This window comes from Paenibacillus thailandensis, assembly GCF_042685365.1.
Classification (GTDB): Bacteria; Bacillota; Bacilli; order Paenibacillales; family Paenibacillaceae; genus Paenibacillus_AP; species Paenibacillus_AP thailandensis.
Genome location: NZ_JBHUMY010000016.1, coordinates 225,860 through 281,569 on the forward strand (window position 1 = coordinate 225,860; position 55,710 = coordinate 281,569).

General features: G+C 56.6%; 58 protein-coding genes (1 of these 58 running past the window's edge). 16 read left to right on the forward strand and 42 right to left on the reverse strand.

Annotated elements, in window-relative coordinates; translation table 11 throughout:
• Positions 1-90: 90 nt before the first annotated feature.
• The 7 genes from ACFSW5_RS16045 to ACFSW5_RS16075 all read right to left on the reverse strand — a co-directional run bounded on the left by ACFSW5_RS16045 (position 91) and on the right by ACFSW5_RS16075 (position 5,358).
• Positions 91-981, reverse strand: a complete 891-nt coding sequence (locus ACFSW5_RS16045) for a M14 family metallopeptidase (RefSeq protein ID WP_379275023.1) — start codon at positions 979-981, stop codon at positions 91-93.
• Positions 982-1,104: 123 nt separating this feature from the next.
• Entirely contained in the window at positions 1,105-1,914 is an 810-nt protein-coding gene (gene racE / locus ACFSW5_RS16050; RefSeq protein ID WP_379275025.1) for a glutamate racemase, read from the reverse strand.
• A gap of 148 nt (positions 1,915-2,062) precedes the next feature.
• Positions 2,063-3,103: a copper amine oxidase N-terminal domain-containing protein gene (locus ACFSW5_RS16055; protein WP_379275027.1), complete on the reverse strand. Its 1,041-nt coding sequence runs from the start codon at positions 3,101-3,103 to the stop codon at positions 2,063-2,065.
• Between the two features lie 277 nt (positions 3,104-3,380).
• Complete coding sequence (locus tag ACFSW5_RS16060; RefSeq protein WP_379275029.1) at positions 3,381-3,776, reverse strand: YtxH domain-containing protein; 396 nt, start codon at positions 3,774-3,776, stop codon at positions 3,381-3,383.
• A 2-nt stretch (positions 3,777-3,778) separates the two neighbouring features.
• Positions 3,779-4,294 (reverse strand): hypothetical protein, encoded by a 516-nt coding sequence (locus tag ACFSW5_RS16065; protein ID WP_379275031.1) that lies wholly within the window; start codon positions 4,292-4,294, stop codon positions 3,779-3,781.
• Between the two features lie 212 nt (positions 4,295-4,506).
• Positions 4,507-4,926 (reverse strand): DUF86 domain-containing protein, encoded by a 420-nt coding sequence (locus ACFSW5_RS16070; protein WP_379275033.1) that lies wholly within the window; start codon positions 4,924-4,926, stop codon positions 4,507-4,509.
• Between the two features lie 144 nt (positions 4,927-5,070).
• Positions 5,071-5,358 carry a Dabb family protein gene (locus ACFSW5_RS16075; protein WP_379275036.1) on the reverse strand — a complete coding sequence of 96 codons (288 nt, stop codon included), beginning with the start codon at positions 5,356-5,358 and terminating at the stop codon, positions 5,071-5,073.
• Between the two features lie 99 nt (positions 5,359-5,457).
• Between ACFSW5_RS16075 and ACFSW5_RS16080 the strand changes: the two genes are divergently transcribed.
• Entirely contained in the window at positions 5,458-5,709 is a 252-nt protein-coding gene (locus ACFSW5_RS16080) for a hypothetical protein (protein ID WP_379275038.1), read from the forward strand.
• A 55-nt stretch (positions 5,710-5,764) separates the two neighbouring features.
• Here the strand turns inward: ACFSW5_RS16080 and ACFSW5_RS16085 are convergent, their stop codons facing one another.
• From ACFSW5_RS16085 to ggt, 15 genes are all read right to left on the reverse strand, one after another.
• Entirely contained in the window at positions 5,765-6,154 is a 390-nt protein-coding gene (locus ACFSW5_RS16085) for a cytochrome C oxidase subunit II (protein ID WP_379275041.1), read from the reverse strand.
• A 145-nt stretch (positions 6,155-6,299) separates the two neighbouring features.
• Positions 6,300-6,707 (reverse strand): hypothetical protein, encoded by a 408-nt coding sequence (locus ACFSW5_RS16090; protein WP_379275043.1) that lies wholly within the window; start codon positions 6,705-6,707, stop codon positions 6,300-6,302.
• A gap of 136 nt (positions 6,708-6,843) precedes the next feature.
• Complete coding sequence (locus ACFSW5_RS16095; protein ID WP_379275045.1) at positions 6,844-7,239, reverse strand: phage holin family protein; 396 nt, start codon at positions 7,237-7,239, stop codon at positions 6,844-6,846.
• 170 nt (positions 7,240-7,409) lie between these two features.
• Positions 7,410-8,183 carry a DeoR/GlpR family DNA-binding transcription regulator gene (locus tag ACFSW5_RS16100; protein WP_379275047.1) on the reverse strand — a complete coding sequence of 258 codons (774 nt, stop codon included), beginning with the start codon at positions 8,181-8,183 and terminating at the stop codon, positions 7,410-7,412.
• An 81-nt stretch (positions 8,184-8,264) separates the two neighbouring features.
• Complete coding sequence (locus ACFSW5_RS16105; protein ID WP_379275049.1) at positions 8,265-9,602, reverse strand: amidohydrolase family protein; 1,338 nt, start codon at positions 9,600-9,602, stop codon at positions 8,265-8,267.
• Positions 9,603-9,667: 65 nt separating this feature from the next.
• On the reverse strand, positions 9,668-10,534 hold the full coding sequence (locus ACFSW5_RS16110) for a fumarylacetoacetate hydrolase family protein (RefSeq protein WP_379275052.1): 867 nt from the start codon (positions 10,532-10,534) through the stop codon (positions 9,668-9,670).
• 17 nt (positions 10,535-10,551) lie between these two features.
• Positions 10,552-11,367 carry a creatininase family protein gene (locus ACFSW5_RS16115; RefSeq protein ID WP_379275054.1) on the reverse strand — a complete coding sequence of 272 codons (816 nt, stop codon included), beginning with the start codon at positions 11,365-11,367 and terminating at the stop codon, positions 10,552-10,554.
• A gap of 24 nt (positions 11,368-11,391) precedes the next feature.
• Positions 11,392-12,597: an amidase gene (locus ACFSW5_RS16120; protein ID WP_379275057.1), complete on the reverse strand. Its 1,206-nt coding sequence runs from the start codon at positions 12,595-12,597 to the stop codon at positions 11,392-11,394.
• Between the two features lie 57 nt (positions 12,598-12,654).
• Entirely contained in the window at positions 12,655-13,083 is a 429-nt protein-coding gene (locus ACFSW5_RS16125) for a cupin domain-containing protein (protein ID WP_379275059.1), read from the reverse strand.
• 67 nt (positions 13,084-13,150) lie between these two features.
• Positions 13,151-13,990 carry a cysteine hydrolase family protein gene (locus ACFSW5_RS16130; RefSeq protein WP_379275061.1) on the reverse strand — a complete coding sequence of 280 codons (840 nt, stop codon included), beginning with the start codon at positions 13,988-13,990 and terminating at the stop codon, positions 13,151-13,153.
• Positions 13,948-15,654 (reverse strand): CocE/NonD family hydrolase, encoded by a 1,707-nt coding sequence (locus ACFSW5_RS16135; protein WP_379275063.1) that lies wholly within the window; start codon positions 15,652-15,654, stop codon positions 13,948-13,950. Before ACFSW5_RS16135 ends, ACFSW5_RS16130 begins: the two co-directional genes overlap by 43 nt.
• A 41-nt stretch (positions 15,655-15,695) precedes the next feature.
• Positions 15,696-17,024 (reverse strand): FAD-binding oxidoreductase, encoded by a 1,329-nt coding sequence (locus tag ACFSW5_RS16140; RefSeq protein WP_379275065.1) that lies wholly within the window; start codon positions 17,022-17,024, stop codon positions 15,696-15,698.
• Between the two features lie 174 nt (positions 17,025-17,198).
• Positions 17,199-18,053 (reverse strand): ABC transporter permease, encoded by an 855-nt coding sequence (locus tag ACFSW5_RS16145; protein WP_379275067.1) that lies wholly within the window; start codon positions 18,051-18,053, stop codon positions 17,199-17,201.
• A 33-nt stretch (positions 18,054-18,086) separates the two neighbouring features.
• Complete coding sequence (locus ACFSW5_RS16150) at positions 18,087-18,890, reverse strand: ABC transporter ATP-binding protein (RefSeq protein ID WP_379275195.1); 804 nt, start codon at positions 18,888-18,890, stop codon at positions 18,087-18,089.
• Positions 18,891-19,218: 328 nt separating this feature from the next.
• Complete coding sequence (ggt, locus tag ACFSW5_RS16155; protein WP_379275069.1) at positions 19,219-20,799, reverse strand: gamma-glutamyltransferase; 1,581 nt, start codon at positions 20,797-20,799, stop codon at positions 19,219-19,221.
• 345 nt (positions 20,800-21,144) lie between these two features.
• Here ggt and ACFSW5_RS16160 point away from each other — a divergent pair, with 345 nt between their 5' ends.
• From ACFSW5_RS16160 to ACFSW5_RS16180, 5 genes are all read left to right on the forward strand, one after another.
• Positions 21,145-21,627 (forward strand): Lrp/AsnC family transcriptional regulator, encoded by a 483-nt coding sequence (locus ACFSW5_RS16160; protein ID WP_379275075.1) that lies wholly within the window; start codon positions 21,145-21,147, stop codon positions 21,625-21,627.
• A 3-nt stretch (positions 21,628-21,630) separates the two neighbouring features.
• Positions 21,631-22,269, forward strand: a complete 639-nt coding sequence (locus ACFSW5_RS16165; protein ID WP_379275077.1) for a chromate transporter — start codon at positions 21,631-21,633, stop codon at positions 22,267-22,269.
• A complete protein-coding gene (locus tag ACFSW5_RS16170; protein WP_379275079.1) occupies positions 22,257-22,796 on the forward strand; it encodes a chromate transporter in 540 nt (179 codons plus the stop codon). The genes ACFSW5_RS16165 and ACFSW5_RS16170 overlap by 13 nt, the downstream gene beginning before the upstream one ends.
• 161 nt (positions 22,797-22,957) lie before the next feature.
• Positions 22,958-23,437: a C40 family peptidase gene (locus ACFSW5_RS16175; protein WP_379275082.1), complete on the forward strand. Its 480-nt coding sequence runs from the start codon at positions 22,958-22,960 to the stop codon at positions 23,435-23,437.
• Positions 23,438-23,674: 237 nt separating this feature from the next.
• On the forward strand, positions 23,675-23,827 hold the full coding sequence (locus tag ACFSW5_RS16180) for a DUF1540 domain-containing protein (protein ID WP_379275085.1): 153 nt from the start codon (positions 23,675-23,677) through the stop codon (positions 23,825-23,827).
• Between the two features lie 102 nt (positions 23,828-23,929).
• Here ACFSW5_RS16180 and ACFSW5_RS16185 read toward each other — a convergent pair whose 3' ends face one another.
• The 3 genes from ACFSW5_RS16185 to ACFSW5_RS16195 all read right to left on the reverse strand — a co-directional run bounded on the left by ACFSW5_RS16185 (position 23,930) and on the right by ACFSW5_RS16195 (position 26,693).
• The gene (locus ACFSW5_RS16185) at positions 23,930-24,586 is read right to left on the reverse strand and encodes an SGNH/GDSL hydrolase family protein (protein WP_379275088.1); all 657 of its coding nucleotides are present in this window, start codon (positions 24,584-24,586) and stop codon (positions 23,930-23,932) included.
• A gap of 164 nt (positions 24,587-24,750) precedes the next feature.
• Positions 24,751-25,470 carry an NAD(P)H-dependent oxidoreductase gene (locus ACFSW5_RS16190; RefSeq protein WP_379275091.1) on the reverse strand — a complete coding sequence of 240 codons (720 nt, stop codon included), beginning with the start codon at positions 25,468-25,470 and terminating at the stop codon, positions 24,751-24,753.
• 167 nt (positions 25,471-25,637) lie between these two features.
• Positions 25,638-26,693 carry an ABC transporter substrate-binding protein gene (locus tag ACFSW5_RS16195; RefSeq protein ID WP_379275093.1) on the reverse strand — a complete coding sequence of 352 codons (1,056 nt, stop codon included), beginning with the start codon at positions 26,691-26,693 and terminating at the stop codon, positions 25,638-25,640.
• 412 nt (positions 26,694-27,105) lie between these two features.
• Between ACFSW5_RS16195 and ACFSW5_RS16200 the strand changes: the two genes are divergently transcribed.
• Positions 27,106-27,648 (forward strand): superoxide dismutase family protein, encoded by a 543-nt coding sequence (locus ACFSW5_RS16200; RefSeq protein WP_379275095.1) that lies wholly within the window; start codon positions 27,106-27,108, stop codon positions 27,646-27,648.
• A 166-nt stretch (positions 27,649-27,814) separates the two neighbouring features.
• The gene (gene fabV / locus ACFSW5_RS16205) at positions 27,815-29,005 is read left to right on the forward strand and encodes an enoyl-ACP reductase FabV (RefSeq protein ID WP_379275098.1); all 1,191 of its coding nucleotides are present in this window, start codon (positions 27,815-27,817) and stop codon (positions 29,003-29,005) included.
• A 337-nt stretch (positions 29,006-29,342) separates the two neighbouring features.
• Here fabV and ACFSW5_RS16210 read toward each other — a convergent pair whose 3' ends face one another.
• Positions 29,343-29,852: a hypothetical protein gene (locus ACFSW5_RS16210; protein ID WP_379275100.1), complete on the reverse strand. Its 510-nt coding sequence runs from the start codon at positions 29,850-29,852 to the stop codon at positions 29,343-29,345.
• A gap of 246 nt (positions 29,853-30,098) precedes the next feature.
• On the opposite strand from ACFSW5_RS16210, the gene ACFSW5_RS16215 reads away from it, so the two are divergent.
• Both ACFSW5_RS16215 and ACFSW5_RS16220 read left to right on the forward strand, forming a co-directional pair.
• Positions 30,099-30,491, forward strand: coding sequence for a GNAT family N-acetyltransferase (locus tag ACFSW5_RS16215; RefSeq protein ID WP_379275103.1), 393 nt, complete (start codon positions 30,099-30,101; stop codon positions 30,489-30,491).
• A 168-nt stretch (positions 30,492-30,659) separates the two neighbouring features.
• Positions 30,660-31,565, forward strand: coding sequence for an aldo/keto reductase (locus ACFSW5_RS16220; RefSeq protein WP_379275105.1), 906 nt, complete (start codon positions 30,660-30,662; stop codon positions 31,563-31,565).
• A gap of 80 nt (positions 31,566-31,645) precedes the next feature.
• Here ACFSW5_RS16220 and ACFSW5_RS16225 read toward each other — a convergent pair whose 3' ends face one another.
• The 7 genes from ACFSW5_RS16225 to ACFSW5_RS16255 all read right to left on the reverse strand — a co-directional run bounded on the left by ACFSW5_RS16225 (position 31,646) and on the right by ACFSW5_RS16255 (position 40,322).
• On the reverse strand, positions 31,646-32,203 hold the full coding sequence (locus ACFSW5_RS16225) for a GNAT family N-acetyltransferase (protein WP_379275107.1): 558 nt from the start codon (positions 32,201-32,203) through the stop codon (positions 31,646-31,648).
• 193 nt (positions 32,204-32,396) lie between these two features.
• Complete coding sequence (gene fsa / locus ACFSW5_RS16230) at positions 32,397-33,062, reverse strand: fructose-6-phosphate aldolase (RefSeq protein ID WP_379275110.1); 666 nt, start codon at positions 33,060-33,062, stop codon at positions 32,397-32,399.
• Between the two features lie 26 nt (positions 33,063-33,088).
• Positions 33,089-33,982 (reverse strand): phosphogluconate dehydrogenase (NAD(+)-dependent, decarboxylating), encoded by an 894-nt coding sequence (gnd, locus tag ACFSW5_RS16235; protein ID WP_379275113.1) that lies wholly within the window; start codon positions 33,980-33,982, stop codon positions 33,089-33,091.
• Between the two features lie 107 nt (positions 33,983-34,089).
• Positions 34,090-36,081, reverse strand: coding sequence for a transketolase (gene tkt, locus ACFSW5_RS16240; protein ID WP_379275115.1), 1,992 nt, complete (start codon positions 36,079-36,081; stop codon positions 34,090-34,092).
• Positions 36,062-37,573: a glucose-6-phosphate dehydrogenase gene (zwf, locus tag ACFSW5_RS16245; protein ID WP_379275117.1), complete on the reverse strand. Its 1,512-nt coding sequence runs from the start codon at positions 37,571-37,573 to the stop codon at positions 36,062-36,064. Before zwf ends, tkt begins: the two co-directional genes overlap by 20 nt.
• 491 nt (positions 37,574-38,064) lie before the next feature.
• Positions 38,065-38,967, reverse strand: a complete 903-nt coding sequence (locus tag ACFSW5_RS16250) for an NAD(P)/FAD-dependent oxidoreductase (protein WP_379275119.1) — start codon at positions 38,965-38,967, stop codon at positions 38,065-38,067.
• Positions 38,968-39,278: 311 nt separating this feature from the next.
• A complete protein-coding gene (locus tag ACFSW5_RS16255) occupies positions 39,279-40,322 on the reverse strand; it encodes a Gfo/Idh/MocA family protein (protein WP_379275197.1) in 1,044 nt (347 codons plus the stop codon).
• Between the two features lie 149 nt (positions 40,323-40,471).
• On the opposite strand from ACFSW5_RS16255, the gene ACFSW5_RS16260 reads away from it, so the two are divergent.
• Positions 40,472-41,356, forward strand: a complete 885-nt coding sequence (locus ACFSW5_RS16260) for a helix-turn-helix transcriptional regulator (protein WP_379275121.1) — start codon at positions 40,472-40,474, stop codon at positions 41,354-41,356.
• Between the two features lie 96 nt (positions 41,357-41,452).
• Here ACFSW5_RS16260 and ACFSW5_RS16265 read toward each other — a convergent pair whose 3' ends face one another.
• The 6 genes from ACFSW5_RS16265 to ACFSW5_RS16290 form a co-directional block, all read right to left on the reverse strand.
• Positions 41,453-42,520 carry an LLM class flavin-dependent oxidoreductase gene (locus ACFSW5_RS16265; RefSeq protein ID WP_379275123.1) on the reverse strand — a complete coding sequence of 356 codons (1,068 nt, stop codon included), beginning with the start codon at positions 42,518-42,520 and terminating at the stop codon, positions 41,453-41,455.
• A 285-nt stretch (positions 42,521-42,805) separates the two neighbouring features.
• The gene (locus ACFSW5_RS16270; RefSeq protein WP_379275126.1) at positions 42,806-43,780 is read right to left on the reverse strand and encodes an MraY family glycosyltransferase; all 975 of its coding nucleotides are present in this window, start codon (positions 43,778-43,780) and stop codon (positions 42,806-42,808) included.
• Positions 43,781-43,956: 176 nt separating this feature from the next.
• Positions 43,957-45,051 (reverse strand): Leu/Phe/Val dehydrogenase, encoded by a 1,095-nt coding sequence (locus tag ACFSW5_RS16275; RefSeq protein WP_379275129.1) that lies wholly within the window; start codon positions 45,049-45,051, stop codon positions 43,957-43,959.
• 492 nt (positions 45,052-45,543) lie between these two features.
• On the reverse strand, positions 45,544-46,737 hold the full coding sequence (rocD, locus tag ACFSW5_RS16280; RefSeq protein WP_379275131.1) for an ornithine--oxo-acid transaminase: 1,194 nt from the start codon (positions 46,735-46,737) through the stop codon (positions 45,544-45,546).
• Positions 46,738-46,863: 126 nt separating this feature from the next.
• Positions 46,864-47,718, reverse strand: coding sequence for a pentapeptide repeat-containing protein (locus ACFSW5_RS16285; protein WP_379275134.1), 855 nt, complete (start codon positions 47,716-47,718; stop codon positions 46,864-46,866).
• A 54-nt stretch (positions 47,719-47,772) separates the two neighbouring features.
• Positions 47,773-48,627, reverse strand: coding sequence for an AraC family transcriptional regulator (locus ACFSW5_RS16290; RefSeq protein ID WP_379275136.1), 855 nt, complete (start codon positions 48,625-48,627; stop codon positions 47,773-47,775).
• Positions 48,628-48,844: 217 nt separating this feature from the next.
• Between ACFSW5_RS16290 and ACFSW5_RS16295 the strand changes: the two genes are divergently transcribed.
• The 5 genes from ACFSW5_RS16295 to ACFSW5_RS16315 all read left to right on the forward strand — a co-directional run bounded on the left by ACFSW5_RS16295 (position 48,845) and on the right by ACFSW5_RS16315 (position 52,789).
• Positions 48,845-49,903 (forward strand): Gfo/Idh/MocA family protein, encoded by a 1,059-nt coding sequence (locus ACFSW5_RS16295; RefSeq protein WP_379275139.1) that lies wholly within the window; start codon positions 48,845-48,847, stop codon positions 49,901-49,903.
• The gene (locus tag ACFSW5_RS16300) at positions 49,900-50,778 is read left to right on the forward strand and encodes a sugar phosphate isomerase/epimerase family protein (RefSeq protein WP_379275141.1); all 879 of its coding nucleotides are present in this window, start codon (positions 49,900-49,902) and stop codon (positions 50,776-50,778) included. Before ACFSW5_RS16295 ends, ACFSW5_RS16300 begins: the two co-directional genes overlap by 4 nt.
• Positions 50,775-51,662 carry a sugar phosphate isomerase/epimerase family protein gene (locus ACFSW5_RS16305; RefSeq protein ID WP_379275143.1) on the forward strand — a complete coding sequence of 296 codons (888 nt, stop codon included), beginning with the start codon at positions 50,775-50,777 and terminating at the stop codon, positions 51,660-51,662. Before ACFSW5_RS16300 ends, ACFSW5_RS16305 begins: the two co-directional genes overlap by 4 nt.
• Positions 51,663-51,747: 85 nt before the next feature.
• Positions 51,748-52,125, forward strand: coding sequence for a CidA/LrgA family protein (locus ACFSW5_RS16310; protein WP_379275146.1), 378 nt, complete (start codon positions 51,748-51,750; stop codon positions 52,123-52,125).
• The gene (locus ACFSW5_RS16315; protein ID WP_379275148.1) at positions 52,100-52,789 is read left to right on the forward strand and encodes an LrgB family protein; all 690 of its coding nucleotides are present in this window, start codon (positions 52,100-52,102) and stop codon (positions 52,787-52,789) included. Before ACFSW5_RS16310 ends, ACFSW5_RS16315 begins: the two co-directional genes overlap by 26 nt.
• On the opposite strand, the gene ACFSW5_RS16320 is transcribed toward ACFSW5_RS16315, so the two are convergent.
• The 3 genes from ACFSW5_RS16320 to ACFSW5_RS16330 all read right to left on the reverse strand — a co-directional run.
• A complete protein-coding gene (locus ACFSW5_RS16320; protein ID WP_379275151.1) occupies positions 52,774-53,841 on the reverse strand; it encodes a DUF1835 domain-containing protein in 1,068 nt (355 codons plus the stop codon). The two genes, ACFSW5_RS16315 and ACFSW5_RS16320, sit on opposite strands and share 16 nt — an antisense overlap.
• A 2-nt stretch (positions 53,842-53,843) precedes the next feature.
• The gene (locus ACFSW5_RS16325) at positions 53,844-54,776 is read right to left on the reverse strand and encodes a stalk domain-containing protein (RefSeq protein ID WP_379275153.1); all 933 of its coding nucleotides are present in this window, start codon (positions 54,774-54,776) and stop codon (positions 53,844-53,846) included.
• A 227-nt stretch (positions 54,777-55,003) separates the two neighbouring features.
• Positions 55,004-55,710, reverse strand: partial view of a 5-methyltetrahydropteroyltriglutamate--homocysteine S-methyltransferase gene (locus ACFSW5_RS16330; RefSeq protein WP_379275156.1) — the 3' portion only. Its footprint extends 436 nt past the window's final position; only the last 707 of its 1,143 coding nucleotides appear in the window; its start codon lies off the right edge, out of view; it ends in the stop codon at positions 55,004-55,006.

Sequence of the window (55,710 nt, forward strand, 5' to 3'; positions counted from 1 at the left end):
TGAGTATTTCGCTGCGTTCGGCTGCAGCGTTAGCGTCCATTATACCATGCCGCGGACGAGACTGCAGCCGGCCGGCGAGCGCCCAGCCCGTCATAAGGCCGGCGCCGGATCGTGAAGACGCAGCGCTTCCAGAAGCAAGGGCCGGACTTCCCCGTAAATGGCCGGAAAATCGGCATAAGGGAGCGGATTAACGCCTTCTCCCGCTTCAATCGTAAAGCCCGGCTTGCGGAAGCATTGAATGAACCAATCCTTAAAGCCGGCGTCGCTGCCCGACAGCTTAACCGGCTTATAGCCGCTTGCCCGGCCGAGTCGGTCCGCCAATCGCTCGGCATACGGAGGCTCGTAATCGCGGTAGTTCCAATAGATTTCTTTGCCTTGCGTATGAAGCGCGAGCACCGTATCGAACGGAAACCTCAGCGCCATGGCCGCTAGCGCCCGTGCTTCCGGCTCGCTTAGCGGATAGGGGCCCGGATAGTCGCGCGGCGACGGCCCTTTCGTTCCTCTGCGCCGAAGCTCCTCCTCCCAATGCGCGGGGAATTGATCGTTTAAATCGACGCCGCGAATATTCGCCTTCCATTGGTCGAACGCTTCGTTTCCTCCGTTCCATTCCAGCAGCTTGCTCCGATACGGATTGTCCTTCGAGACGCCGTATAACGACAGCTCCACCCCGTCGGGATTCACCATCGGCACCGCCCATAACGTCACTTCCCGGTACAAGCGGGCTTCCGGCGCCCCCGTGAGGCAAGCGGCTCCCCATTCGTCCAGAAACCGCATGAGCAAAGCGGACGTCATCCATTCGTTGGCATGAAAGGAAGCGTTCATATGAACAAGGCGCGGCCCGCTGCCGCACCTTATGGCAACGATCGGCCTGCCGAGCACGCTGCGGCCGATCGTATGCCCCGACATGAAACGGTATTTGCGAAGCAGCCATCCATAGTCTTGCACAAGCTGGGCATAACCATAACCCGAAATGCGCTCCATAAAAGTCCCTCCCGTCTGCACAAGCAGCTTCATCACCTTTATGTTTATGTGCATTCGGGATGAGATAACCCTCTATGCGGAAACGAAACCCCCGGCATCAACTGCCGGGGGTTTCGCATTCGTTTATCCGATTTGCGGCACTTGCCAAACGACCGGCGTCAATTCAATCTGCTCGCCGAGCCATTGAAGCGTAATTTGCTTGAATATAGCCGGATCTCCGCTGCAAAAAAATTGATGCACCGGAAGCTGATCGCCTCTCGCCAGCTTGCGCTGATCATGCAAAATCGTGCTGATGTCGCGTGCGGTTTCTTCCGCCGAACTGATTAACTCGACATGGTCGCCCATCACTTCCGCAATCGTGTCCGACAAGAACGGGTAATGCGTACATCCGAGAATAAGACAATCCATCGGAGCTTTGCGCAAACGGCCAAGCGACGAAAGTACCGTTTCGTACGTTTCGTTCGAACGGAAGTTGCCCCGTTCCACAAGCGGAACGAATGCCGGGCATGCCTCGCTGATCACATGGACATGGGGCGACAATTCCTTTAGCGCATGCTCATACGCGCCGCTGTTAATGGTGCCCTGGGTTCCGATCACGCCGATGACTCCTGTCTTGGTACGTTTAATCGCCGCCCGGGCGCCCGGGTTAATGACGCCGATCACGGGAACGTTCACCCGGGAGCGAATGTCCTCCAGCGCAACGGCGGTGGCCGTATTGCAAGCAATAACAATCATTTTGGGTCTGAACTGAAGCAAATAATCTACGATTTCACGCGTGAAATGGAGCACTTCCCGGGAAGGCCTTGGGCCGTATGGCGTGCGGGCCGTATCTCCGAAATAAATCACTTTCTCGCGCGGCAGTTGGCGCATCATTTCCTTCACGACGGTAAGCCCGCCTACGCCCGAATCCAATACTGCAATGGGTTGCTGCACAAACACACCGCTTTCCTCTATACATAGTTGTCACGTGCTAAATTTAAAAATAGCATATGATGTCGAAAACAAAAAGGTACCTTCTATATTAGCTTACTCCCGGACAACCTTCAAGAAAAGGGGGGTGGCTTCCCGGCCGTTGGCCGGATTATTGCAGCACGATTTTCCAAGCGGTGCCAATCGGCGGCAAGCTTTTCTTCAATACCGGGCCGTAGAAGGCCAGCACGTTCGCCCCTTCCTTCAGCGAAGCGGCTTCGACGGCTTCGCCGTCTTTATCGATCAATACCGTATCGTCTTGAACGTGCACCACAACCTCGGCAGGAGCCGTTTCCGTCATCCCCGTGCCGGAGACAAGCAGCGAAATACGGCCGTCGTCGTCCGTGCGAACTTCTTTGACGACGCCTTCGGTGCCGGTCGATTCCGCTACCGCGGCTTTTCCCGTTACCGTAATGCTCGACGCATACGTTTGCGGCGGCAAGCTAAGCGCCATTGTCGCATTATGGACAGCTTGTATCGACATGCCGAGACTAAGCTCTTCGGCTTTCATCGCCGTTCCGTCCGCCGCCGCAATCGCCGTCGAATCGTCGATATTCAAGATGATGCCGTTCATGCCGGCTCCGTTCGCCTGGACGGAGACCACTTTGCCGTCCACCGCGCGAATGCCCGTAATCGTTCCCGTCATTTGCAGCTCCTCCAGTTCGGCGGCCGGCTGGTCTTCAACCGGTTGTGCCGGCGAGATGACAACGGATGCGCCTTCCGTTACGACGGCTGCGCGAAGCACTTCGCTTACGAACGAAGCAGGCACGTACAGCTTGCCCTTGTTCAGCTCGGGCGCCGCGCCAAGCGATATGTACATCCGGTTTACCGTATATTGGTCGACGCCCGTTTGCACCTGCGTCCAGACGTTGCCTTTGCTCAATTCGACAATACCGTTTTTGTTCCATTTTACGCTATAGCCCAATGCTTCCGCCGCCTCGCGCAGCGGGATCATGACAAAGCCGTTTTTGGCATAGGTTTCTCCCTTCAGCTTCGTTCCCTCTGCCGTAATCTCCTTGGAAGCCGACGAAGTTGCTTGGACTTGCCCCGAGGCAGCGGATTCGGATTGCGCCGCCGCATAGGCCGCTCCCGTTCCCGCGATTGCCGTCGCAATAACGACCGCCGCTGCTTGTTTGCCTAATCGTCTCATCATGAATCAACATCCTTTACGTAATGTCAGATCTGGTCTGCACATTATGAAACGCTTTCCATCGCCATAATGTTGCAACCTTGTCCGAAAGGCGGCTGCCGCCGTCCTCGCGAAGCTAAACAAAAAACCTTCGGCCAGCTCGTGCAGCGCTGCCGAAGGTTTTCCGTCAATCTCAAGAAGGCTCCGTATGCCGTAACGAAAATCCGAATCGCGATCGACGGTCGCAACGGCCGCCGAATAACGGCCGTACCTGCTCGATTGAAGCGGATCCGCGTTTTTCTTAGAAACGCAACGTGTCATCGTTTTCCTTGTCGCCGTCGAACGTTTCCTCAAGCTCCTTGGCACGGGCTTCATGGCTGCTGACCTCCGCCAACTCTTCCGGCTCGGCTCCGCCTGTGCGCCAAGATTTGACGGTATCCGCCAAGCCGATTCCCGCTTGTTTCGCTTTGCCCGCAAAATCGGCCGCCTGCCCGCCGATTTGCTTCGCAACCCGGCTTGTCGTTTCCCCAACCTGATTGACCGCATTAAGCGTCATGCTGCCGACCTTCTGAGCTCCTTCGGAAATGTCGCCGCGAAGCTCTTTGCCCGATTTGGGCGCCAGCAGCAATGCCGCCACGGAGCCGACGATTCCTCCCGCTATCGTTCCCCACAGAAAACCTTTCGTTTGTTTAGCCATCCTTATTCGCTCCTTTCGGACTTATGGTGCCCTTTATCCATGTGCCCCCATTCGGACGAGGCGGGACTTTCTTTGCGCCGGGACTGCCATAGCTGCCATGCCGTTAGCCCAAGCTCCATCCACTCGTAAGCTTCGCCGATTCGCCGGTTCGCGGCGGCGCGCTCGATATGCTCGGCGGCCTGACTGGATAGAACCGACGATACGCGGTGCACGGCCGAAGCGGATTTTTCGATCGCGCCCCCGATATGAGAAGCCGACTCAAACAAACGGTTCATCGATTGCAGCTGCTTTTGCGCCGTGCGGACCGTTTGCTCCGCGGTGCGAATCGCTTGCTCGGCAGGCGGTACGAGCCGCTTGTATTCCTGCGCCAGCTGCTCGATTTCCCGCTGCATGCTTTCCGCGGAAGCCTGCAGCGCTGCCGCTCTCGCCGTCATCCGGCGCAATGCGATCAGCGTTCCGGCCGCAAGCGCTACGAATGCCGCCGCAGCGGCCGCGGCAATCCATTCTATGGCCGACATGGCTTCGCCTCCCTGCTGTCCTTGAATAGAGACGGGACAAATGCCCATTTCGTATTCCCATTATAAGCAGGTTGGGCTTGTCTTGACACAAAAGAATGGCGGAAAACGAAAAACGGCACCGTCCTTATCTTATAGACAAGAACGATGCCGCCGGCATAGTGGCGATCTCAACCAGACGATTAACCAGGGGATGATTCAACCCGGCTGACGGTTTACAACTCCCGCTTCAAATAATCTTCGACCGAAGCTTTAAAGCCGCTCAATATACGCGGAAGCGCAGGCGTAAGAGGATGAAGCTCGTCCCGCCGCATCGCGTAATACTCCTGCACAAGCGGCTTTCGCAGCTTTACGAGCTCGCCAAGCGGCTCCCTCAGCTCTGCGGGAAACACTTCGGCCTCCGCGATAATATCGATAATATCTTCGTAGCTGCTTGCATCACGCAATATAAAACCGTCGATCAGAAAGCTTCCCACGTCGGTGACTATTTCGATCGCGAGATGGATGGCCCTCTCCTGGGCCAATCCTTCGATCAACGTACCCGACCAGCCCGCCGCGAGCGCTTCGAGCGCTTCGTTAATGACCGGTATCGTCTGAAGCCTGCTTGCGATCTGCTCCTGATTCACATAATACATAATTCTGTCGCCCGCTTTCTAACCTTGCTTCTTCTTCGCGGCTTTGCGCCTCAGCCAAGCCAGCATAATAATTGCGCTTACAATAATGACTAGCAGATAAGTCAATATTTCATAAACGTCGCCCATAGCCGATACGCTTTCTCCTTAGCTTTCAAAGTCTACGCTTACCGATGACTCCCGCACTTCGTTCATGTGAGCGATCACCTTCTGATGCTCCGGATGAACCTGGTATTTCTCCAAATCTTCAAGCGAATCGAATTTCGTAATGAGACCGATGTCGTAAGAACGCGCCGAGTGAAGCACGTCGGCCCCTACTTCGATCGACTTCAGCACGTCGATCTTGCCTTCCATATTGCGGAGCACCTGCATGGTCCGTTCCACATTATCCGCGCTTGCGTCCTTCAATTTAAACAAAACGATATGCGTAATCATTTCTTTCCCTCCCTCGAAAGCATGACAAATATCCTTCTGTCACATAATAACCTAAGCAGTCTCATTACGGCAATGTCGGCGGAAAGGATTGATGCTTTTATGCGCTATCCGATAACGATTGCGACAGCGATTATCGGACTTGCGGTCTGCCTCTTCAACTATACCGGCTACGATCCGCACAATATGGTGTTCTTCATGCTCAGCGTACCGGCATGGTTTGTCGATCTGTTCGTAGACGTACACGAAGTGAGCATATTTCCGATGTACGTGCTTACCGTCATCAGCTGGGCCTTGATCGGATTTATCGCCGATACCCTCATTCAATGGGGGCGCGGAAGGCGGCACGCTTAATGCACATTCGGCGCCCGCAGCAATAAAGGAGCCGTTATGGGCTCCTTTATCTTGTCTATGCGGCTTCGACGACAAGCTTTGCTTTCATGTCGGCATGGCCAATTCCGCACGCGACGGAACAATGAATTTCATATTCGCCGGGTTCCGTAAATTCGATGTCCTGCTCCAGATGATCGCCTTGCAGGTTTACGTTCAGCCCTTTAATTTCAGCACCATGAATCCCGCTTTTGTTATGCAGCTTCAGTCGAACCTTGTCTCCTACTTTAACCGTGTATACTTCCTGGTCAAACACGAAATCGTTGGATGCCTCGATCTTCAGGAGCGTCATGCCTTCCGGAAGCGCAGCGCTTTCATCAACGGGCTTTTCGGGCAATCCGAACGTCAGCAAATATACCCCAAGTAATGAGGCGGCGATGAATAGGACAAACATGATCCATTTCTGCATTGCAATATGCTCCCCTTTACGGCGATAATGTCTATTTTCTATATTAATAAGATAGGCGTAACTTCTCAACCTTAAACTGTTTATTGTGGAAACTTTTTTTATATTTATGGCAATTCCATGAACAAATCGGCAATCATTCAGGGAATTACTCGGACGTATAACGCCTTAGGACCCGCTCCGATTCGGCTTTGACAAAACCCCACAGCATAAAAAACTGATGATGGTAGCCTCTGCATACATACCGGGCCCTCAGCCCGTCGCTTTCTTGCAGCTGCTCGTATACTTTAATGCCGCCTTTGCGAAATTGCTGGCGTATTGCCGCAAGATCGAGCAGAACCCGATCCTGCACGCCCCGGAGCATCGATTCGTACAGACGCGGCAGCTTGATCGGCGTACGGCCGATCGCTTTAATGTCATGGTCCAGTATCCGCATGACGATCCCAAGCAGCAAATAACGCTTCACAAGCTCCAGTTCTTCTTCCGTCTGAATCGGCGGATGAGCGTCGGTCGTCTCGCACGCCGTGCGGTCTCCGTCTTTCGTTGAAAAAGCCATTCGCCATTCCCCCTAATCCGTTAAGAACATATGTTCCTATTATACCCGCGAAGGGCTTGTCTATGCAAGCGGGAGGCTGAACCGGCCCGCCTTTCCCGATGCACGGCTTTTTCGGGATTCGGACCGGAACCTGCGGCTATTTCGTTTTTTCCTTTAACACCTCGATAATTTTGCGAAGCTGCGGCGGCAGCGGGAGTCCCAGCCTCCCGTAGTTTTCGATAATGGAGATCAGCTCGTTGGTGATGTAAAAGTAAGTAGCCGCCCCCATCGCCATATTGTTTATTTGAAGCAGCACGTCTACGCGGTGGGCCAACAAAATAACGAGCAAAATAAGACCTTTCCGCGCGAGCCCCCAGAAACCTACGCCGCTGTTCAAGCCTTTTCCTTCCCGCAGCGCCGCGGCAATGCCCGTGATGTAATCGACGCCCATGGCGCATAAAAGAAACGTCAACGCTTCCGTCCACATGCCGAACGAAAAAGTGACGACAGCTCCGAGCAGACCAGAGACCGAACAAACCATTACTAGCGGCATCTGTACACCTCACTTCCTAGCCGTAATCCATTGTATGCAATTCGGCTTGAGGTTGTCCGTAACAAGATGCGCGGCACGCTGCCCGTTTCCGGTTAACGCCAAAAAAACAGCCGGCAAACGGGAGCGAACCCGTTTGCCGGCTGTTTTCGCCGTAACAGTTTAATTGTGCCTTATAGATCGGCTACGCAAAGCGGAATTCCGGCCTCGCGGATGCGGGCCGCCTCGCATTCGCCTAGGGCGCCGTCGGTATTGATTTCGTCGAACGCGTCGAGCCCGGCGAAGATGGCCAGCGATGTATAGCCGAATTTGCTGGAATCGGCGAGAAGCACGTTTTTGCCGCCGGCCTTCATCGCAACCTGTTTCGCCCCGACGATGACCGGCGACCATGCCATCGCCCCTTTGGCCAGCGACACCCCTTCGCACGACATAAACGTAATGTCGGCCGTCACGCCCGCCAGCATCTTCTCCGCATACAGGCCGTCCAGGCTGTTCGCCCATTTGCTCAGGCGGCCGCCGGTGCAATACACGTCAAAGGTCGGAAACCGCCGCTCGTCGGCGAGCAGGCGGGCGATGTTCAGGTCCCGCGTTATAATTTTCAAATTGCGGAAGGGCTCCAGTTGACAAGCCAATGCGGTCATGGTCGAGCCGGCATCCAGAATGAGGCTCATGCCGTCCCGGATGCGCTTGGCCGCTTCTTTGGCGACGGCAAGCTTAAGCTCCCGGTTTTGCCGGGAGCGGTGCTCGTAGCTCGCGCCCGCGAAGCTTCTGATCCGGACGGCCCCGCCGTGGGAACGCCTGATTTTGCCTTCGGTTTGCAAAATGTCGAGATCCCGCCGGATCGTCATCTGGGACACGTTGAACCGTTCGGCCAGCTCGACGATCGTCGCCTGGTTTTGCAGCTCCATGATTTTCATAATTTCGTGCCGGCGCGTCCCGATCAGCACGGCGCTCGCTCCTTTCCTTCCCGCCGTCCGGCGGTTCGGACCCAATGGATTTATAACCCGGCCGAATGCGCCGGAGGACGGCTATAATCCGTAACGGCGATAGGCGGTCCATTGCTCCCCAAGCTCGGGGACTTCCCATCCCGCTTCCGGGGGAGCGAACTTGAGCCACCTGCCGGCCCGGTATATCCAGCGGCGGTCCGGCAGCTTCGTAAACAGCTCATCCGGCGTGACGGCGTCGAGCAGCACCAGATCGGCTGCGTTGCCCGCCGCGATGCCGTAGCCGCGCAGTCCCATGATGGAGGCGGGAATTTCCGTCGCCATGCGGAGCAAGAGGCGCAGATCGGAAGGGGCGCCCATATGCGCGCCGTAAGCCGTAATGAGAGCGATCTGAAGCATGTCTCCCCGGCCGAACGGATGAAAAGGATCGTGCACGTTGTCGGAAGCCGTCGCGATCGGAATGCCCGCGGCGGCCAGCTCCTTCACCCGCGTTACGCCCCGCCGGACCGCCGCGCTATCGCCCCGGCCCTGCAGGTACAGGTTGGCCGCCGGAAGCGTGACCGCGCTTAGCTTCGCTTCCGCCATGCGGGCGATGACGGAAGCGGCTTCCGCCGGCGGCATGGACGCAAGCGAGCACAGATGGTCGACCGTCACGCGGCCGCCGTAGCCGGAAGCGGTCGTTTTGTCCGCGATGTAAAGCACGGTCTTCATTTCGGGATCGTCCGTTTCGTCGGTGTGCAGGTCGATCGGGCGGTCGAATTTTTCGGCCAGGCTAAAGATCAAGTCGATGTTCCGCTCCGGCTCGTCGGCTATATGCGGCGCCCCGCCGACGCCCGTTACGCCCATCCGAAGCGCCTCCTCGAACAATTCGACGTCCGAAGCCGTGCTCGAACGGTACGAGAACATCGGAAAAATTTGCAGCTCCAAGTAAGGCGCAAGCCGCTCCTTCGCCTCAAGCGCCGCTTCGACGGACTGAAGCGCCACCCTTCGTCCGGCCGCCGCATGGAAGTCGAGATGCGTCCGAATCGCCGACGTTCCGTAAGATACGGCCTGCAATGCCGTCTTCATGATTCGGGACAATATCTCTTCTTTGGAAAAGGTCCCGGCGCTGGCCGCATAGTTCGCGATCGCTTCGCCAAGCGTTCCGGAGACGTTGCCGACTTTGGGCAAGGAGAACGCTTTATCCAAATGCATGTGAACGTCCGCAAACCCCGGCAAAGCGACCTTGCCCTCCGCGTCTAGGCATTCCGCCCGGACCGCGCCTTCGGCGTCAAACGGCGCATACGGCTCCGAACGCTCCAAATAACCGTCCTGCGCGGCGACTTCCGTCCACCTCCCGCCTTCGGCGCGCAATGTATAATAAAGCCGCTCGTCGGCAAGAGGAAGACGAACGTTTACGATCGTAAGCCGGCTGTTGCCCATACGCCTATCACCCTTTCGATCTGACATGCAAGCAGTAATGACCTTCCAGTCCTTGCCAAGCAAAACTATCCTTTAACCGCCGGGTTGGCCAACATGCGCAGTCCGCCGCCGATTCGGCAGCCGACCGTGTCGCCGTCGCGCAGCACGACCGCTCCCGGCGTCCCGGTCAGAATAACGTCGCCGGGCAGCAGCGTCATCACCCGCGAATGAAACGCGACGATATACGCCGGCCGGTAGCGCATATTGGACACCGTGTCGGCGCAGCTCAGCTCTCCGTTATGCCATGTTTCGACCCTGATCTCCGACGCGTCGCCGGCCTCGTCTGTCGTCAGCAGCTCCGAACCGAAGCTGAAGAACGTGTCGAAGCTTTTGGCTCTGGTCAGAAAACGCTGATTTTTCGCATGGATGTCGGCGGCGGTCACGTCGATCGAAGCCGCATAGCCCGCGATGCATCCGAGCGCCTCGTCCTCTCCGACGTTCCGGCATGCCTTGCCGATCACGATGGCAAGCTCCGCTTCCGCCGTCACCTGCTTCGATTGCGGCGGCAGCACGATGTCGTCGCCGGGCCCGATGAGCGCCGTATCGGGCTTCATGAAGCCGACCGGCTCCGAATCCTCGGGCATGGCCGCAAGCTCTGCGGGATCCTTCGCGTAATTCATGCCGATGCCCCATATTTTGCGCGGATGCCGGTAAAGGGGGGCCGCTTTCGCGTCCGCCTCGGGCACGCCCCCAAGCTGTTCCGCGATGCGGTTCCCGCCGCCGTTGTACCACCCGGTCAGCTCGTCCAGCCGTCCGCTTGCGATAAGCGCAAACATGTCCGTGCTCCAATCGGTCCCTTGGGCACGGTTGATCGCCGCTACCGGCACATAGCCTCCGGACGCCGCTACGGCCGCTTGTTCCTTCCCTTCGAAGACTATCGTCGCCAGCCTCATCCCTTTAGACCGCCTTTCTATTTGTTGTGCTTCACGAATTCGTCGATTTCGAAACGGCTCAGCTCTGCGAACGCCTTCGCCAGAATGTCCGTCACCCGTTCTTGAATGATCTTTCCTTTCTCCGCGGTTGCGGCCGTCGCGTCGCCGAGAATGCCGCTGGCCGAAACGTCGTTCATTTTCCAGGCGAAGCGGATTTTGCTCTCCAGCGTCAAATAGTCGAACCGTTCCATCCCCGGCATCTCCTTGACGCGGTATTCCTCCTGCACCCAATCCGGCTTCAGATGCATGACGACCGACGTTTCGTAGTCGCCGCCATGGATGCCGAACTCCAGCTCCTCCGCCGGCATCAGGTCCGAAGCGACGTTCAAGCTCGAGGGCGCCAAATAAAAGACCATCATCCCCGACGAAATCCGGATTTCGCGCGCGATCACGTTGAGCAGGTCCATATTGCCGCCGTGCGTGTTGAACAGCAGCAGACGGCGGAAGCCGCTGGCCTTCAAGCTGCTTGCGATATCCGTCACCAGTCCGGCCAGCGTCGAAGCCGACAGCGATATCGTGCCCGGGATGCCGATATGCTCGTTGCTTTTGCCGTAAGAGATCGGCGGGAGCACCCAGATTTGCTCGTCCGGCCCGACCTTTTCCATCGCTTCGGTCAACGTCGCTTCGCCGATCAGCGCGTCCGTCATGACCGGCATATGGTCGCCGTGCTGCTCGACGGCTCCGATGCTCAAGATGACAAGCGCGTTCTCCTTCGGAAGCTCGGCCACCTGCTTTCTAGTCAAACGGGGAAGAAATTTTTCTTCCCAAGCTTTTCCTTCATATCTTGTAAACATGATGGCACTCCTCCTGACGGAACTTTAGTTCCGGTTCTGTAATAAAGCTTCCGCATGCTGTCCGGCCCAGCTTTCCACGAAGCGGAGCAGCTTCGAATCCTGGCCCGCGCCCGCGATAACGGATAAGCCGACCGGCGCTCCTTCCGACACGGCGGCCGGAATGCTGATTTGCGGCAGCCCCGACAAACCGGCGATGCACGACAGCTTCATCGTGCGGGAACGCCGCTCTTCGTTTTCTGTGCCGCTGATGTCGCGGCGCGGCGGAGAGCCCGGAATCGTCGGCAGCACCATCAGCCCGTCCTCGCCGAGCAGCTCCCGCAGCCTGGCGCGGATATCCCGCCACAGCCGCAGCTCCCCTTCCGACTCGCCGCGCTTCAGCGTGCGGGTCCAATCGAACCGGTCCGCGATGCTCGGCTCGAACACGGGGCTTTCCTTCGTAATCCAATCGCCGTGGTTTTCCCATATTTCAATGCCTTGAATAATCCGAAAAACGCGCATCCACTCGTCCAGCCCTTCCGGCGCGATCGAAACTTCGCTTGTTTCGGGCAGACGCTCCGACAGATGAGGGAGAAACGGCTTCAGCTTATCCGCGCAAGCGGGCTCCGCCATCGCCCATGCCTCCGCGGGCAGCAGCAGCCTCCGAAACGAGGCGTCATGCCGCTCCTCCTCCCGCTCCAGCAGCGCCTCCCCTACGCGCCTAAGCGTCGCGGCGTCGCCCGCCATCCAGCCGACGGTGTCGAAGCTTGGCGCAAGCGGAATCAAGCCGTCCGCCGAGACGGCCCCGTGCGTCGGACGCATGCCGTAAATGCCGCAGTAGGCGGACGGGACGCGGACGGAGCCTCCGGTGTCCGTTCCGATCGCGAAATCGGCAAGCCCTGCCGCGACGGCAACCGCCGAGCCGCTTGAAGAGCCGCCGGGCAGCCGGTCCGGCGCTTTCGGATTGATCGGCGTCCCGTAATGATAATTTTGTCCGTTCAAGCTGTACATCAGCTCGTCGGTATGCGTCATCCCGCGAAGCCTGGCGCCTTCGGCCAGCAGCTTGTTCACGACGGCGGCGTTCCTCTCCGACGGCCCGTGCGTCCGCAGCCAGTCCGGATTGCCGGCTCCGGAGACGTGGCCTTTGACCGCGAATACGTCCTTCAGTCCAAACGACAGCCCGTTCAGAACCCCGTCGCCCGTGGCTTCCAATTGTATATCTTCACGAAAAAAAGCATTCCACGAGTCGTTCATTGCGAAAAATCCTCCCATTCGGCCGCATCCGGCCTTCGCTTTGGATTGGGCTGCCGCCTAAGACAACGCCGCTCTCAATACCGCCAAATCCTCTTCGTCCAAGCTTGCCTTCGGCCCGGACTTGATCAGGTCGGAAAATTTCTCGTCCGGAATCATCGTCGTCAGCGTATAAAGGCGTTCGTTGCCGGTATTGATAATATCGTGATGATTGCCCGGCGGAACGATAACGAACGAGCCTTGCTTCAGCGGCGTCTCGAAGTCGCCGACCTTGGCGAGTCCGGTTCCTTTCAGCACGTAAAAATATTCGGATGCCTCCTTATGCTCGTTGGAAGGCGTCCGGCCGCCGACGTCGAAAATTTCGACGAACGACGTAAACGGCACCTCCGTGCGGTCGCACAGCAGAACGAACTTGTTCGTGTCCTTCGCCGAAATTTTATAAACCGGGCAATCCTCGAAATTGCCGTATTTCAAGCCTGGAATATTCATCGCAGCTCATCCTTTCTCCATTTTAAATGAAAGAGACGCGCTCGCCGCGTTCTGCGGACGATCCGCGTTAAGCTTCACCGGCGCCGCAGGGCTTGCTTAACGAATCGAGCAGCCTCTCCGAGCGCGAAACGAAGCCGTAGCATTGCTTAATGTTATAAATGGCCGCGTCGGCGCAATACGAAGGCGAGTTCGTCGCCGCGCAATCCTCGAGCAGAATGGCGTCGTAGCCGGAATTGACGGCGTCCTGCAGCGTCGCCATGACGCATTGGTCCAGATTGACGCCCGCGAACAGCAAGGTACGGATATTCATATTCCGCAGCACGCTGTCCAGATGCGTATCCCAGAAGCCGCTCATCCGGTACTTGTCAACGTATATGTCGCCCGGCTCCCGGCGCAGCTCGTCGACGACGGCCGCTCCCCAGCTTCCTTTCTCCAGGACGCGGGAACCGTTCTCCGGCAGCGGATCGCCGATGCCTCTTCCTTCGCCGTCTCCGTTATAAACGTGCAGGACGGACGGGCTTACGTTCAGCCGGTCGGGCCGGTTGCCCCAATTGAGCCAAACGACCGGAACCCCGTGCGCCCGCAAAGCGGGAAGCAGCCGGTTAAGCGGCTCGATCGGCTTCCGCAGTACGGCATAGTCCCCGCCGATATAATCGACCCAGCCGCCTTTGCTGCAAAAATCGTTTTGCATATCGACGACGATAATAGCCGTATCGTTCAGCTCGAACGTCAGCCGCTGCGGCTCCGCCTCGATCGTCACCGGGACCGGCTCGGCGGCTCTTCGCCGCAAATCCACCGCTTCCCGCGAGACAGTCCAGAAGTTCTTCCGATTGCCTAACCGATGCACGTCCATCCCTTCTTTCTTCAACTGATATGCGGATCCCGCCGAACCGGCAGCTCCAGCCACGAAGGACGGCCGCCGTCGCTGGCGACCGCTACGGCCGCGATCTTCAGTCCGTCTTCGCCCGCGCCATGCTTATCGGCTTCGCCGCCGTTCGGATGCCGGACGAAAAGCGGAAACGCGCTGCCCGTCAGCTCGAGCCGGACCCGCGTGCCGGGCGCAAGCGCCGCCGCAACCGGACGCATCGTGATTTCGGCATACTCCCATTCGCCTTCGCAGCCTTCGCTGCTTTCGCCGGTTGCTCCGCCGATATCCGTCCGTCCGACGCTAAGGAATCTGGCCGTGCCGTCCGGCAGCAGCGCCGTCAGCGTGGCGACGAGATCGGTTGGCCCGGCCAGCGATTGGACGCGGGCTTTCACCTTCGGCGAGCCGGCCAAGCGCAGCGTCTCGGCGAGCTCGCGGCTCGTGTAAACCAATATTTCGTAACGGTCCTGAACCGGACTCCGGTCGACCGGCAGAAACGAATCGGTGCGCATCGGCAGCCGGGCATCGTAAACGAATACGTCCGGGACGGCCTCGCCGTCGATGTCCGCGGCGGCCTCCTTCAGCCTTCCGCCTCCCAGCGCGCCGCCCGCCGGCTTCTCCGAGCCGGACAAATACAATCTGCACTCCCCCGGGGCAAGCTCGGAAGGGAACGAATCGGCCGTAACCCATTCCCCGCTGTATTGCTCGTAATATTTCACCTTCGGCTCGGCGGCCTGATCGGCCGTCCGGTCGTCCTTCAACCAATAATCGAACCAACGGAGCTGCTCCAGATGAACGTTGCCGTCGGCGTCCGGGCCGTGATCGACGCCTCCCGCTTTCCGTCCCCAAGGAATATGCGCCCAAGGACCGACGATAAGGCGGTGAAGCATGCCTTCCTTAGCCGGTGCCGACTGCAGCGCTTCAAACGAGCGGATCGTTCCCATCAGATACGTGTCGTACCACCCGCCGATATGCAGCGCAGGAACCGGATGCTCGAGAAACTTTGCCGTCCAGTCGCGTTCCTTCCAATAGTCGTCGTATTCCGTATGCTCGCACCATTCGTAATAAGCCGGGAAATACTTCTCCAGCACCGGATGCTTATCCAGAACCGGAACATGGAACAACCGGTCCTCCGGATGGCGCATCGTTTGGCTGCACAGCTCGACCGCCGCCGTGTCTCCCGCCCGCATCGCGGTATCGCGCGCAAGCTGGAACGCCCATGGCAGCTTGTCGCCGATGGAGAAGCTGCCGAAAGGATAAAACGAGCCGTGGTACAGATCGGACGGACACATGCTCGGGGCGATCGCCTTCAGAGAAGGCGGCGCCAGCGAGGCGGCCGCCCACTGCGTCAGCCCCTGGTAGGAAAATCCGTACATGCCGACCCGGCCGTTCGACCGCGGCAGCGCGGCCGCCCATTCCACCGCGTCGTAGCCGTCCTCCGCTTCTTGAACGAACGGGATAAATTCGCCTTCCGAATCTCCCCGTCCTCTGACATCCTGAATGACGACAATATAACCGTGCCGCGCATACCAAAGCGGATGCGCATGGCTTACCGTCGAAGCGATCATCCGGCCGTAAGGCTGCCGCATCAGTAGAACGGGATAAGTCCCCTCCCCAACCGGCATATAAATATCGCTGTATAAAGTCACTCCGTCCCGCATAACGCACGGGACGCCTCTCTCTACGATCGCATCTCCAAACCTCATAAACCGTTCCTCCCGCCAATCGCCGCCTCGGCCGTTAATCCTTATATTTGCGAATATGCCTTCAGCTTCAGTTGATTCAGCAGCAGGTAAGGATCGTTCTCCCGCTTGAGCTCCCATAGCTTCCGGCGGGTATACGACCGCCCGCCGTCCTCCAAATCCCAGGTGTGCGGATTGCTTACCGGCGCCCCGATTTCGTCGTAGCGGGCGATGATGGCATTCAGCCGTTCGTCCGACTCGTAACGGAGCAGCGGAAGTCCGGCGATGCGCAGTTTGCCCGCCTGTTTGTTGAACTCGAGATGCTGCATGACTTCCGGAAATTCCCGCTTGATCAGAGCCATCTCTTCGAACACCGTATCCCAATTATGGGTCGTTTGCAGGTAGGTCAAGCTCGTATCGGCCTTACGGGCCCATAACGTCGTATGATTCCACGTAAAATCCGAAACCCCGATCCCTTTCCGGTATTTGTCCGCCGTCACCCGGCGCTCCACACGGCCGTTCCGTGCCGCGGCCAACGCAAGCAAAGCGTCTTCGCCTCTTTCGTCCACCTCGAGCAGGGCGGCTGCCCGGTCATGCGGCAGCTTAAGCGCTTTGAAATATTGCGCGATCGGCGCCTCGTGCACGGACACGAGACGTTTCTTGACCGAATCGTCCTGCGCAAGCTCCATGCCGAAACGGACAGCGTTCTCCCAATCCTCGAACGTAATGGCCCACTGCATGTATTCCACGCGCGGAGCAAGCTTGATGCGCAGCTCCGAGATAATGCCCACGACGCCGTACGTATGCAGATACGGACGAATTTCGTCCCCCGCCAGCTTAAACGTTTGCGGCGGGGATTCGATTGTTTTAACCGTAATCTCCTCCACGAAGCCGTCCCAGATCGTGCCCCACGTAATCGAGCCGATCCCTCCGAAGCCGCCGCTTATAAAACCGCCGATGGACGCCGTATGGAACGTCGACGGCATAATCAGCACTTCTTGGCCTTGCTCCCTTGCGGCTTCGTCGATTTTGCCGAGCCGGGCGCCCGGCTCGACGACCGCGTAGCCGTCTCCGATCTCGAGCACCCGGTTCATGTTCGCCAGGTTCAATACGGCGCCCCCCGTAAGCGGCACCGCTTGCCCGTAATTGCCCGTGCCGTTGCCGCGCACGGTGACCGGAACCCGCTCATCGGTCAATATCGACAACGCGAGATCCAGCTCCTCCTCGCTGCGGGGCGACACGATGCACTCGGCCGCCTTGTCCTTCAGCTCCCGCGACAGGACGGGGGAGAAATGGTGGTAATCCATCGAATATTTCGCAAGCGAAGGCTCATCCCATAGCAAGCATGCCGGGTCAAGCCGCTCGGCCAGCCTTGCTTTCCAATTGCCGGTCATACAATTCCCTCCTCAAACGTTTTGCGGCTGCTTGAACCGCATCGTGGATTTGAGCAAAACGTCGCTTCGGAAGCGTCCGCTCCGTTTTGCGGCTGCTTGAACCGCATCGTGGATTTGAGCAAAACGCCGCTTCGGAAGCGTTCGCTCCATTTTGCAGCCGGTTGAAACCGCCCCCTAATTCCGCATCTCCGACTCGTGCCAGGAGCTGAGCAGCCACTTGGAAAGCTGGTTGATCAGCAGGAAAAACACGATGCCGAGCACGGCCGCCGACAAGCCGCAAGCGAACAGATAAGCCGTTTGAAGCCTTGTCGAAGCGATCGTAATCGCATAGCCTAACCCGCCTTTGCCGCCGCCGATGCCCGCGATATATTCGCCGACGATCGCGCCGATGACGGACATGGAACAAGAGATTTTAAGGCCGGCGACGATATAAGGCAGCGCCGCCGGAATGCGCAGGCGCATAATCGTTTGAAGCTTGGTGGCGTTATAGAGGTAGAACAGGTTTTTCATGTTTTGCTCGGTCGAGTTGAGGCCGATCAGCGTATTGGACAGAATCGGGAAAAAGCTGATCAAAAAGGAAATGATAACGATGGCGTTAAGGCCCGCTCCGAACCAAATGACGATAATCGGAGCAACGGCGACGATCGGGATCGTCTGAAGAATGATGGCGTAAGGATACATGCTTTTTTCGACCAGCTTGTTCATGGCCAGCAGAATGGCCAGCAAAATGCCGAGCACCACGCTTGCCATAAATCCGATTACCGCCTCCGTCACCGTCGTGCCGACGGACACCATCAGATTGCTCCAGTTGTCGGCCGCAGCGGTCACGATATCGCTCGGCTTCGGCAAAATGTACGGCGCGATGCCAAGCAGCCTTACGATAAGCTCCCAGCCGCCGACGAATAAAATAAAGACGACGATCGGAGGAAGCGCGTTTTTCAACGCGGAAGCCGCTGCGCCTCCCGTTTTCAGACTTTTCCGACTACGGTTAACGGCCGCCGCCGCGGATGGAACGACTTGTTCCGTCATGGATACCAATCCCCTTCCTGGTGAACCCCAGATTTAATGTTTGAGCGCGCCGGACACGGCGCGTACGGAATCGCTGAAAGAATGCGAAGTCCGGAACACCTCATCCCTCGGAAAAGGATGCGGAATATCGATTATTTCGGCGATTTTGCCGGGTCTCGGCGTCATGACGACCACCCTCGTCGACAAAAACACGGCTTCGAACACGTTATGGGTAATAAACAATACCGTCATCGACTTGTCCTTCTGCCATATGCCGAGCAATTCGTCCTGCAGCGTTTGCCGCGTAATTTCGTCGAGCGCGCCGAACGGCTCATCCATGAGCAGCAGCTTCGGCCTCGAAATTAGCGCCCTTGCGATGGAAACGCGCATTTTCATGCCGCCGGACAGCTGCCGCGGAAGAACCTTCATATAATCCTTCAGCCCGACCAGCTCCAGAACGCGCGCTCCTTCCTCCATCCTCGTCTTCTTGGGCACGCCCCGCAGCTTCAGCGGCAGCGTGACGTTCTCGAGCAGGTTGGTCCACGGCAGAAGCGTATGCTCCTGGAACACGAACGCGATTTCGTTCTGCTTCCTCGCCTGGAAAGGCGTCGTGCCGAGCACGGACAAATCGCCTTCCGTATGGTTCGTCAGCCCCGTGATCATATTGAAGATCGTCGATTTCCCGCAGCCCGACGGCCCGACGAAGCACAGAAACTCGCCTTCCGTCACCTCGAGATTCGCATTTTGAACCGCTATCGTCCCGTTTGGATACACCTTGCCGACGTTTTTCAGATCGACCAGCAGCTTGGCGCCGCCCGCGGCTTTGTCCGCCAGGTTTCGCTCGTTTGCCGTTAACATACTCATGGAGCTCCGCCACCTTTCGGGTTCATTGATGTCAGATGAACTGACACAAGTAATACTCCTCAATCCAGATTGCGATATAAAAAGAAAAACAAATCATAATCGAACAATACATAAATCCTTATCGATTATTCGCGCCAATCCGCCGTTTCTTTAAGCCGAGTATATCGGTCCTCGTTATGGTACGTCAACGAATATATGTTAGTTTATGTTACATATGCACAACCAAGACCGGCCTAATTTAGCATTTTTCATAAAGAAGCTCGTTTAGATCGGCTTTCCCATGTTAAATTGCGTTAAGTTATGTTACATTCGCGAACCGATTTTACCAGCCGATAGCCGCTCCGTCGCATCTCGGGTCGGTTCCCCCGCTCAGAAAGCCTTGTCCGTCGACGGCAATCGCGTGCGCGTGTCCGACAATCCCGTCAAAGGCGCCGACGCGGCGCACAAGATGGCCGGCTTGGGCGAGCTTTGCCGCCGCCTCTTCGCCGATACGGCTCTCCAGCTTCAGCTCCATCGTCGGAGCCCCCCAAGTCCGTCCCCATACAAAACGCGGCTCGTCGATCGCTTGCTGCGGATCCATGCCGTAATCGATCATCCGCGTTAGGATCGCGGCCTGCGTCTGCGGCTGCCCCTCTCCCCCTTGCGTTCCGTACAAATAGGCGGGACGCCCCTCGCGCAGCGCCATCGCCGGCATTAGCGTATGGAACGTTCGCTTGCGGGGCATAAGGCGGTTGACATGATTCGGGTCCAGCGAAAAAAACGATCCGCGGTTCTGGAGCAGCACGCCGGTCGCGCCGGCGGCCACGCCCGAACCGAATTCGAAATAAAGGCTTTGGATGAAAGAGACGGCGTTGCCGTCCTTGTCGACAACCGCCGCGTACGCCGTGTCGCTGCCGACGGAAGGACTGGACATATCGAGCGCGGCGCCCATATCGATCGTCTGCGCAAGCTCCGCCGCGTATTCCCGGCTTAACAGCTTATCGAGCGGGATATGGGCGAACGCCGGATCGGTCAAATACGCGTTGCGGTCGCGAAAGCTGAGCTTAAGCGCTTCGATCAGCAAATGATAATACTCGTACGAGCCGTGCGGAATGCGGCCGAGGTCGAACCGGTCCAATATTTGAAGCGCCATAATGCCCGCGAAGCCTTGCGAATTGGGCGGCATCTGGTAAATGTCGTGGCCGCGGTACTCCCCCTTGACCGGCTCCACCCAGTCTCCGCGGTGGTCGGCGAAGTCGTCCATGCACAACAGACCGCCTCTTTCGCCCAAATACCGCGTAATCTCCCGTGCCGCTTCGCCTTTATAAAAATAGTCCCGGCCGCCTTTCGCAATGCCCCGAAGCGTGGCGGCGAGCATCGTCTGCTTGAACTTCCCGCCGGGCTTCACCGGAGCTCCGCCGGGGACGTAGATGGACGCCGCCGTCGGGTCCCGCTCCAGCATCGATTGATATTGAACCGTATTCCGGTATTGGTCCGGCGACATCGGATATCCCCGTTCCGCGTAGCCGATGGCGGGCTCCAGCACCTCCGCGAGTTCCAGCTTGCCGTATTCGCCGTGCAGGGCAAGCCAGCCGTCCGCCATGCCGGGCACGGTAACGGCGCTGCGCGCGCCGCGCACCGGAATGGCTCCTTCTTCGGCAAAGGCTTCCATCGTCGCCTTATATCCCGATCTTCCGCTTGCGTTGTAGCCTCTTACCCGTCCTTCCCCGCTCTTGCAGGACAGCCAGAACGAATCTCCCCCCACGCCGGTCATATGCGGGTAGACGACCGCCAAGCATGCGCTCACGGCTACGGCGGCATCGTAAGCGTTGCCTCCTCTTTCCAGCATCCGCGCGCCCGCCGCCGAAGCCAGGTAATGCGGGCTAACGACCATCGCTTCGGTTCCGATTACAGATTTGCCCATTTTCACACGCTCCCCGATGATGTTTTATCCATTTGAACAAGACGGCGAAAGCCGCCGCTTATATCCATGTCATAAAATATGACATACGTTTGTTTTAAAATAACACGACCTTCTGCAATCCGCAACTAAAAAATCGAAAAACGTAACGAAAAACATTTTATATATTGAAAATCGTTATGTTTGGTCGTATATTAGCTACATAAGGAAACCAAACGATTCATTTAATATTCAAATCGCATGCGAAGCCTCTTACGGTGACTATGCGTCGGAGGGACCCGGATGAAGAACCGGCTTTTCATGCCCATAAAAATCGGGGGTAAAATGATCTAAAGGAGTGCCGAAACGATGAACCAGAAACCAAATGCCGAACCGCAAATTTTCGAAATCGACGATATCGACCGAAAAATCATTCAAGCGTTAAACAAAAACGGCAGAATATCTTACACCGATCTTGCCAAAGACATCGGACTTTCCAGAGTCGCGGTTCAGGCCAGAATCAATGCCTTGATGGAGAACGGAGTCATCGAGCGGTTTACGGCCGTCATCAATCCGGAGAAAATCGGCATCAACGTGTCCGCTTTCTTTAATGTGGAAGTCGAGCCCAAGCATTTGCACGAGGTCGCCGACAAGCTGGCGGAAGACCCGTTCGTGACGAGCCTGTACCATATGAGCGGCCCCAGCAAGCTGCATATGCACGGCTTGTTCAAAAGCAATCACGAAATGGAAGTTTTTTTGAAGGAAAAGCTGTATAAAATGCCAGGCGTTACGAGCGTGGACTGTCAGGTGCTGATTACCCGCTACAAGAGCCGGATGGGAATGAGGCTGTAGCTTATGGAGGAACGACAACAACGGGAAACGGCCAAATACCGGGACATCGGCTGGGCGATGGCCAAAACGGGCGTCATCGGCTACGGCGGGGGTCCTTCCGTCATCCCGCTTATCCGCTACGAAGCCGTTACTCATTACCGCTGGGTAGAGGACGAGGAGTTTGCCGAAATATTGGCGATCGCCAACGCTTTGCCGGGTCCGATCGCCACCAAGATGGCCGCCTACCTCGGCTACCGCACGCGGGGTGCCGCGGGAGCTTGCTTCGCCGTCATCGCCCACATCCTTCCGTCCGCCGCCGCCATGATCGCGTTAATGTCGATCGTGCAATGGCTTAGCTCGTCCGCAGTCGTGCAAGGCATGATCGCGGCCGTCGTGCCCGTAATCGCCGTCATGATCGGCGTGATGGCCTACGAGTTTGGCGAAAGAGCCGTGAAAGGTTTGGGAAAATGGCTTGGCATCGCCTTGTTCGCCGCCGCGTTCGGACTGCTGCAGCTTCTCGGCGTGCACGCCGCCGTCGTCATCGTCGCCTTTTTGGCATACGGGGCCGTTCACTTCAAGGTGGTCGACCGCCTGAAGGAGCGTAAAAACAGAAGACGCGCCGTCAGGCAGGAAGGCGGGGATTACAAAACATGGAATGGCTGAATCTGCTGCTCGGATTTTTTCTGTCGAACGTGCTGGGCTACGGGGGCGGTCCCGCCTCCATTCCCCTTATGTACCAAGAGATCGTAACCCATAACCGCTGGGCGACCGATTCCGAGTTTTCCAATATTATCGCGCTTGGCAACACGCTGCCCGGACCGATCGCGACGAAAGTCGCCGCCTTTGTCGGCTATGACGTGCTGGGAATCGCGGGAAGCGTCATCGCCCTGGCCGCCACCGTCGTGCCGTCGGCCGTCGCGCTTGTCCTGCTCGTCAAGCTGCTGCAAAAGCATCGAACGTCTCCCGTCGTCAAAGGGCTTACGCTGCTCGTTCAGCCCGTCATCGCGGTCATGATGGCGCTGCTGGTCTGGCAGCTCGGAGCCGAATCGGTCGGGTCGATCGGCATCTGGCAATCGCTTGGCATCGCCGCCGCCGCGTATTGGTTGATGGAAAGGCGCAAAATTCATCCCGCCATCGTCATTTGCATCGCCTTCGTATACGGGGGAGCCGTTTTGTCTCATTTTATTTAAGCGATTATGAACGATTTTTCATTTTATTCTCATAAAGCATTCCGACCTTTGAAGGAAGGCGCTTTTCGCTCTAATACGGCAAAAAGCGCCTTTTTTCCATATGTTATACTTGGTTTAACGAAAAATTCGACTACATAAATGCGAAGGAGCAACTTGAGAATATGCGGAAAAACAAATTTCTGAAACATGTAGCAAAATTAAGCCTCTGTGCAGCAATTGGCTTTTCGGCATTCGCCTTCGGTTCGAATACGCAAGTCCATGCAGCAACCCCGGAATCGCTGAAGCTGGTCAGCACGGGACAAAATTATTTGGGAACCCCTTACTCATACGGAGCGCCGGCCGGCGTGACCTACGCCTTCGACTGCTCTTCGTTTACGCAATTTATATTCGGCATGTTTGACGTATCGCTGCCTCGTACGGCGAAATCCCAATCCTATTACGGAACGAAGGTTCCGAAAGGCGAGCTCAGCACCGGAGATCTCGTATTTTTCCGGACGAGCGGCTCCACCATCAGCCACGTTGCGATCTACGCCGGGAACGACAAAATTTTGCACAGCTCCAGCAGCAAAGGGGTTACGTTCTCCGACCTGGATTCTTCCTATTGGACCAAAACGTACGTAACGGCCCGCCGAGTGCTGTAGAACGGGACGAAAACGCAAATAGAGATGAAAGAGGACGCTCCCTCTTCCATCTCTATTTTTTTGCCCGCGTTGCCCCGCTCCCGTTGCGCCGCCTATATCAATCTGTTATGCTGAAGATGTCTGGACAAACACAAATACCCTCTTTCAGCATAAAGAGGGTCGATGCAGCTGAACAAGTGCCACCTTGGTCAAGCAAGCGATTTGTGTCACAATCCATCTTCGGGAGGTGAGTCCGTAATGGCCAAAGACGTATTGTGCGAAGTCAATTCGTGCGTTCATTGGGCCGGCGACAACCGCTGCGGCGCCGAGACGATTTACATCGTCAACCGCTCCTCGCAAGAGGCCGCCAATTCCGCCGAAACCGACTGCAAAACGTTTGAATCGAAATAAGTAAAAAGTTCTGTACGGAAGGGAAGGAATCATGCACGATTCCTTCTTTTCTTTTTATTTTACCAATAATGATAATTGTTATCAAGCATTTTTTGATGCTTTTTATCGAATGGCGCAAGGGCTTGCTTGAACCGCTTTCAGCCATTGGTTCGCGATCAGCTGGTGGCCGGCCGCCGTCGGATGCACGCCGTCGTAAAGCCAATACGAAGCGTCCGCGACGACGCAAGCTTCGTTCAGCTGCTGCTGCACCGGCACGAATACGGCGCCGAATTCAGCCGCAAGCCCGCGGACGACGCTCTGATACTTGGCAAGCTTATCCTGCCAGGCCGGCCAGTTCTGCGAAGGAGCGCCGACATTCAGAATAAACGGCTCGACCAGCACAAGCGCGGTCTCGGGCAGCTTGTCTTTCGTCTCCTCCAGCAAATGCCGGTAAGCGCTCTCGAAACGGTCCGCGGCTCCGGTTGGCAAGCCGTTCATGATGCGCCATGCGTCGTTGACCCCGATCAAGATGCTGAGCAGCGTCGGTTTAAAGTACAGCACGTCTTCGTTCCACCGCGCGTACAGATCGGACACCCGGTCCCCGCTTATGCCGCGGTTCACGAAGCGCGGACGCTTATCCGCCAGCTCGACGCCAAGCTTGGCCGCGATCAAATAAGCATAGCTGTGCCCCAGATCGCGGTTCTCCGGATCTTCGCGGTATCTGCCGCCGTCCGTAATCGAATCCCCTTGAAACAATACGAGATGCTTGTCAGCCATCATCCGTTCCTCCTCATGCCTATGACGAGTTTAATTTTGCCATCTTCTTCATTAAACCTTTATCGGAACGGATAATCAATCCGTTTTTTTGCATGAGTATCGAGGCCAATCCAGGAGGAGCGGCCGAAGCGAACAAAAGCTCCCGAAACGGGAGCTTTCTCAGCCGTTCAGCGCTGCCGGCGAAGCGGCGCTACGGCAGCTGCAATCGAAGCGACTCGCGCGCCCAGCCGCCCCGCCATGACCAGCTCCCGTTCGTCGGGAGAACGCGAGCTGTCCGGGCCCGCAAGCGTGGAAGGCCCGTAAGGCGAGGATCCGATGCCGTCGGCCGTTAAATATTCCGGATTCTCGGAGTAAGGCAATCCGACGAACAGCATGCCGAAATGCAAAAGCGGAACGATAGCCGTCAAGACGGCCGCCTCATGGCCGGTATGGATGGAGCCGGCGCTCGTAAAGACGCCGGCCGGTTTGCCCTCCAGCTCGCCGCCGGCGCACAGCTCCCCGGCAAAATCGAGAAACAGCTTCATTTGCGCCGGCATCATGCCGTAATAAGTCGGAAACCCCCAGACGATCCCGTCCGCCCAGCGCAAATCGTCGAGCGCGGCGATCGGCACGTCTTTTTGCGCCTCCCGCGCCGCCTCGTATTTGGCGAACCGGTCGACGAGCTTGAACCGCTCTCCCAATCCGGAAGCTTGCGTGCCGGCGCCACCTTTTCCCGGCCGGGCATCCCGGTCCAAATAAGCCGTAATGTTCCCTTCGGCGATCGGCTCCGGCACCCGCACCATTCTTGCTTCCGTGCCCTCCAAGCCCGCCGCACCCGCGCATACCGCCTTGGCCATTTCATATACATGCCCGTATGCGCTATAATACACGACCAACAGTTTCGCCAACGCTTCCTTCCCCTTTCTTTCGTTTGAATCAAGCAGCCGAAGACCAAGCCGTTACGGCTTCGCCATCCCTGTCAAAAGGACCCTACGTTCATAAATGCGAACAAACGGCCGGGGCGGATATCCTTTTATCCGCGTTCCGGCCGCCGTATCCGTTCCGACGCTTCCGCTTATTTCCCCGGCAGGAATTCCGCCGTATACGCCTTGCTTACGTCAAAATCCTGGCTGATCAAGCCGAGATCCTTCATTTGATCCGCCAGCTTCTCCCAGCGCTCCGCAGTCATCGCGCCGACGCCCATCGTCGCCGCGTCTCCGCCGTATACGAAATCGACTTGCGTCTCGGCGCTGTATTTCATCTGCTCCAGCGTCATGTCCGGATTCCGCTTCTGGATTTCGGGGTTCATCTCTTCGTAATGATCCTTGTAATAATCCCAGCCTTTCACGCTTGCCTCGACGAACTTACGGACCAGCTCCGGCTTGTTTTGGATCATGTCCTCCGTCGTAAACAATACGTTCGCGTAAGGCTGGTAACCGGAATCGTGAATGAGCAAGTAACCGACGTCGACACCTTCCTTCGCCAATGCATACGGTTCGCTCGTTACGTAGCCTTGCGTCAATGCCGTTTTATCTTCCATGAACATCGCCAGCGAGCCGGTATAAGCCATTTCCTTCACTTTATCGAGCTTATACGCTTTTTTGATATATTCCCAATAGGAAGATCCCGAAGCGGTAAAGACCTGATGCCCGTTCAAGTCGCCGAACCCGGTAATGCTGTCTTCCTTATGGTAGATCAGCACCTGAGGGTTCTTCTGGAACGTTGCCGCGATCGCGACGATCGGAATGCCCTGCTCGCGCGCCTGCAGGATCGCATCCGCCTGGTCCATACCGAATTCGGCTTTGCCGGAAGCTACGATCTGAACCGCCGATACCTGCGGGCCTCCCGGCGTAATGGTCATGTCGAGCCCCGCTTCCTTATAAAAGCCTTTATCCAAAGCCGTATATTGGCCGCCGTGCTCCGCCTCGGCGAACCAGTTCGTCACTTGCGTTACTTTGGCCAGCTCCGCGGGAGCGCCGCTTTCGGCCGCCTGGCCGTCCGCCGGGCTTGCGCTTGACGAAGCGCCGTTCCCGCCGGCGCCGCTTCCGCATGCGGAAATCAGCATGGTGAAGAGCAGCACGGAAATGAATGCAAATCGATTGGTAAGCTTGCGACGGTTCCCTTTACTCATTTTCCCTCACCCTATCCTTCTCTTTGAATAGTCTTTGCTTAGGCAGCGATGACGACCCCTCTTTTCGACTAAAAGGAACGATCGTGTTAATTTTCGTGCCTTTTAACGTAATATATAAACATAAACGATCAAAAATGAAAGCCTACCTTAGTTGAATAGCCTTATATTTTAGTAGAAAAACCAACAAAACGAATGGGAGTTGTGCATAAAGCATAAAAATGTTTGCCGCATATATTACATTATATGTTACATAGGTGGCAGTTCAATAGAAGCAAGCCATTTCCGGACTCCGCCTGATTAGGCGAATGATTTTCCGAAATTGGTAAATGCTATGAAAAGCTTCAAGATGAACGGCGCGGCCTTCCTGCGAAAGCGCCGTTCGCAAATCGTTTACGATGGAGGATATTCAATCATGAAAAAACTCGTTATGCTTGCATGCTTCGGCGCAGCCGCATGGACGCTTGGCGGAGCAAACATAACCGCTGCAGCCGAATCCGGAGAGAAGACCCCTTCCGTCTCCGTCAATATCATTAACGCTAAAGGCGAGACGGTCGGAACCGCTGAGCTGACCGAGCGCCAGGACGGCGTTCATATTCATGTTGCGGTCGAGAATCTTCCTCCCGGCACGCACGGCATCCATTTCCACGAAACGGGTAAATGCGATCCGCCGGCCTTTAAGACGGCGGGAGAGCATTTTAATCCGACGGGCAAGCACCATGGATTTAAAAATCCGCAAGGGTTTCACGCAGGGGATTTGCCGAACCTGGAAATCGCTCCAAGCGGAAAAGCGAACGTGGAAATCGTCAGCTCGCATGTAACGCTGGAGAAAGGCAAACCGAACTCGCTGCTTAAAGAAGGCGGCACGGCGCTCGTCATCCATGCCAAAGCCGACGACTACGCGACGGATCCGGCGGGCAACTCCGGCGACCGCATCGCATGCGGCGCGATTCAATAAGGGAAGAAATACAATCAAACAGCCGTTTCCCGGCTGTTTTTTTACGTACGATTTGTCCTTTCTTTGCTGTCCGCATTCGGCGAGTGTGGTAAAATAGGGTAGGCATTCGTGACCATCGAAGAACTTCGACACTACTCACTCGAATAAGGAAAGGAACATCTGGATTATGATCATCAAACCAAAAACCCGCGGCTTTATTTGCACGACGGCGCATCCGACCGGCTGTGCCGCGCAAGTGAACCGCCAAGTGGAATATGTGAAAAACCGGCCAGCCATCAGCGGACCGAAAAACGTTCTCGTAATCGGAGCTTCGACCGGCTACGGTCTCGCTTCACGCATCGTCGCCGCTTTCGGCGCAGGCGCCAATACGATCGGCGTATACGGGCATAAGCCGGCGCAAGGCTCCCGCACCGCGTCTCCCGGATGGTACAACTCTGCGGCGTTCGAGCGGGCGGCGTTGGAGGCCGGCCTGAAATCGTACAGCGTCACCGGCGACGCTTTCTCCGATGAAACGAAGCAAAAGACGATCGACGTGATCCGCGCCGAATTCGGCAAGGTCGATACGATCGTGTACAGTCTGGCCTCCCCTCGCCGCATTCATCCGAAAACAGGCGAAGTGTTCAACTCGGTCATCAAGCCGATCGGCGAGCCGTATACGAACAAGACGGTCAACTTCCATACCGGCGTCGTATCCGAAGCGACGATCGAGCCCGCAACGGAAGAAGAAATCCGCCAGACGGTCGCCGTCATGGGCGGCGAAGACTGGCAAATGTGGATCGAGGCGCTGCAGGAGGCAGGCGTGCTAGCCGATAACGCGACGACCGTCGCCTACTCCTATATCGGTCCGAAAATTACGCACGCCGTCTATTGGGACGGCACGATCGGCCGGGCCAAAAACGATCTGGAGCAAACGGCCGAGCGGCTGAACAAACAGCTCGGCGCAACGGGCGGGCGCGCTTACGTTACGGTGTGCAAGGCGCTTGTAACGCAATCGAGCGCGGCGATTCCGGTTGTGCCGCTCTATATTTCCGTCCTGTACAAAATCATGAAGGAAGAAGGCGTGCACGAGGGCTGCATCGAGCAAATGTACCGCCTGTTTGCCGAGTATTTGTATAGCGGCGAGCCGGTTCGCCTCGACGACGAAGGCCGTATCCGGATCGACGACCTGGAGATGCAGCCGCATATTCAGGAAGCCGTCCTTAAAGCGTGGGACGAGTTGACGACCGAAAATATCGACGAGCTGTCCGATCTCGTTTCGTACCGCAAGGAGTTTTTCCAGCTGTTTGGCTTTGAGACGGAAGGCGTCGATTACGATGCCGACGTCGATCCGAACGTCGACATTCCGAACCTGCGTTAACGGGCGGCCGTTCGGATCTACCGGAACATAAAAAAAGGGAAAAGCCCCGCAGTTTGCCGTAAAGGCAAGCCGCGGGGCTTTTTGTTCATGAGGACGCGTTACGATTTGCCGGATTTCGCCGCCAGCTCGACGATCATTACTACGAGCACCAGCAGCTGAATGAGCAGTTCTACGCTCATTGCAAGCTCCCTCCATCTCATCGTAATGCTCCTTCGCGCCGGTCGTCTCCTCTCGTCTTCCGCTGATTTACGTCTCCCGTTACCATGTTTATTCGGGGTTTGCGCGGAATATGTCCCGATACTTACAAAAGCGATTCATGACCTATCAAGCGGTTCTGTTACGGAATAAACTGCTGTACGATCTTTACGATTTGCCCGTCCTTCACCGCCAAATGATAAGGAAAATCGTCGAGATGCAAGCCGTTGTCCGCCTTGATCTGCTGCACGAACGTTTCCAAGGAAACCGGCTCATCCCACGCCGTTTCCGCTTCCGTTATATCGCCGGTCTTGTCGTAGATTTGCATAACCACTTGCGCGTCGGCGGCAATCGGCAGCTCGGTAAGGGCAGAATCGTCATTGACGATGTAATAACCGTCCGGGGGAGCGTCAAGCCCCGAATCGCTTTCCCGTTCCCGGAAGATCTTCGCCGCCTCTTCCCCTTCGTACCACTTGATTTCGTCTATCGTCAGAACGTAACGGCCGTCTTCGGCGGCCACCCGCTCGATAAATCCCGTCTTCATGTCCGGCGTTTGCCGAACCGGCATATACTCGCGGCCCCCCGCAAGCGCAAAAGCGGCCGTCGTCAAACATGCCGCGGCAACGATCGCACCCGCAACCCATTTTCTCATTGCGTCATCTCTCCTTAGCAAGGTGGGTTATATATGTATTCCTTCTGCTTATAGAATATAACGGACGAAAGCCCGATTAAGTTACAAATCGGAAACAGAACGTTTTAATCCGATTGCGGGCTTGGGCATCTAATTCGATATGCATGGGCGGACAGCGGGATTGCATCCGCCGGATACATATTGCCAAGGGGATGGCATGGCCTTACAATAGGGTCTATCTTATAGCGGAAAGGCGATGATCGTCGTATGGAATACAAAGTAGATGCTGCATTAACCGCGCAGGAGGTAGCCGAGGTATTCAGAAGCTCCGGCATTAAGCGCCCCGTAGACGATCCGGAACGGATTCAGCGCATGATCGACCATGCGGACCTGACCGTCACCGCCTGGGACGGCGGACGGCTGATCGGCATCGCAAGAGCGGTTACCGATTTCGCTTATTGCTGCTACTTGTCGGATTTGGCGGTACGGAAGGAATATCAGAAGAAAGGAATCGGCAAGGAGCTCGTCACGCGGCTGCGCGGCCGGCTGGGGGACGAGGTGTCCCTGCTGCTTCTTTCGGCGCCAAGCGCGATGGACTATTATCCCCTCATCGGTTTTGAGAAGAGCGACAAGGCGTTTCTTATTCCCCGCTCAAAATAACGCAAGCAAGCCTCCGTCCGCTCGGACAAACGGTTAATTCCTCTGCATGGGATTGGAAGAAAGCGGGTTTATAGTATAATAAGAAAAACTTCTATCGAAGTCTTTCGAGGCTGAGCGGCCTGAAGCTTTGCTTCGAAAGCCGATGTCTTATGGAAAAGAGGAGATACGATGAAACGAAACCGGCTGGGGCAATCGGAGCTATACGTCAGCGAAATCGGACTCGGATGCATGTCGCTCGGCACGGACAAAGCCAAAGCGGTATCGCTTGTGCACGAGGCTTTGGAGAAGGGCGTCAACTTTTTGGATACGGCGGATTTGTACGACAACGGGCTGAACGAAGAAATCGTCGGGGAAGCGGTACGCGGCCGTCGGGCGGACGTTATCCTGGCGACCAAGGTCGGCAACCGGCGTATCCCGGGACAAGACGGCTGGGTATGGGATCCTTCGAAGGCATACATCAAAGAGTCGGTAAAAGGCAGCCTGAAGCGGCTCCAAACCGATTATATCGATCTTTATCAACTGCATGGCGGCACGCTGGACGATCCGATCGACGAAACGATCGAAGCGTTCGAGGAGCTGAAGCAGGAGGGCGTTATCCGCTATTACGGCATCTCCTCCATCCGGCCGAACGTCATTCGCGAATATGCGAAGCGTTCCGGCATTGTGTCGGTCATGAGCCAATACAGCATTGTGGACCGGCGTCCCGAAGAAACCGTCCTTCCGCTGCTTGCGGCGAGCGGCATCAGCTTGATTGCCCGCGGTCCGGTAGCGAAAGGAATACTGACGGACAACGGTGTTGCCAAAATGCCTCAAGACTATTTGGGCACGTCCCGCGAGCAGCTGACGGACATCTACAACCGGCTGAACGAGCTGAGGGGAGAACGAAGCCTGTCGCAGCTCGCCATCCGTTATGCGCTGGCCGATCCGGCCGTTGCCGTAACGATTCCCGGAGCAAGCTCGCTTAGCCAATTGCTCCGCAATATCGAGGCGGCGGACCTTCCGGCGCTGACGCAGGAAGAGGTCGAAGCGATCCGGGCAATCAGCGCAGCGAACCGCTACGAGCAGCATCGTTAAATAGCCGTGCGGCGCGTCAGACTGCTGACGACCCTGCCGAACGGCTCGTGCCGGCCGGCCCATTTGCGTAGGGCCGGCCTTTATGTTTCGGCGAGGCCTTTATATTCCATCAGCCAGCAATCGCGCTTCTCCCCTTCATGCCATTCGTGCTTCGGCAGAAGCTTCTTTTTCACGAAACCGCATTTCTCATACACATGAATCGCCCGCTCGTTCCACGCCTGCGGGTCCATGACAATGGCGTCGGCTTTCCGCTCTCGGATGAGATACCGGACCATTTCGTTAATCAACCTCGTCCCGATCCCCTTGTTCCAGCAGCCGACTTCGCCGATAAATTGATCCATTCCGTAGACACTGCCGTTAAATCCGTCATAACCGTATTCCTCCCGTTCTTCCTCCACAACAAGATAAAATTGGATGTATCCGACAGCCTGACCGTCGTATTCGATAATACAGCGCGTAACGCCCTCGTCTTCGACATATTCATAAAAATGCTCCTGGACCAGCGCCATATCGTGCGGCCGGTCGCGGCCTTCGTAATATTGCAGCACCCTAGAGTCGCTGAGCCAGCGAACAAGCAGAACGGCATCGTTCTCGTTTAACGGCCTGACCGTTAGCGGACCGCTTTGAAGAATTGACATAAAAGCCCTCCTTTCTAAAGAAGATTGGTTATCCTTCTTTCATCAATAATTCGTTCTAAAACACAGCAGCTCCTTTTGGGTGTGGTGCAGAAATGCACCACGTTGGGTCGCACCGGCGCACACAAAAAAAAGCGCATGCCCTCTATAAGGCATGCGCTTTGCGGTATCACGGCTTCATAGCCGCGGGACTAACTTATTTTACGGATTTCGCCCAGTCTTTCGCGAACTTCTCGAGGCCTTGATCCGTCAGCGGATGTTTCGACAGCTGCTCGATTACCGAGTAAGGGATCGTCGCGATGTGCGCACCGGCCAGTGCTACGCGAGTAACATGGTCCGGGTGACGAACGGAAGCCGCGATGATTTGCGTGTCCAGGCTGTGAACGCGGAACAGCTCGGCGATTTTGCTCACGAGTTGAACGCCGTCTTCGGAGATATCGTCCAGGCGGCCCAGGAACGGCGAAACGTAAGTTGCGCCCGCGCGAGCGGCCAGAAGCGCTTGGTTAACCGTGAAGATCAGCGTAACGTTTGTTTTTACGCCTTTTTTCGTCAGGTAACGGCAAGCTTCAAGACCGGCAAGCGTCATTGGAAGCTTGATCGTGATGTTTTTGTCGCCGCCGTTGATTTTGATCAGCTCGTTCGCTTCGGCGATCATTTGCTCAGCCGTTACGGCGTCAGGCGTAACTTCAGCGGATACGGATTCCACTTCAGGCACGGCTTTCAAAATTTCTTCGATGCGGTCTTCGAACTTAACGCCTTCTTTGACAACCAGGGAAGGGTTCGTCGTTACGCCCGACAGAACGCCCATTTTGTACGCTTTTTGAATGTCATCAAGATTCGCAGTATCGATGAAAAATTTCACAACCCATTACCTCCACTTAATTTAATTTATTTTTTTTCGACAGCATGTCCGCCAAACTCGTTGCGGAGAGCCGCAACCACTTTGCCGGTAAATGTGTCGTTCTCTAAAGAACGATACCTCATTAAGAGCGACATGGCAATAACCGGAGTTGCGGTTTGCAGGTCAAATGCCGTTTCAACCGTCCATTTGCCTTCGCCGGAGGAGTGCATGATGCCTTTGATTTCGTCAAGCTTCGCGTCTTTCGAGAAGGCGCGCTCGGTCAGTTCCATCAGCCACGAACGGATAACGGAACCGTTGTTCCATACGCGTGCCACTTTTTCGTAGTCGAAATCGAAGTCGCTTTTCTCGAGAACTTCGAAGCCTTCGCCGATAGCGGCCATCATGCCGTATTCGATGCCGTTGTGAACCATTTTCAGGAAGTGGCCGCTGCCGGATTTGCCGGCATACAGGTAGCCGTTCTCGACGGAAGTGTCTTTGAACAGCGGCTCAACGATCGCCCAAGTTTCAGCGTCGCCGCCGATCATGTAGCAAGCGCCGTTGCGTGCGCCTTCCATGCCGCCGGAAGTGCCTACGTCCATGTAGCTGATGCCGAGAGCTTTCATTTTTTCGTAGCGGGCGATGGACTCTTTGTAGTGGGAGTTGCCGGCTTCGATCACGATGTCGCCTTTTTCAAGCAGGCCGGATACTTGGTCAAGCACGTTGTCTACAACGGCGTGAGGAACCATGATCCACACGATTCTTGGAGCTTGCAGGTTTTGCACCAGCTCTTCCAGCGTGTAAGCGCCGGTTGCGCCGAAGCCTTTCATTTCGTCAACAGCTGCTTTGTTCAGGTCGAACGCAACAACCTCGTGTTTGTGGTCAAGCAAGTTTTGGCCAAGGTTCAGGCCCATTTTTCCTAATCCAACTAAACCGACTTTCATGGGATTCCCTCCGAGTAAATATTTATGTGTTTTTGTTGCCTATCCAATAAATGCTGTCCAAAAAGCCCGGGCGGGCTTTTTGGATTTTTTAAGTTTACGAATAACCGTTACAGGAGGCTTTTAGCCGTTTGAACGGCGTTGTCGGCCGTAAAGCCGAAGTACGCCAGCACTTCGTTGCCGTTGCCGGATGCGCCGAACGTGTCGATGGAGATAATTTTGCCTTCGCTGCCCGCATAACGCTCCCAGCCTTGGCGGATGCCCGCTTCGATCACGACGCGTTTCTTGACGGACGACGGAAGCACCGATTCCTTGTACTCGTCGGATTGCTTCTCGAACAGCTCCCAGCTTGGCATCGAAACGACGCGTACGGATACGCCTTCTTGCTCCAGCTTCGCTTTCGCTTGAACCGCAAGGGATACTTCCGAACCGGTAGCAACGTAGATGACGTCAGGGTTAGCGTTCGTTTCGGCCAGCACGTAAGCGCCGGAAGCGACTTGCTCCACTTTGCCCTTCGTTTCTTCGTATACAGGCAGGTTCTGGCGGCTCAAAATAAGAGCGACCGGACCGTCGTTTTGCTGCAGCGCGTATGCCCAAGCGTTAGACGTTTCGTTAGCGTCCGCAGGACGGATAACGGTAAGTCCCGGAATCGCGCGGAGCGCGGCCAATTGTTCGACCGGCTCGTGCGTCGGGCCGTCTTCGCCGACTGCGATCGAGTCATGCGTGAACACGTAAGTGATCGGCAGTTTTTGAATCGCCGCAAGACGAATCGAAGGACGCAGGTAATCGTTGAACACGAAGAACGTGCTGACGAACGGCTTCACGCCGCCGTGGATCGCCATGCCGTTGCCGGCTGCGCCCATCGCATGCTCGCGAACGCCGAAGTAGATGTTGCGGCCCGCGTAAGACTCGACGGCAAACGTTTTTTCGCCCGTAATGTCCGTCATCGTGGAGTGCGAAAGGTCCGCGCTGCCGCCGAAGATCGAACGAACGGATTTCACGTAGTGGTTGATCGCGTTGCCGCTTGCTACGCGAGTCGAAATTGCTTTCGACGAATCGAACGTCAGAACGTCCTTCGCGTCGATAAGCACTTTGCCGCTGATCGCGTCGAGCAGCTCTTGCGCAAGTTCTGGGTAAGCTTCTTTGTAGGATGCGATCAGACGGTTCCATACGGACTGCTCGGCGTCGCCTTTATCCTTGAACGTCTGCATGTAAGCTTTCACTTCGTCAGGAACGTAGAAATTCTCTTCGTAGTTCCAGCCGTACGCTTGCTTCGTCGCTTTCGCTTCTTCGGCGCCGAGCGGGTTGCCGTGCGCTTTGTTCGTTCCGGCTACTTTCGGGCTGCCGTAACCGATGATCGTACGAATCTCGATGATCGTTGGCTGATCCGTATTTTTCTTCGCTTCTTCGATCGCGCGGGTGATCGCCGCAACATCGTTGCCGTCTTCTACGCGCAGGTACTGCCAGTTGACGGATTCGGCTCTCTTTTGGATGTTTTCCGAGAACGACAGATTCAATTCGCCGTCAAGGGAAATATCGTTGGAATCGTACAGCACGACCAGCTTGCCGAGCTTCATGTGGCCGGCCATCGACATCGCTTCGTATGCCACGCCTTCCATCAAGCAGCCGTCGCCGACAAGGGCGTACGTGTAGTGATCGACAACCGGGAAGTCGTCGCGGTTGAACTTAGCGGCCAGATGCGCTTCTGCCATCGCCATGCCGACAGCCGTTGCAATGCCTTGACCAAGCGGACCCGTCGTCGCTTCAACGCCGTCCGTATGACCGAGCTCCGGGTGACCCGGCGTTTTGCTGTTCAGCTTGCGGAAGCTTTTCAGGTCTTCGATCGAAACGCCGTAGCCGAACAGGTGCAGCAGGCTGTACAGCAATGCCGAACCGTGGCCGGCGGACAGAACGAAACGGTCGCGGTTGAACCATTTCGAATCCCCCGGGTTATGTTTCATTTGGTTGGCCCACAGGGCGTAAGCCATCGGAGCCGCGCCCATCGGCAGGCCCGGGTGACCCGAGTTTGCTTCGTTAATGGCGTCAATAGACAGAGTGCGGATCGTGTCAATCGTCAATTGATCAAGCTGTTGTGTTTGCATATGCTGCTTCTCCTTTGCTTTGCTTGTTGGAAGTATCGTTGTCCAGCCACCAAACATGGTCGCCCAGCAGGTCGAACGCCGCCTTTGGACCGTAAGAGCCCGCAGGGTAAGTGTGCAGCGGCAGTTCGCCCTTCTCGACGGCATCGAGAATCGGCTGTACCCATTGCCAGGACAGCTCGACTTCGTTCCAATGCGCGAAGAAGGTACCGTCGCCGCGCATCGCGTCGTGAATCAGGTTCTCGTAAGCTTCAGGCATGTCCTCGAGCGACGAGAAGCAGTTCACATAGACCGGCTCGAACTTGCCTTCATGCTTCGGATCTTTGCTGTTCAGCTGCAGCGTAATGCCTTCCTTCGGACCGATCTCGATAACGAGCAGGTTCGGAACGGCGGTTTCGTCCACCTTGCGGAGAGGCTGATCAAGCGGATCTTTAAATTCGATCACGATGCGGGTCGATTTCTCGGCCATCCGTTTGCCGGTGCGGATATAGAACGGAACGCCGCGCCAGAACTCGCTGTCGATCCAGAGCTTCGCCGCGATGAACGTGTTGTTCTGGGTGCCCGGCGCTACGCCCGGCTCGTCTTGGTATCCCGGAACAGGCTTGCCGTTCATTTCGCCGGCTCCGTATTGGCCAAGCACGATTTGGCTGGAAATATCGTCTTGCTGCAGCGGACGAAGCGATTCCATCACCATGCGCTTCTTGTTGCGCACGTCTTCCGGATTGCTTTCCTTCGGAAGCTGCATCGCGATCATCATCAGCAGCTGTAGCATATGGTTTTGGAACATATCGCGAAGAGCGCCGGATGTATCGTAATAACCCGCTCTCTCTTCAACGCCTACCGTTTCGCTTGCCGTAATCTGCACGTTCGAGATATAACGGTTAGTCCAAAGCGCGTGAAGAACCGGATTGGCGTTTTCGAGCACTTCCAGGTTTTGGACCATCGGCTTGCCGAGGTAGTGGTCAATGCGGTAAATTTCTTCTTCCGTGAAGGATTTGCTCAGCTTCTCGTTCAATTCGCGAGCGGATGCCAAATCGCGTCCGAACGGCTTCTCGATGATAAGACGTTTCCAACCGCTCGTCGATCCGAGACCGCTAGCTTTGATGTTCGAGGCGATGACATCGAAGAACTCCGGACCTACCGACAGGTAGAACATCCGGTTTTGCGGAAGGTTCAGTTCCTTCTCTCTTTGCTCGACCAGCTCCAGAAGCTTCGTATAATCTTCAGGGCGGTTTACGTCAAGCGCGCTGTAGCGGAATGCGCCCAAAAATTTATCAAGTGCAGCCCGGTCTGCGGCTTTGCGTCTTGAGAAGGTTTCAATGGATTGCTCGACTTGTTTCTGGAACACGTCGTGAGCCATTTCGCGCCTTCCGAGCCCTATAATCGAGAACGATTCGGGCATCTTGTTGTCCGTAAACAAGTTGAACAAGGCAGGGAATATTTTTCTCTTTGCTAGATCCCCCGTTGCTCCGAACAGGACAAACGTCATGTTCATGGGTTACTCCTCCTATCCAATATAGAGGTTGCTATCTATTACCGGTAAACTACCGTCAACCATAATACTGCTAGATTCATAATTCGTCAACACGATTATGACAACTTTGTGACGCATTGAAAACCCTTACAAATCAACATTCGTCAAGCTTTTTATTGCATTTTGCAACAATCGATTTTGTATTTAATGATGTTATAGTTAAATATTTCCACGGGCTTTAAACGAGAGTCGTCAAGCGCTGCAAACTTCAAAACCGCGACTTTTGACGGGTTAAAGATGCGCCGGCGCTTAAATGCGGCAGTCGGGCAAAAAAAAACGAAGCCAAAGGCCGCTACTCCGTCCAACAGTACGAAAGCAAAAAAAGGGCTGTCCGGTGCCGGACAACCCTAAGTTGTTTTTTTCATCAAAATTTCATCTTGACATAAACAGAATTGATGGAATCGATAAAAATTTCTTTATGTCACAAGCTCTCCCGGCTCCGTGCGCCCCGTTCAACCGAACTCGCCGATCAGCCGCTTATGGATCCAGATCGACGCTTGGCTCCCTTCCCCCATTGCAATGGTCACCATCTCCGAATGGGCGACCACGTCGCCGGCGGCCCATACGCCGGGCACGTTCGTCTGTTTCGTGCGGGGATCTACCAGAACGTGCTTGTTCTCGGCAAGCGTCACCTGCAGCTGCGCTGCAAGCGAAGAGCGGACCTCGTTGCCGCCGAACGCGACAAAGCAGCGGTCGCTGTTGATCACTTTGCCCTCGGCGAGGACAACGCCCCGGAACGAGTCGCCTTCCGCAAGAACGGAAGCCGCAGGCTGATGCTCGTAACGAACGCCCCGCTCCGCCATCTTGTCGAGCAGCGGCTGCGGAACCGGCGCCTGTTCGTGATTCACGTATACGAGGTCCTTCGTCCAATGACCAAGCGTCAGCGCCATGTTAGCCCCCGCCGCGCCCGATCCGAGCACGACCGTGAGCCGATCCGCCACTTCGTAACCGTCGCAATCGGGGCAGACGAACACGCTGATGCCGAGACACGGGATAAGGGCCGGAAAATCCGGAAGCCGGTCCTTGACGCCCGTCGCGAGCAGCAGGCATCGTCCTTCGACCTGCGTTCCTCCCTTCAGGCATAAGCGGAAGACGTCCGAAACCCGCTCCGCGGAAACGGCCGTATCGGATACAAAACGGACGCCGAGCCGTTCCGCCTGGCTTCTGCCCAAGGCGCGAAGCTGCTCGCCGCTTACGCCGTCCGGCCAGCCCAGCAAGTTGTGGTAACGGCGGCACAGCACGGAACGGCCGTCCGCCGCGTCGATCACGGCGACGCTGTGGCGGTAACGCCCAAGCTGAACGGCAGCCTGCAGCCCCGCGAACCCTCCTCCTACAATAACGCAATCGTATGGCATCGGCGCCTCCTGATTCAGCCGCTTCGCGCAAATCGCCTTTCGTGACGAAGGCTTGTTTCGGCACAAGCGGCTTGACTGGTTTCGCTTTATTTAATGCCCCAAACGAAAGCGTCGTATGCTCTACAGGCCGGGTAAACGGTCTCCCAACCAAAAAGTGAAGGTTTCCTTAGGCACTTGTTCCGATTCCTTTGCGGGAGAGCCGCCATCCCCGCGTATCGTGCCACAAAGCGCACATTTCGCGGCGAAAGACAAACTGATGTAAAAGAACCGAATAAATTCTTAGCTTTGAACAAAAAAGGCAATTAAAGCGCTTACCTATTATAATAGGAAGACAAATTTATTTTCGTCCCGGTTTTGGCGCTTTCGAGCGCTCCGAAAACCATCGCCATGCTGTAAATATTGTCGCGGCAATCCGTCTCGGCCCGGCGGCCTTCCTGAAGGGAGGCGAACATGTCGTCCAGGCAGCCGTGGTGGAACGTATGTCGGAGAGGTACGTCCTCGCCGTCCACTCGTATATGGTCGCGCGTAAACTTGCCTTGCTGCCCCTCGGCCTGCGAGACGACTTCCGCGTAAGGCATGCCGCGCCCGTCCCAAATCGCCGTGCCGCGCTCGCCCGTTATTCGCCAAGACGCCTCCCAGGAAGTCGGCGCCCCTTCGGCGCACCAGGAGCCGCGATAGCAAAAGACGGAGCCGTCGCTCATCTCGAAAATGCACACGGCGGCGGCGTTTCCTGCGTACCACGAGCCCGGAGGGTTAAATTCGTGGCAGTATACGCTGACCGGATTAGCGCCTGCAATATATCTGGCCTGATCGAACGTATGGATGGCCATATCCAAGAGCAGCGGGCTGTCCATGGCGTCGCGGAACCCTCCGAAATGAGGAGCGAGAAAAAAATCGGCGCCGATAAAGCCCGTTTTCCCGATCGTGCCCGCCTCGATCAGTTTCCGTAAAGAACGGATGCGCGGATCGAACCTGCGGTTTTGCATAACGGCATGCGTCAAGCCCGTTCGCTCCGCAAGCGCGACGATGTCCCGGCATTGGCCGACCGTTTCGGCGAGCGGCTTCTCGCCGAATACATGGCAGCCCTCCTGAAGCGCATCGGTCGCCACCGTATAATGGCTTGCCGGAACGGTAACGTCAAACACGATATTCGCCGACGTATTCCGGATCGCCTCCTTTACGTCCGTAAACGCCGGGCAGCGAAGCCCATGCCGGGCGGCCATCGCTTCGGCCGCTTCCAGCCGAATGTCGACCAGCCCGACGATTTCCGTATCTTCCCGGCCAAGCGCGTATTCCGTCCAGGCGCCGGCCATCGCTCCGCATCCTGCGATTACGACTCGATATCGTTTATCCAAGCCTTCCCACCCTTTCTTCAACACTTGTTGACCACTCCGATATTGGTCTATAGTATAGCTAAGCACTTTCAGTATATCGCCTGATACAAGCCGATTCTCCACTTATATTGCTATTCGCTAGCACAATATTGCGGGAGTTGACCGTTTGCATGACTTATCCAAGAGAGCTTAGAGAAAACACGCGCCTCGAAGAGAAAACGTTTCCATTTTATCCGTTCGTCAATAGCAGTCCCGATGGCAAAGCCGGGCAAACGATTCTTTATTTGCATTGGCACGAGCATCTCGAAATTATTATGATGCGGCAAGGTCATGCCGTCTTTCACATCGACAGCGTTCCTTACGAAGCGAGCGAAGGCGATGTTTTGTTCGTTCCGGCGGGAAGCTTGCACGTCGGCTATTGCCGGCATGACGGGCCGACGCAATTCGTTTCGGTCGTTTTTAACGCCGCACTGTTCGGCGACCGGGCTCACGACCCGCTTCATGTCCAGTTTGTCGCGCCTTGCCTCGAAGGGAAACGCCCGATTCCGGTTAGGCCGGATGCCGTGCTCTCCCCGGTCCGCGCGCATTACGCCCTGTTGGACGAAGCGCTTCAAGAATTTCGCGACAAGAAACCCGCATATCAGCTCGTCATCAAGTCGAAGCTGCACCTTCTGTTTACGCTGCTGGCAAGGGAACTTCAGCCTTTGCGCACGCCGCCCGGGCCGAAGGAGGGCCAGGCGTTCAACCGCGAGCTATTCAAGCCGCTCATCCAGCATATCGAGACGCATTTTGCCGAGAAGCTGACCGTAGCGGAAGCGGCAAAAAGGGTCAATATGAATCCATATCATTTTTGCAAAACGTTCAAAAAGCTGACCGGCCGCACCTTCGTCGAATTCGTCAATGCTTGCCGAGCAAACGAGGCCGAACGGCTTCTTCTCGAAACGGATAAATCGGTAACGGAAATCGCCGGCCTTGTCGGCTGCGACAATCCGAACTACTTCGCCCGGCTGTTCAAGCAATATAAAGGGGTGGCGCCAACCAAGCTGCGCGGTTGAAGGGGATGATCCGGAACGCGGCAAAGCAAAAAAAGCCGGGCTGGCCATGTCGGCATCCCCGGCTCTTCCTATGCCCCGCGAGCAAGAAGCCGGCGGTCAGCGCTTCAGCGCTTTGCGGACGGACGGGGCTACTTCGGTCGCCAGCAGCTCGATCGCTTGCGCCACTTGCTTGAACGGCATCCCGCCGATATCCATCTGCGCCATAAAGCGGCTATGGCCGAACAGCTCGTGCTGGCGCAAAATTTTCTCCGTCACTTCCTCCACGCTGCCGACGTTCAGCGCCGTCTCCGGCGCGCACAGCCCGTCGAACGCTTCCCGGTCAAGCGGCGGCCGCTTCATGAAACCGGTGTAATAATTGGCGTAATACGGGTAAAATTGAGCCCTCGCTTCCTCCGGCGTGCGGCCGACGAAGCTGTGTCCGGTAATGCCGACCTTCAGTTCCTTGTCCGCGTGGCCGGCCGCTTTGCCCGCCCGCCGGTATTCGTCGACGAGATGCTTGTATTCGTGCGGGTCGCCGCCAAGTATGGCCAGCGCCATGCCGGCGCCGATTTCCCCCGCGAGGGCGGCGCTTGCAGGCGTTCCCCCTACCCCAAGCCATAAGGGAAGCCTGCTCTGCTTCGGACGCGGAGCGATTTCGGCTTCGTTCAGCGGCGATCGGAATTTTCCGCTCCAGGTGACGGTTTCGTTGTCGTTCAAAGCGAGGAACATGGCGGTTTTTTCCCGAAACAGCTCGCCGTAGGAGGACAGCTCGTAGCCGAACAGCGGGAACGATTCGATATACGCCCCGCGCCCCGCGATAATTTCCGCTCTGCCGTCCGACAGCAGATCCAGCGTGGAGAAATCTTCGTAGACACGCACGGGATCGGACGTTCCGAGCACGGTTGTCGCGCTCGTCAAACGGATCCGCTTCGTCGCCTGAGCGATAGCCGCAAGCAGAACGGGCGGCGAGGAAATGGCAAAATCGAGCCGGTGATGCTCGCCTACGCCAAAAACGTCGATGCCGGCTTCGTCCGCCAGCTTTGCGGCTTCGATCACCTCCCGAATGCGCTGCTGCGCGCCGATCGTCTTGCCGGTCTCCGGATGAGGGGAGAGCTCCCCCAGCGTATATATGCCGAATTCAAAAGATGGATTGGATTGCTCGTTATGTCGATCTGATCTGGTCAAGTTGTCGATCCTCCTGGCGTCCGGTACAAAGGACTGCATTCGCGATATTTAGTTACTTAATGTAAGCAATTGTAGTAAGGTAATTTAATTTCGTCAAGTAACAACCGAAGGAATCGGAGCCTTTCGATCGGCACGCGAACTACAAATCCATTATACGCACATTCGGCTTCTCTCTTACGGACGCTCGCGGATGCGAAGAAACGGCTTCGCCGTCATTGGGAAAGGAAAAGGCCGGACGAGAGCTGCGTTACCGCTCTGTCCGGCCTTTTCTCTAACGGACTTACGTTATATTTGCACCAATAGCAAAATGATGGACGACAAGCATAAGCACGTGCTCACCAAGCAAAGAACCGCAACGACCTGCTTCTGGGTTAAACCCGCCCGGAGCAGCCGGTAATGGGCCTGGCTTGCGTCGGCTTCGTAGATCGACTTGCCTTGCATAAAGCGGCGCACAACGACAAACAAATTGTCGAAGATCGGCACGCCGAGAGCGAGAATCGGGATGAACAGCGACAGAACCGTCGCTTGCTTGAACGCTCCGTCAAGCGCGATAACGGCCAAGATGAAGCCGATAAACGTCGCTCCCGCGTCTCCCATAAATATTTTGGCGGGCGGCTTGTTGTAGCGCAAATAAGCCACCGTTACGCCGAGCAGAATCGCTGCCATAACCGCCGAATTCGTCTGCCCCATCGTCAGCGCGACGATCAGCAGCGTCAGCGTCGAGATAGCCGACAAGCCGCCGGCAAGCCCGTCCATTCCGTCGGAAAAATTAATAACGGTCGTGACGCCGAAAATCCATAAAATCGTTAAAATAAATTGCAGCAGCGCCGGCAGTACGACATATTCGCCGGAAATCGGATTAAAAAATCCGGTGAAGCTGATGCCCGAGGCATACACGAGCACGGCTGCGGATACTTGCACGACCAGCTTCGGCAGCGCCGGAAAATCTTTTCCTTTCGTCTTGTACCAGTCGTCGATCGTTCCGATGACGAGCAGCAATATGCCGCCGCCGATAATCGCCAGCGTCTGAACCGAAAAGTTCCTTTCGACAAGCAGATATGTAGCGACAAACCCGATGAAAATAACGTAGCTTGCGGTCAGCGGAATCGGTTCCCGGTGAATCTTCCTCTCCTGGTCCTGGCGGGGCTTGTCGACGAAATCAAGGCGAAACGCAAGCTTGCCGAACGGAGGGATCAGAACGTAAACGATAACAAATGAGAGCAAAAACGATAATGCGAATAAAATGTTGTTCACCGCCATTCGCGTATATTCAACAAAATTATATATCCCCCGCCTCATAATTGTCTACGCTGCCGGATTGCAGCCAGCAAGAAAAGCTCTTCTGGTCTTGGCGCATAGATTTCGGCAAAATGCCGCAGCCGCCGGAACGTCCGGCAGCTGCGGCACGATAAGCAAGGCGGCAGCCGCCGCCCGTATCAGCTTTTGTTGCGCGGTCTTCGTTCGCTGCCGACATAGAAGCCCGTAGATCTCCGGATAGCGGAGATCCGCTGCTCGGCCAGCCGGTCGGCGGCGGCGTACGTCGGAATGTTCTCCTTTCGGGCGATGCCGAACAGCCTGAGCAGAATCGGATAGATTTGCTCGACTTTGTGCCTGGCGCGGGCGGCGCTGTATCCTTCCAGCTCCACCGAAATATTAATGACGCCGCCGGCGTTGACGACATAATCCGGAGCGTACAGAATTCCCCTGCTTTCCAGCATGTCGCCGTGGCGCGGTTCCTTTAACTGATTGTTCGCCGAGCCGGCCACGACGGCGCAGCGAAGCCGCGGTATCGTCTCGTCGTTCAGAATGGCGCCAAAGGCGCATGGGGCGAACACGTCGCAATCCGCATCGTAAACCGCCGAAGAAGCGGCGACGCTTGCGCCGAACTGCTCGTGAGCCCGCATAAGCGCGTCGTCCCGGATATCGGAGACGATCAGCTTGGCGCCCGCCTCGTGCAGCAAACCGCACAGCGCATAACCGACGCTGCCGATGCCTTGCACCGCCACCGTTCTTCCGCTCAGATCGGGGCTTCCGAACCGCTCCTGCGCCGCCGCGCGAATGCCGTGAAAGACGCCGAGCGCCGTATAAGGAGACGGGTCGCCGGAAGAGCCGTGTTCCGACGACGTGCCGGCCACGAAATCGGTTTCCATCTGGATCGTGTCCATGTCCGCAACGGTCGTCCCGACATCCTCGGCCGTAATGTAACGACCGTTCAATCCTTGCACGAACCGGCCGAACGCCCGAAGCAGCGCTTCGCTTTTGTCGGAAGCCGGATCGCCGATGATGACGGCCTTGCCGCCGCCCAAATTCAGGCCCGCCGCCGCCGATTTGTACGTCATTCCTTTGGCCAGACGGAGCACGTCGACAAGCGCTTCTTCTTCGCTCGGGTAGTTCCACATCCGGCAGCCGCCGAGAGCCGGGCCAAGCGTCGTATCGTGAATGGCGATAATGGCTTTCAAGCCGGACGCCTCGTCGCGGCAAAAGACGACCTGTTCGTAATCTGCGCCGGCCATCGCCTCGAAAATGTCCATTCCGTTGTCCCTCCTGTCATCTGGCGGGCAGCCGCCCGCCGGTCGGATGTCCGCACTCGTCCTGCCTGCGGTATTTTATGCGGCGCACGATCGATCGTTCCGGAATTAATCGAAATCCTTCCGGCTGAAGGTTAAACCGCTTTTTCTTATTTCTCAGTTATACCCAAGTATCTCGAAACCATGTGAAAAATCTTTATCGAAGTTCTTATGCGAGGAGGCTTCAGCTTCATATGCGAACTCGCTCCGGAAGCGGCTAGGCCGCTTTCGATCGCAAGAAGACGGAATTGGTCGCCGGCTCATAGGGAGAGGAAGCATGTCCGGTGAAGTGCCGCACAGAAGCGCAAAGAGGAAATCGTTATGTCGCCTCTGCCTGCCTTCTTAATATCGCCGTTATCCCGATGACCCGAAGCTTGAAAACAGGCTCGCATTCTCTCCTGAGTTAAAGGGATAACGGCCAAAAGGAAGGCAAAACCGCTTATAACAACGATAACGCTAGATTTCGAAGACGGATTTAATCCGCTCCTCCGCCCACGCCAGCTCTTCCTTCGTAATGACAAGCGGAGGAGCAAGCCGGATCACCTTGTCGTGCGTTTCTTTGCAGAGCAAGCCGGCTTCCTTCAGCTTCTCGCAATAAGGCCGGGCGGGGCCGGCGGTTTCGATGGCGATAAACAGCCCTCTGCCTCTTACCTCGACGATGTCGGGGTGCCGGATTTGCCGCAAGCCGGCCAGCAGCTCGTGACCGAGAGCAAGCGACTGTTCCGCCAGCCGCTCCTCCTCCGTAACGCGCAGCGCCTCGACCGCAACCGCGCTGGCGAGCGGGTTGCCGCCGAAGGTCGAGCCGTGCGATCCCGGTTCGAACAAGCCGAGAACAGGTTCGTCAGCCGCGACCCCGGAGACGGGCAGTACGCCTCCGCCCAGCGCTTTGCCCAGAATGTAGACGTCGGGGACGACGCCTTCCCAATCGCAGGCGAACCGTTTGCCGGTACGGCCGAAGCCGGTCTGAATTTCATCGGCCAAGAGCAGCACTTGACGGTCCTTGCAAAGCTTGGCCGCGCCTTGCAAGTAGCCTTCGGGCGGAATTACGATTCCCGCTTCGCCTTGGATCGGCTCGACCAGAAATGCGGCGGTACGGTCCGTAATGGCGTTTTCCAATGCTCCCAAGTCGCCGTAAGGTATAATGACAAACCCCGGCATAAACGGGCCGAACCGGTCGCGGTAAGCCGGCTCCGAGGAGAAAGACGTTACCGCAAGCGTCCGGCCGTGGAAATTGCCTTCGCAGACGATAATTTCGGCCTGCCCGTCCGGAATGCCTTTCACCGCGCTTCCCCACCTTCGCGCCGCCTTCAGCGCCGTCTCCACCGCCTCGACCCCCGTATTCATCGGGAGCATCATCGATTTGCCCGTCAAGCTTGCGACCAGCTCCATCAGCTCGGCCAGAGGGGCGTTGTAAAATGCGCGCGACGTCAGCGTAACCAGATCGGCTTGACGCTTCAGCGCCGCGATGATGCGCGGGTGCCGGTGCCCCTGATTCAGCGCCGAGTAGCCGCTCAGCATATCCATATAGCGCTTGCCTTCCGGGTCTTCGACCCATACGCCTTCGGCTTTGGCGATCACGACCGGCAGCGGCCGGTAGTTATGCGCTCCGTACCGCTCCGTCTTGGCGATCGTTTCGTCTCCCTTCAACATGCCACTCCTCCATCCTCCATGTGTCGTCATACATTGTATTCAACGGGAGCAAGGGATGCGTACAAGAGACGGGTGGACGCAAGCGGGGCAAGACTTCGGGCGAAACCGCCGCGGAATGCAGCCTGCCTACGCCGTCCAATGGGACGGCCGTTCGAGCCGCGCCGGCAGCTTGGTCCGGGCGTCGCCGTGGGCCGCATTCAGCTGGGACTGGGTCACAAAGATCGCCCCGGTCAAATCGGCGCCCCGCAGATCCGCGTCGCGGAAGTCGGCGCCGATCAAGTCGGCCGCCCGCAGATCGGCCTGCCTCAGGTCGGCGGCAATCAGATACGCTCCGCGCAAGCTGGCGCCTCGCAAATCCGCGCCGCGCAGCTTGGCGCCGATCAGATCGGCCCCGCGCTCGGCGATTTTTCGTCCGCTCCGAGCCGGCCTGGCGGATATGGCGCGCATTTCGCGCCGGACGAGCTCGCTTGTCTTCAGCAGAAGCTCGTTCACTTGCGCCCGACAGGCCGGAATATCCATCGCGGCAATCGCTTCGGGAGCAAGTTCCGTAAGCCGGCTTGTCTCCTCGTAAGCGAGCGCAAGCTCTTCCCGGATCGGCTGCGCCGCTTCCAGCTCCAGCGCTTCGTTCAAGTACCAGAGCAGCTCGTGAAGCTGCCGCATGACCGGGAATACCGCGAACATGCGGGAGGCGGATTCCGGATGCTTCCGCCAGTCCCGTCCGCCGAAGGTCAGCTGCGAAACCTTCTGTCCGGCTCCGAAGCAATCGTACACCGTGCAGCCGCGATACCCTTTATCGCGCAGCCCTTCATGGATGGCGCAGCGATAATCGTCCCGCAAATGGCGGCAAGGCTGTCCCGCGTCCTTATCCGCCGCAAAATCGGCCGAAGCGGCAAACGGAAGGGCGGTGCAGCATAATCCGAAGCAGCTTGAACAATCCGATGTCAGCTCCGCTCTCCGATCGGTGTCATGTTTGTCGATCAAGTTCTCCACTCCTCATTTTTTGAATAGTTTTTAAAACCGTGATAGAAACGCCGGCTACTTCCGCAAAGCCGAAGGAGATACTTTGCGGTGCTTCTTGAAAAGGCGGCTGAAGTAATAGATATCGCCGAAACCGGTCGCCGCCGCGATCTCCGACACCGTCAGCCTGCTGCCGCGCAGCAGCTGGTCGGCCTGGTTCAGCCGCGTCTCGTTCACGAATTCGGTAACCGTTCGACCGCTTATTTCTTTGAACTGCCTGCTGAAGTGATAACGGCTTAAGCCCGCCATATCGGCGAGCTGCCCGACGGAAAGCGGTTCGTTGTAATGCTCCTCGATATAGTTGAAAATCGGGGCGAACCGCTCGATGCTTTTCATTTTTTTCGCATATTCGTCCTGCGTCAGCACGGTGGACACGTACCCGCGCAGCAGCAGCGTCAGCAGCCGGTACAGCTCCGCCTTAATGGCCAGCTCGTAGCCGAACTCCCGCTTCTCCAATTCCCGGATAATCGTCAGCATGGAAGCGATCGCGTCGTCTCCGGAAATCCGGTTGCCGAACAGCAGGCGGTTCTGGGCGATCGGCGTGATGAACTTCATTTCCGGGGCGTCCAGCGAATGGCTTTGCAGCAAAGAGATGTCGGCGATCAGCGCATAATAGAACAAATGCTCCGATTGGCTTACCCCGTAATGAAGCTCGTTGCTGTTGACGACGACGAGATCGCCGGCCTTGACGGTTAACGCGCTCGAGCCCAGCTCAAGCGCCGCTTCCCCTTCCACGAAATAAAGAAACTCCAGATGCTCGTGCCAATGATGCGTAAACATCACCTTCCCGGCCCCGTCGTAAAGGCAGCGGTGCACCTTGATCGGAAAGTCCGGATTCGGCATGTCCATCGTTTCGCGCAGCGCTTGATCCATCGTCCTCACTCCTATTCGGCTCAACCGGTTTAAACCGCACAATTGTACAAATAAAGAGCACGTCTGGGCATGGTCTTCCTCATGGAAAGCATTATAATACAAAAGTGAAAAACGGTAAATTTACGAAAAACTTCTATCGAAGCCTGCTCGTCGAAGAGGCTTAAGCTTCATCCGAAATTCGAACATTCGAAAATTCGAAAAGGGAGTGAGCGTTGACATGCCGGCGCTAAAAATCGGAGTCATCGGTACTGGTTCCATCTCGTCCATGCATTTGCAATCCTACGACAAAAACCCGGACGCCCGGTTGGTCGCCGTATGCGACTTGAACGAGGAAAGAGCGGGAAGCGCCGCCGGGAAATACGGCGCGGAGCTCGTCTATACGGATTACCGCGAGCTTCTCGCAAACCCGGACATCGATGCCGTCAGCATCTGCACCTGGAACAACACCCATGCCGAAATCGCCATCGCGGCGCTTGAAGCCGGCAAGCATGTGCTTGTCGAGAAGCCGCTTTGCCGCACGGTAGAGGAAGCGCTTCGCGTGCAGGAAGCCGTCCGCTCCACCGGCAGAACGCTGCAGGTCGGCTTCGTCCGCCGGTACGACCCTAACGCGCAGCTGCTCCGCGCCTTTGCCGACCGGGGCGAATTCGGCGAAATTTATTACGCCAAGGCGTCCTCCATCCGCAGGCTGGGCAATCCGGGCGGCTGGTTCTCGGACATCGAACGGTCGGGCGGCGGACCGCTCATCGACATCGGCGTCCACGTCATCGATCTGTGCTGGTACATGATGGGACTGCCGAAGCCGGTATCCGTAAGCGCCAACACGTACCGGAAGCTGGGCAACCGCTCCAACGTGCGCAACCTTTCGTTCTATAAAGCGGCCGATTACAACGCGGATCTCAACACGGTCGAAGATATGGCAAACGCGCTGATCCGCTTCGAGAACGGCGCTTCCTTGCTGGTGGACGTCAGCTTTACGCTGCATGCGAAGGAAGATTTGACTTCCGTCAAGCTGTACGGGGACAAGGGAGGCTTCGAGATCGATCCGGAAGTGGCGATCGTAACCGAGAAGCACGATACTATCCTAAACGTGAAGCCGCAAACCGATCATAAAGGTTTTGATTTCAACGCGGCGTTCCAGGCGGAAATCGATCATTTCGTCTCCAGCGTCCGGAACGGCACCAAGCCGATCAGCCCGGTCGAGGACGGGGTCGAGATCATGAAAATATTATGCGGCGTATACGAATCGGCGGCGCTTGGCGCGGAGGTGCGGCTATGAAGCTCGGCGTCAGCACCTACAGCCTTTATCAGGCGTTAAGCAAAGGCGAGATGTCCGCCTTGGACGTTATCCGGTACGTTGCCGAAATCGGCGGCGAGCATGTCGAGATCGTGCCGCTTGGCTTCAATCTGCACGACAACCCGGAGCTCATCGGGAGCATGAAACGGGAAGCGGCGGCACACGGATTGGAACTGTCCAATTACGCCGTCGGAGCCAATTTTGCCGATCTGGACGACGAAGCTTACGAGCGGGAGATCGCCCGGATCAAAGAGGAGGTCGACATCGCCGCAGCGCTTGGCGTCAAGCTGATGCGCCATGACGTCGCCTCCTCGAAAGACTTGTCGATCGGGAATTTTCTCCGGCAGCTGCCGCGCCTTGCGGAAGCCTGCCGCCGCATTGCGGATTATGCCGCGGCGAAAGGCATTACGACAAGCGTCGAAAACCACGGCTATTTCATTCAGCATAGCGACCGCGTACAAGCGCTTGTCCATGCCGTAGGACGGCCGAATTTCAAAACGACGCTCGACATCGGCAATTTTCTGTGCGCCGACGAAGCTCCGGAAACCGCTGTCGCGAACAACATCGGCCTCGCTTCGATGGTTCATTTCAAAGACTTCTACCGCCGTCCATCCCATCGCGCGCCGGGAGCCGGCTGGTTCGCCAGCTCCGGCGGCAGCTGGCTGCGGGGAGCGATCGTCGGCCACGGCGACATTGACCTGCCGGAAATCGTTCGCATTGTAAAGGCTTCAGGTTACGACGGGTATATTTCCATCGAATTCGAAGGCATGGAAGATTGCCGGCTCGGCACGAAGCTGGGTCTGGAGTACGTCCGCAAGCTGTGGAACGAATCGAAACCGGAGGTGCGTATCGGATGACGACCATATCGAATAAAATCGGCGTGATCGTGGACAGCTTTGGCGTTGGCGTGAAGGATGGCCTCGTCAAAGCCCGCGGGGTCGGCGCGGAAGGCGTTCAAATCTATGCCGTGCGCGGCGAGATGGCCCCGGAGAACTTGACGGCCGCCGCCCGCAAGGAATTCAAAGCGTACATCGCTTCGCTAGGCTTGGAAATATCCGCGCTGGTCGGCGACCTGGGCGGGCACGGCTTTCAAGACCCTGCCGCCAACCCGGCCAAAATCGAAAAATCGAAGCGGATATTGGAGCTGGCGCTGGAGCTCGGCACCAATATCGTTACGACCCATATCGGCATCGTGCCGGACGACCCGAACAGCCGCGTCTACGAAACGATGCATAAAGCTTGCTCCGAGCTTTGCGCTTACGCCGATTCGATGAACGCCTACTTTGCGATCGAGACCGGCCCCGAAACTTCCGCCCATCTGAAGAGCTTCCTCGACACGCTGGGCGGCAAAGGCGTATCCGTCAATTTCGATCCGGCCAACATGATTATGGTGACAGGCGACGATCCGGTGCAAGGCGTCTATACGCTGAAAGACTATATCGTGCACACCCATGCCAAGGACGGCGTCAAGCTTGGCCCGATCGACCCGCGAGACGTATACGGCCTCTACGGCTATGAGGCCGAATCGCTGGACCACGAGACGATCTCCGAAATGGTCGAATCGGGCGCGGCGTTCCGCGAGGTGCCGCTCGGCGAAGGCGGCGTCGATTGGCCGGCTTACCTGCAGGCGCTGAAGGATATCGGCTATACGGGCTACTTGACGATCGAGCGCGAAGTGAAAACGAACCCCGAAGCCGACATTAAGCTGGCCGTGGACTTTTTGAAGAAGTTCAGGGCATAAAGATTGGGATAAAAAGGGCAGCCGCGAACCCCGCATCGGTTCTTCGGCTGCCCTTGATTTAACGGAATGGAGGAGCATGAACGGCATGAAACTCGCGATCGGAGCCTCTATTTTTATTCTTTTTCATCTTGCCGGCGTTTGGGTGAAAACTTGGCTGCCAATTCCGCTTCCCGCCAATGTAATCGGGCTCATTTTGCTCACAATCGCCCTGTTTGCAAAGGCAGTCAAGCTATCTTGGGTGGAGGAATGCGGCCGGCTCGCCCTGAAGCATATGGGCTTGTTTTTTATTCCGGCCATCGTGGGCACGATGGCTTTCGCCAAGCTTTTTGCGCCGCACCTGCTCTCCATAGCGGCAAGTCTCGTGGCGGGCACAGGTCTGGTTATGCTCGTAACCGGGTTCGTCGTCAAGCATATCGGCGGAAAAGAGCGCAATCGCGATGAATCCCGTACCATGGCTCAATAATCCCGTTTTCGGCATCGCCGTTACTTTGCTCGCCTACACGGCTGCGCTGGCCTTCCGGAAAAGATGGCGCTGGATTCACCCGCTGGTCGTATCCTCTGCGGCACTCATGCTTTTATTGTGGGCCGGGCATATCCCAATCGGCTATTATCAATCCGGAGGAGACTTGCTGAGCGCCTGTCTGGGTCCCGTTACCGTCGCACTGGCCGTACCGCTCTATAAAAATGCCGGCAAAATAAGAGACGCGCTGTTCCCGGTGCTCGCCGGCATCACGGCCGGCTCCGTCGTATCCGCCGTTTCAACGGCATTGCTGTTGTCCGTTACCGGAAGCCCCGATGAAATCGTTCGTTCCATGTTGTCCAAATCGGTGTCCGCCCCCATCGCCATGGAAATCGCCAAAAGAGCCGGCGGCATCCCGGAGCTAAGCGCATCTTTTTCCGTATTAACCGGTCTTCTCGGCAGCGTAGCCGGCCCGGCCTTCCTGCGTCTGTTCGGCATTCGGGGCGACATTCCGCTCGGTACTGCCATGGGAACAAGCTCTCACGGCATCGGCACGGCAAGAATGATCGCCGAGTCCGACACGTTAGGCGGGATCAGCGGTTTCTCGATGGCCGCAACCGGCATCGTGACCTCGGTGCTGATGATTCCCGTTTACTGGTTTCTGTAGCGTCTTACGCTGTAAGATCTCATTGCGCGGGGAACGCCTTTAATTTCGAGCCGGCCCTTATAGATCAGTTCCCGCAGCCGAAACTCGAAGTAGCCGTCCCCGACGTATTGATCGCAGCAGCCAATCGCCTGTCCGATCACTCTTGCCGCTTTTATAAACTCATCGGTTCCTTTAGAAGCGTGAAGCTGATCTATAGTTTCCAGCAAATAACCGTCGAAATAATGTTCCTCCACGTTTCGGATCCGTTCCCCGTCCCATATGCGCAACACGTCTTGGCGGCTCGCGAGGGACAGCCATTCCTCCGTGAACGATCGCCTCGTTTCGGGCGGTAACGGGACGGTCTGCATCCATTCCCCGAATACGGCTTGGAGCTTGTCCGGCGGGATTTCGCCGGAATGCAAATATTCGATAAACCGATCCGGTGTGTTAAACCGGTTTTGAACGGAATTAGCCGGATCAAACACGAACACCGCGTTGGAATGATCCTTCAGCAAATAAACGGCGTACCGCAGCCCTGCCTGCTCATGGGCGTTGGCCGCGCTCCAGATAACAATCGCGGCTTGCGAGGGGATCCGGGCGAACAGCTCCGCCAGCTTTCGGCCGCAATCCGCTTCTTCGTCTTCGTCATCATTGCCCCCGCCGTTAATGTTGTCCCGGAACCATTGCCGGCGATTGCTCTGCCCGGCTTCCTCGTGAAGCATCCAAAGCGGCCCGACTGAGAATAGGTCGCGAAAGACGACCACTTTGTTCGTTTCCGCCAGGTTGAGCCGCTTGATGACGAACTTCAGGCTGCCGGCAAACGAATCGCCGAACGCGATATGCACCGTTTCAGCCGCCGCATCCGGCTCCCAGTTCACCTTTTCATTTGGCAGCAGCAACCGATCATGGATACCGATCAATCGGCTCCATACTTCATCTTTTTTATCGCGATTAGAAACGGCCTCGTTAATCTGCCCCATCATATACGAAAGCAGCTGCTTGGTTTCCCGTTCAGTCAGGTTGTCGACGGCCTGCCATAATTTTGCCCGATCTTGCATTCGAATCGTTCCCATCGTTAACCCTCCGGTTCATAAAACTTGACATGCAGCGAATACGATGCGGCCGATGTAAAATCCCCTTTTCCGGCGGTTTCGTAGCTGTATATCGCAAGCGGCTCTCCGGCCGGCGCGTCATAGGTCCCATGACCGGAAAACTTAATGTCTGCCGTGCCCAATAGCTTCCCGCTGCCGTCATAAAAGGACAGCACCGCTTCCGCACGGTGTAAGCCTTTCTCCTTGAACCCCAATCTTAAGCGCAGCCGAGTGTAGTCCCCGCTTTTTTGCATGTCCGTTACCTCGGCCGCCAGCAGTCCCGAAGGGTCCTTGATATCGAGAGACGGCGGCAAAAACGCATAAATCGGCTCGGGCTGAACCTCCTCCAAAGCGGCAAAAGCATACCCGCTGACGTCGGCGTCGGCCAGTGCTTTGAAATCTTTCACTTGATCTCCTTCGGCCTTGCAGTTGATCCGGACCGGAGCTTTCCCCAGCAAACGGCCGTCTTCGCCGTAAAAGGCGATATTCGCCTTCAGCTCGACCGGTGTCCCGGCTTCTACCGAAAATTTACTTTCGCTCAGCGCCTCCCAGTACCGTTGTCCGGCATACAGCTTGCCGGTTACAATGCTTGTGCCTTCGTCTTTGGCGACGCCGAGATAGCCGGCTTTCACATACCCGTCGAAACTGCCGAGCGTATACCCGCGATCGATGCGAACCGTTTTGCCGGCTTCGTCGTAAATGACTACCGCATCCATGCTTTCGGCCGCATACCGAATCGGGACGTATACCCTTCCTTCCACGTTAAGCGTATAGTATCCCTCCGGCAGCTCCTGCTTTTCCCCGTCGATTTCGTATTGTACGGGGAACAGAAAAGCCTTTACCGCTTCGCTGCCGTATGCAACCGTAGCGCCAGCCAGTACAAATCCGCATATAAAGCCGATGATCGCTTTTTTCATTTTCCCATCCCTCCGGCTTATGGATTACAAACCCGCTTCGCGATATCCACATTTTTACATATAAAAATTCGATAACGGATCCGGAAATCCTGCCGGCAAGGCGATCCTAGCAAATCGCAAAAAAAAAACTCCGCCCCTATGGACGGAGTTTTAATTGCGTTCGCGCGACGTTCGACGTGCCCGGCCCGAAGACGCCTCGAATGTCTTTCATCACTTTCTGCCCGAGCCTAAGCCCAAATTTCTTCCGCGATCTCCTTAATGAACGCCAGCTTGCGCCACTGCTCCTCTTCGGTCAGGCGGTTGCCCTCCTCCGTGGAGGCGAAGCCGCATTGCGGGCTGAGGCAAATCCGGTTCAAATCCACGTATTGCGCAGCCTCTTCGAGCCGTTTCAGAATGTCTTCTTTCTTCTCCAGCTCGCCGGTCTTGGAGGAGAATAACCCGAGGACGACCTGCTGGTTCTCCTTCAGGAAGCGAAGCGGCTTGAAATCGCCCGCTCGCTCGGTGTCAAATTCCAAATAAAAAGCGGAATAGTTCTCGATATCCAGCAGCGTCTGCGCGATCGGCTCATAGCCGCCGCCTACCCCTGCGTAGGTCGAAACATAGTTGCCGCGGCATACATGCGTCGTCACGACAAGATCGGCCGGCAGGCCGGACACAGCCTCCGCGTTCAGCTGCGCAAATTCCTTCGCATAGTCGGCAACGTTTACGCCCGCTTTTTCCATAAACGCCATGAACTGCCGGTCGCAAAGCGCGCCCCATGTGCAATCGTCGATTTGAATGCTGCGGCAGCCCGCTTCGTAGAAGGCCAGTATCGCCGCTTTATACGCCTTGGCAATATCGGCGACGAGCTCTTCCCTATTCGGATAGATCGCTTTTGTGCTCTCCTGATTCTCCGAACGGTCCAGTTCAAACAGGAATTGAGCGGCCGCAGGAA

Excerpts from the sequence above, each read along its gene's own strand:
- ACFSW5_RS16320 (WP_379275151.1), bottom strand. The coding sequence starts at position 53,841 with ATGGGAACGATTCGAATGCAAGATCGGGCAAAATTATGGCAGGCCGTC.
- ACFSW5_RS16325 (WP_379275153.1), bottom strand. The coding sequence starts at position 54,776 with ATGAAAAAAGCGATCATCGGCTTTATATGCGGATTTGTACTGGCTGGC.
- ACFSW5_RS16110 (WP_379275052.1), bottom strand. The coding sequence starts at position 10,534 with ATGAGGCTGGCGACGATAGTCTTCGAAGGGAAGGAACAAGCGGCCGTA.
- ACFSW5_RS16090 (WP_379275043.1), bottom strand. The coding sequence starts at position 6,707 with ATGGCTTTTTCAACGAAAGACGGAGACCGCACGGCGTGCGAGACGACC.
- ACFSW5_RS16200 (WP_379275095.1), top strand. The coding sequence starts at position 27,106 with ATGAAAAAACTCGTTATGCTTGCATGCTTCGGCGCAGCCGCATGGACG.
- ACFSW5_RS16225 (WP_379275107.1), bottom strand. The coding sequence starts at position 32,203 with ATGTCAATTCTTCAAAGCGGTCCGCTAACGGTCAGGCCGTTAAACGAG.
- fabV (WP_379275098.1), top strand. The coding sequence starts at position 27,815 with ATGATCATCAAACCAAAAACCCGCGGCTTTATTTGCACGACGGCGCAT.
- ACFSW5_RS16120 (WP_379275057.1), bottom strand. The coding sequence starts at position 12,597 with ATGAACGACTCGTGGAATGCTTTTTTTCGTGAAGATATACAATTGGAA.
- gnd (WP_379275113.1), bottom strand. The coding sequence starts at position 33,982 with ATGAAAGTCGGTTTAGTTGGATTAGGAAAAATGGGCCTGAACCTTGGC.
- zwf (WP_379275117.1), bottom strand. The coding sequence starts at position 37,573 with ATGAACATGACGTTTGTCCTGTTCGGAGCAACGGGGGATCTAGCAAAG.
- ACFSW5_RS16260 (WP_379275121.1), top strand. The coding sequence starts at position 40,472 with ATGACTTATCCAAGAGAGCTTAGAGAAAACACGCGCCTCGAAGAGAAA.
- ACFSW5_RS16275 (WP_379275129.1), bottom strand. The coding sequence starts at position 45,051 with ATGGACATTTTCGAGGCGATGGCCGGCGCAGATTACGAACAGGTCGTC.
- ACFSW5_RS16105 (WP_379275049.1), bottom strand. The coding sequence starts at position 9,602 with ATGGGCAACAGCCGGCTTACGATCGTAAACGTTCGTCTTCCTCTTGCC.
- ACFSW5_RS16210 (WP_379275100.1), bottom strand. The coding sequence starts at position 29,852 with ATGAGAAAATGGGTTGCGGGTGCGATCGTTGCCGCGGCATGTTTGACG.
- ACFSW5_RS16195 (WP_379275093.1), bottom strand. The coding sequence starts at position 26,693 with ATGAGTAAAGGGAACCGTCGCAAGCTTACCAATCGATTTGCATTCATT.
- ACFSW5_RS16055 (WP_379275027.1), bottom strand. The coding sequence starts at position 3,103 with ATGATGAGACGATTAGGCAAACAAGCAGCGGCGGTCGTTATTGCGACG.
- ACFSW5_RS16295 (WP_379275139.1), top strand. The coding sequence starts at position 48,845 with ATGCCGGCGCTAAAAATCGGAGTCATCGGTACTGGTTCCATCTCGTCC.
- ACFSW5_RS16085 (WP_379275041.1), bottom strand. The coding sequence starts at position 6,154 with ATGCAGAAATGGATCATGTTTGTCCTATTCATCGCCGCCTCATTACTT.
- ACFSW5_RS16150 (WP_379275195.1), bottom strand. The coding sequence starts at position 18,890 with ATGTTAACGGCAAACGAGCGAAACCTGGCGGACAAAGCCGCGGGCGGC.
- ACFSW5_RS16140 (WP_379275065.1), bottom strand. The coding sequence starts at position 17,024 with ATGACCGGCAATTGGAAAGCAAGGCTGGCCGAGCGGCTTGACCCGGCA.
- ACFSW5_RS16305 (WP_379275143.1), top strand. The coding sequence starts at position 50,775 with ATGACGACCATATCGAATAAAATCGGCGTGATCGTGGACAGCTTTGGC.
- ACFSW5_RS16065 (WP_379275031.1), bottom strand. The coding sequence starts at position 4,294 with ATGTCGGCCATAGAATGGATTGCCGCGGCCGCTGCGGCGGCATTCGTA.
- ACFSW5_RS16270 (WP_379275126.1), bottom strand. The coding sequence starts at position 43,780 with ATGGCGGTGAACAACATTTTATTCGCATTATCGTTTTTGCTCTCATTT.
- ACFSW5_RS16115 (WP_379275054.1), bottom strand. The coding sequence starts at position 11,367 with ATGTTTACAAGATATGAAGGAAAAGCTTGGGAAGAAAAATTTCTTCCC.
- ACFSW5_RS16185 (WP_379275088.1), bottom strand. The coding sequence starts at position 24,586 with ATGATGGCTGACAAGCATCTCGTATTGTTTCAAGGGGATTCGATTACG.
- ACFSW5_RS16095 (WP_379275045.1), bottom strand. The coding sequence starts at position 7,239 with ATGCCGCTAGTAATGGTTTGTTCGGTCTCTGGTCTGCTCGGAGCTGTC.
- ACFSW5_RS16145 (WP_379275067.1), bottom strand. The coding sequence starts at position 18,053 with ATGACGGAACAAGTCGTTCCATCCGCGGCGGCGGCCGTTAACCGTAGT.
- ACFSW5_RS16310 (WP_379275146.1), top strand. The coding sequence starts at position 51,748 with ATGAAACTCGCGATCGGAGCCTCTATTTTTATTCTTTTTCATCTTGCC.
- rocD (WP_379275131.1), bottom strand. The coding sequence starts at position 46,737 with ATGTTGAAGGGAGACGAAACGATCGCCAAGACGGAGCGGTACGGAGCG.
- ACFSW5_RS16160 (WP_379275075.1), top strand. The coding sequence starts at position 21,145 with ATGAACCAGAAACCAAATGCCGAACCGCAAATTTTCGAAATCGACGAT.
- ACFSW5_RS16060 (WP_379275029.1), bottom strand. The coding sequence starts at position 3,776 with ATGGCTAAACAAACGAAAGGTTTTCTGTGGGGAACGATAGCGGGAGGA.
- ACFSW5_RS16175 (WP_379275082.1), top strand. The coding sequence starts at position 22,958 with ATGCGGAAAAACAAATTTCTGAAACATGTAGCAAAATTAAGCCTCTGT.
- ACFSW5_RS16075 (WP_379275036.1), bottom strand. The coding sequence starts at position 5,358 with ATGATTACGCATATCGTTTTGTTTAAATTGAAGGACGCAAGCGCGGAT.
- ACFSW5_RS16250 (WP_379275119.1), bottom strand. The coding sequence starts at position 38,967 with ATGCCATACGATTGCGTTATTGTAGGAGGAGGGTTCGCGGGGCTGCAG.
- ACFSW5_RS16125 (WP_379275059.1), bottom strand. The coding sequence starts at position 13,083 with ATGAATATTCCAGGCTTGAAATACGGCAATTTCGAGGATTGCCCGGTT.
- ACFSW5_RS16045 (WP_379275023.1), bottom strand. The coding sequence starts at position 981 with ATGGAGCGCATTTCGGGTTATGGTTATGCCCAGCTTGTGCAAGACTAT.
- ACFSW5_RS16180 (WP_379275085.1), top strand. The coding sequence starts at position 23,675 with ATGGCCAAAGACGTATTGTGCGAAGTCAATTCGTGCGTTCATTGGGCC.
- ACFSW5_RS16170 (WP_379275079.1), top strand. The coding sequence starts at position 22,257 with ATGGAATGGCTGAATCTGCTGCTCGGATTTTTTCTGTCGAACGTGCTG.
- ACFSW5_RS16315 (WP_379275148.1), top strand. The coding sequence starts at position 52,100 with ATGAATCCCGTACCATGGCTCAATAATCCCGTTTTCGGCATCGCCGTT.
- ACFSW5_RS16215 (WP_379275103.1), top strand. The coding sequence starts at position 30,099 with ATGGAATACAAAGTAGATGCTGCATTAACCGCGCAGGAGGTAGCCGAG.
- ACFSW5_RS16300 (WP_379275141.1), top strand. The coding sequence starts at position 49,900 with ATGAAGCTCGGCGTCAGCACCTACAGCCTTTATCAGGCGTTAAGCAAA.
- ACFSW5_RS16135 (WP_379275063.1), bottom strand. The coding sequence starts at position 15,654 with ATGAGGTTTGGAGATGCGATCGTAGAGAGAGGCGTCCCGTGCGTTATG.
- ACFSW5_RS16165 (WP_379275077.1), top strand. The coding sequence starts at position 21,631 with ATGGAGGAACGACAACAACGGGAAACGGCCAAATACCGGGACATCGGC.
- ggt (WP_379275069.1), bottom strand. The coding sequence starts at position 20,799 with ATGGGCAAATCTGTAATCGGAACCGAAGCGATGGTCGTTAGCCCGCAT.
- tkt (WP_379275115.1), bottom strand. The coding sequence starts at position 36,081 with ATGCAAACACAACAGCTTGATCAATTGACGATTGACACGATCCGCACT.
- ACFSW5_RS16080 (WP_379275038.1), top strand. The coding sequence starts at position 5,458 with ATGCGCTATCCGATAACGATTGCGACAGCGATTATCGGACTTGCGGTC.
- ACFSW5_RS16070 (WP_379275033.1), bottom strand. The coding sequence starts at position 4,926 with ATGTATTATGTGAATCAGGAGCAGATCGCAAGCAGGCTTCAGACGATA.
- ACFSW5_RS16220 (WP_379275105.1), top strand. The coding sequence starts at position 30,660 with ATGAAACGAAACCGGCTGGGGCAATCGGAGCTATACGTCAGCGAAATC.
- ACFSW5_RS16290 (WP_379275136.1), bottom strand. The coding sequence starts at position 48,627 with ATGGATCAAGCGCTGCGCGAAACGATGGACATGCCGAATCCGGACTTT.